Origin of the sequence: Microvirga aerilata (genome assembly GCF_016743775.1) — a bacterium.
GTDB classification, from domain to species: domain Bacteria; phylum Pseudomonadota; class Alphaproteobacteria; order Rhizobiales; family Beijerinckiaceae; genus Microvirga; species Microvirga aerilata.
This window is the reverse complement of the sequence record NZ_JAEQMY010000004.1, coordinates 55386-113056: the sequence shown is the minus strand read 5'-3', so window position 1 is coordinate 113056 and position 57671 is coordinate 55386. Positions and strand designations below refer to the sequence as shown.

Sequence of the window (57671 nt, the reverse complement as noted above, 5' to 3'; positions counted from 1 at the left end):
GAGGTCTACTTCAACCGACGCCAGTGGATGGCGGGCGCTGCCGGGCTTGCCCTGACGGCGGCCCTGCCGAAGGGTCTCGGCGCGGCGCCTCTGCCCGCCGCGAAAAGCCCGTTCTCGACGGACGAGAAGCTGACGAGCCGCGAGGACGTCACGAGCTACAACAATTATTATGAGTTCGGCACAGGCAAGGAGGATCCGGCCGCTAATGCCAAGACTCTCAAGACCTCGCCCTGGACGGTCAAGGTCGACGGGATGGTGGGCAAGCCCGGCGAATTCGCCATCGAGGACCTGATCAAGGCGTCTGCCCTGGAGGAGCGCATCTACCGCATGCGCTGCGTGGAGGGCTGGTCCATGGTGATCCCATGGGTCGGGTTCCCGCTGGCGGACCTGATCAAGCGCGTGGAGCCCTTGGGCAGCGCCAAATACGTGGCCTTCGAGACCGCCTACCGCCCCGAGGAAATGCCCGGCATGCAGTCCATGTTTCCGGTGCTCGACTGGCCTTATGTGGAGGGCCTGCGCCTCGACGAGGCCATGAACCCGCTCACACTCCTGGCGGTCGGGCTTTATGGCGAGACCCTGCCGAACCAGAACGGAGCGCCGATCCGCCTCGTGGTCCCGTGGAAATACGGCTTCAAGGGCATCAAGTCGATCACCCGCATCAGCTTCGTCGAGAAGCAGCCGGAGACCGCCTGGAACAAGCAGGCGCCGGGCGAATACGGCTTCTATGCCAACGTGAACCCGAGCGTGGACCACCCGCGCTGGAGCCAGGCGACCGAGCGGCGCATCGGCGAAGGCGGATTGTTCGTGAAGCGCCGCCCGACCCTGATGTTCAACGGCTATGCCGAGCAGGTGGCGAGCCTCTACACGGGCATGGACCTGCGGAAGCTCTACTGATGGCCGGCAGAGCCTCCGCATCCGGCGCAGGCAAGGGCTTTGCTCTTCCCCAGGTGCCGAAGATTGCCGTCTATATCGCTGGCTTCATCCCGGCCGTGTGGCTGTTCTATGCGGGCATCACGGATCAGCTCGGGGCCGATCCCATGCGCTACCTGGAGCAGGCGCTGGGGCTCTGGGCCCTGCGCTTCCTCATCGGATCCCTGGCGATCACGCCCCTGCGTCAGCTTCTCGGCATCAATCTCCTGCGCTACCGCCGGGCCATTGGGCTTCTGGCCTTCTACTATGCGGCCCTGCATCTCATCACCTATCTGGTGCTGGACCAGGGGCTCGATTTTGCGGCGATCTGGGCCGATATCGTCAAGCGTCCCTACATCACCATCGGCATGGCGACCTTCGTCGTCCTCGTCCCCCTGGCCTTGACCTCCAACAATGCCGCCATCCGGCGCATGGGCGGGCAGGCCTGGGCGCGGCTGCACCGCCTCGTCTATCTTGCGGCCATCGGCGCGGTTCTTCATTTCGTGCTCGTGGTGAAATCCTGGCCGCCCGAGCCTCTGGTCTACGCGGCCATCGTGGCCGCTCTTCTCGGCTACCGGATCGTGCGTTCCATGGTGAAGAAGCCATCCCCGAGACAGCGTCCCGCTTGAAGAGAAGGCGCACTCGGTTAGGATGCGCCCGATAGCGGCAGGGCTTCGCCATTGAGACACAAGACCATGCATCCGGCGCGGCTCCTTCCAGGTGCTTCCTTCAAGGCTCTCCTGTTCGGGCTGGTTTCCATCACCCTTGTCCTCGCTCATGGGAGCCAAGCCGAAGCAAGAGACGTCGTGGTCTTTGCCGCAGCCAGCCTGAAGAACGCTCTCGACGATGCCGGCGCCGCCTGGACGCAGGATTCGGGCAAGCAGGTTGCGATCTCGTATGCGGCCAGCAGCGCCCTGGCCAAGCAGATCGACGCGGGAGCACCTGCCGACCTGTTCTTTTCCGCCGATCCCGATTGGATGGACTATGCCGCCTCGAAAGGCCTGATCCGGCCTGAAAGCCGGGCCGATCTTCTAGGCAATTCCCTCGTCCTGATCGCCCCGAGGGACTCTGCAGTGCAGATCCCGCTGCAGCCCGGGCTCGATCTCGCTGCGCTGCTGGGGGGCAATCGCCTCGCCATGGGGCATGTGGGTGCGGTGCCGGCGGGAAAATACGGCAAGGCTGCTCTCGAAAAGCTGGGTGCCTGGACGGGGGTGAAGGACAAGCTCGCCCAGACCGACAATGTTCGGGCCGCGCTCCTCCTCGTCTCCCGGGGGGAGGCGGCCCTGGGGATCGTCTACCGGACCGATGCCGCGTCCGACCCGAATGTCAGGATCGTCGCGGTTTTTCCCGAAGGCACCCACCCGCCGATTGTCTATCCGGTTGCGCTCACGGCAGAATCGAAGCATCCCGATGCCGCTACGTTCCTCGCATTCCTGCGCTCCTCAAAAGCCAAGCCCTTTTTCGAGAAGCAGGGCTTCGTCGTCATGAGCAAGGCAGGCTCAGGCTCGTGATGGAAGGGCTTTCTCCCGAAGAATGGGCGGCGGTTCGCCTCAGCCTGAAAGTTGCCTTCGTGGCCATGGCGGCAAGCCTTTTGCCGGGTATCGCCATTGCCTTTCTGTTGGAGCGCAAGCGCTTTTGGGGGCGGCAGGCGCTCGATGTCCTTGTTCATCTGCCTCTGGTCCTGCCTCCTGTGGCAGTCGGCTGGTTCCTGCTCATCGGCTTCGGCCGCCGTGGAACCATCGGGGCCTTTCTGGCCGAGCAGTTCGGCATCGTTCTCTCCTTCCGCTGGACGGGGGCCGCGCTTGCCTGCGCCATCATGGGCTTTCCGCTGCTGGTGCGTGCCATTCGCCTCTCCATCGCATCCGTGGACCGCAGGCTCGAGGATGCGGCCGGCACCCTCGGCGCGCATCCTGCCTGGGTTTTCCTCGTCGTGACCCTGCCGCTGATCCTGCCCGGCATCATCGCCGGCATGGTGCTGTCCTTTGCCAAGGCGATGGGAGAATTCGGCGCGACCATCACCTTCGTGTCGAACATTCCCGGCGAGACCCAGACCATTCCGTCCGCCATCTATGCCCTCACGCAGGTTCCGGGCGGCGAGGGCGGTGCGATGCGCCTGACACTGGTCTCCATCGCCATTTCCGTTGCGGCGCTGTGGCTGTCCGAATGGCTGGCGCGGCGGGTCGGCAGGAGGGTTCTTGCCCCATGATCCTCGACGTCGACATCAGGCACCGGCAAGGCGCGTTCACCCTGCAGGCGCGCTTCCAGTCCGAAGGCAAGCTGACGGCCCTGTTCGGCCCGTCCGGCTCCGGCAAGACGACCCTGGTGAATGCCGTCAGTGGGCTGATCCGGCCCGATCATGGCAGGATCGTCGCGCAGGGGCGGGTGCTTCTGGACACCTCGCAGGGCGCCTTCGTGCCCAAGCACAGGCGACGGATCGGCTACGTGTTTCAGGAAGGACGCCTCTTCCCGCATCTGAACGTGCGGCAGAACCTGCTCTTCGGGCGCTGGTTCACGCCCAGGCGGGAGCGAAAGGCGGGCTTCGACAGGGTGGTGGCGCTTTTAGGGATCGGCCACCTCCTCGACCGGCGGCCGTCGACCCTGTCGGGCGGCGAGAAGCAGCGCGTCGCCATGGGACGCGCACTCCTCTCCGATCCGCATCTGCTGCTGATGGACGAGCCCCTGGCATCCTTGGACGAGGCCAGGAAAGCCGAGATCTACCCCTATATCGAACGGTTGCGCGACGAGGGCGGCGTTCCCATCGTGCTGGTCAGCCATTCCGTCGCGGAGATCGCGCGCTTGGCCACCTCGATCGTCGTCCTGTCGGACGGGCAGGTGGTTGCTTCCGGCCCGGCTTCCGAAATCCTGCGGCATACGGGCCTTTTTCGGCAGCCGGGTCCCGTGGAGGCCGGAGCCCTGATCGAAGGGCGTGTGGTGCAACACGAAGAAGCCTTCGAACTCACGGTGGTGCAGACCAGAGCCGGAACACTCACCGTGCCGAGGCTCGATTACCCCGTCGGCACCCCTTTGCGGGTTCGCCTTCGCGCCCGCGACATCATCCTGTCCGTCAAGCCGCCCGAGGGATTGAGCGCCCTGAACGTGCTCAGGGGACAGGTTTCCTGCACGGGCGAAGCCCATGGGCCGAGCATCGACGTGATCCTCGACTGCGAGGGCGAAGCTCTCGTTGCCCGCGTGACCCGCAAGTCGGTGGAGGAGCTTGACCTGGTGCCCGGCCGTACCGTGCATGCGATCATCAAGAGCATCGCTTTCGACCCGGAGGCTCTTGGCGGGTCTGGGTTCGTGAATATGCGAGACATGAACGATTGAGGTTGCACAGGTTTTCGAGCCGTGTAGCCTCTGCGTCTCATTTTATGCTGCGAGAGATGCCTCATGAACGAACAGTTCCGGAACCCGGCGGATGCCACGTCCCATGCCAAGCTTCTCGACCGCTTGGCCGAAGTCGCCGTGCGCGTCGGGCTGGGGCTGAAGCCCGGCCAGGAAGTGATCATGACCGCGCCGCTCGATGCCGTTCCCCTGGTGCGGCGCATCACGGAACATGCCTATCGGGCGGGCGCCTCCCTCGTGACCACGGTCTACTCCGACGAGGAGACCACGCTCATGCGCTTCCGCCACGGGCGCGACGAGAGCTTCGACACGGCCTCGGCCTGGCTCTACGAGGGCATGGCGGCCGCCTACAAGAACGGCGCGGCCAGGCTTGCCATCGTGGGCGAAGACCCGTCCCTGCTGGCCAGGCAGGATCCGGAGAAGGTCTCCCGCGCCAACCGGGCCCGGTCCAAGGCCTACATGCCGGCGCTCAACATGATCGCAGGCTTCGAGACCAACTGGACCATCGTGTCCGCCGCGACGCCGGCCTGGGCCAAGGCCGTGTTCCCGGACGATCCGGAAGAGGTGGCGGTGGCCAAGCTGTGGCAGGCAATCTTTGCCGCCTCCCGGGTCGATACGCCTGATCCCATCGCCGCGTGGGAAGCCCACAACGCGAACCTGCAGGCGCGCACGCGCCTGCTGAACGCGAAGAACTATGCGGCCCTCCATTTCCGCGGCCCGGGCACCGATCTGCGCGTCGGCCTTGCCGATGGGCATGAGTGGAACGGCGGTTCGACGGCGGCCAAGAATGGCCTCGTCTGCAACGCCAACATCCCCACCGAGGAGGTTTTCACCACGCCGCACAAGGACCGGGTGGACGGCGTCGTGAGCAGCACCAAGCCGCTCTCCTACAACGGGACGTTGATCCAGGACATTCGGGTGACGTTCGAAGGCGGGCGGATCGTGGAGAGCAGCGCCCGTACCGGCGAGTCCGTGCTGGACAAGGTTCTCGACACGGACGAGGGCGCGCGCCGCCTCGGCGAGGTGGCCCTGGTGCCGTATTCCTCTCCCATTTCGCAGAGCGGGCTTCTCTTCCTCAACACCCTGTTCGACGAGAACGCCTCCAGCCACATCGCGCTCGGCCAAGCCTACAGCAAGTGCATCCGGGATGGCGGCTCCATGAGCGAGGATGAACTGTCGTCCCGCGGCTCCAACCGCAGCCTGATCCATATCGACTGGATGATCGGATCCGATCAGGTGGACGTGGACGGCATCACGCAGGACGGCCAGGCCGAGCCGCTCATGCGCGGCGGAGAATGGGTTAATGGGTAACGATTTGGCGGCCTTGCCGCTCATGGCGGACCTTTGATCCTGCGGAATGCCTGTTTGCTGGCAAACAGGCCTTGACGCCGGGGTCAGCGAGGTGGATTGAGAACAGGTATTAAAGAGGTGCTGACCTAAACCTCGGGTCAGGTCGGCGCTCTCCTGCAGGCACGGATGGATGTCGGACAACACAGCCAATCTCAAGTCTCAAGATCACGCTCTCCTGTCCGTTCGCTCCCTGTCGGTGGAGTTCGGCACGAGCCAGGGAGCCTTCCAGGCCGTCAAGGACGTCAGCTTCGATGTGCAGCCCGGTAAAACCCTGGCGGTGGTCGGCGAGTCGGGGTCGGGCAAATCCGTCACCTCGCTGGCGATCATGCGCCTTACCGACTACACGGGCGGGCGCATTGCCGGCGGGCAGGTGCTGTTTCGGCCATCGGCCGGTGAAGCCCTCGATCTGGTGAAGGCTTCCGACAGCAAGCTCCGGGAGATCCGCGGCAACGATATCGCGATGATTTTCCAGGAGCCGATGACGTCGCTCAATCCGGTCTTCACCATCGGCAATCAGATTTCCGAGACGCTGATCCTGCACGAGGGATTGAACGGGCGGGATGCGCGCCTGCGGGCCAGGGATCTGCTGCAGAAGGTTCGCCTGCCGGATGCGGACAAGCTCCTCGACCGCTACCCCCATCAGCTCTCCGGCGGCATGCGTCAGCGCGTGATGATCGCCATGGCGCTTGCCTGCAATCCGAAGCTGCTCATTGCCGACGAGCCGACGACGGCGCTCGACGTGACCATCCAGGCGCAGATTCTCAACATCATCCAGGATCTGCAGCAGGAGATGGGCACCGCCGTCATCTTCATCACCCACGACATGGGCGTGGTGGCCGAGATGGCTGACGACGTGGTGGTGATGTGGAAGGGCGAGAAGGTGGAGCAGGCCCCGGTGCGCGACGTCTTCGCCTCGCCGCAGCATCCCTATACGCGGGCGCTTCTGTCCGCCGTGCCGCGCTTAGGCAGCCTCAAGGGGCAGCCGCTGCCGAAGCGCACGCCGGTCATGGTGATGGATGGCGGCGTGGCCAAGCCCGTCGGCGATACTCATGAGCAGAACACCGCCGATTATACGAAGCCGATCCTCCAGGTGGAGAAGCTCACCACGCGCTTCGATGTGGGCAAGACCTTCTTCGGCCGCGTCACCCATCGGGTGCATGCGGTGGAGGAGGTGAGCTTCGACATTTATCCAGGCGAGACCCTGGCGCTTGTCGGTGAATCCGGCAGCGGCAAGTCCACCATCGGGCGGACCCTGCAGCAGCTCGTCGAGCCGACGGGCGGCACGGTGCGCTTCGATGGACGTGACATGGGATCCATGAGCCCGGGCGACCGGCGGCGTCTGCGACAGGAAATCCAGTATATCTTCCAGGATCCCTTCGCGTCCCTCGATCCGCGCCATACGGTAGGCTACAGCATCGCCGAGCCCATCATCGTCCATGGCCTGATCAAGGATCGCAAGGCCATCGAGCGGCGCGTGCACGAACTCCTGGAACAGGTCGGTCTTCTGCCGCAGCATGCCAAGCGCTATCCGCACGAATTCTCCGGCGGCCAGCGCCAGCGCGTCTGCATTGCGCGTGCTCTCGCAAGCGACCCCAAGCTCGTCATTGCGGACGAATCCGTATCCGCCCTCGACGTGTCGATCCAGGCGCAGATCATCAACCTGCTCATGGAGCTCCAGGAGAGGCGGCGGCTGTCCTATCTCTTCATCACTCACGACATGGCGGTGGTGGAGAAGATCAGCCATCGGGTCGCGGTGATGTATCTCGGCCAGATCGTCGAGCTCGGCACGCGTCAGGCGATTTTTGAGAATCCGCAGCATTCCTACACCCGCAAGCTGCTCGCGGCGGTGCCGATCGCCGACCCGCAGCGTGAGCGTTCGAAGACGCGCGTCGAGGGCGAGATCCCGAGCCCGGTGCGTCCCGTGGGCCAGGAGCCTGCCATTCATCGCATGCGCGAGGTCGCGCCCGGACACTGGGTTGCAATCGAATCCGATCAGCTTCGCGGAGCTGCCTGAAAAACTTCCAGAGGGAGATAACAAGATGAAGTTCTCTACAACCCTGAAGGCTCTCGGCTTGACGGCGGCCGTCGCCCTGTCGCCGCTCATGGCGTCCGGGGCACAGGCCGCCGGAACCTTGACGGTGGCCGTCGCCATCGATCCCGGCAGCTGGGACCCGATCGACACCTTCCTGGTCGATTGGTCGTCCGCCGCCAACAACATCTACGACGGCCTGACGGCCCGCGGCGCGGACATGAAGCTGAAGCCCGCTCTTGCGACCTCGTGGGAGTTCCTCGACAACAACGCCCGCATCCGCTTCAAGCTGCGCCAGAACGTCAAGTTCCACAACGGCGAACCCTTCAATGCCGCGGCCGTGAAGTTCACCTTCGATCGCCTTCTGGGCGAGGAGGGCAGGAAGGGACCGCAGCAGTCGAACTATACCTCCATCGATCGGGTCGAGGTTGTCGACGACACCACGGTCGACTTCATCATGAAGCAGGCCGATCCGGTTCTGCTGACGAAGCTTGCCGGCTATGGCGCCATGATCGTGCCGCCGAAATACATTCAGGAAAAGGGCGACGCCCATTTCAACATGAACCCTGTCGGCACGGGCCCGTACAAGTTCGCGGAATACAGCCCGAAGGTCAGCCTGACGCTCGAAGCCTTTCCCGAGCATTGGGGCGGCGCGCCTAAGCTCGACAAGGTCGTGACGCGGTTCATCTCGGAGGCCAACACCCAGGTGGCCGAACTGCAGTCGGGCCGCATCGACGTCGCGACCCTCATTCCCTTCGGCCTTGCGCCGACCGTCGAGAAAAGCCCGAACCTGAGCCTCCTCAGCATTACGGGCCCAACCGTTGTCTCGCTGCGCCTCAACACCAAGGAGGGCATCACGAAGGACTTGGATGTTCGCAAGGCGCTGATCATGGGCATCGATCGCGATGCGATCATCAAGGCGGTCCTGCTCGGTCACGGCAAGCCTATCGCGAGCTTCCAGGCGGACCTGTCCTTCGGCCATGACCCGAACCTCAAGCCGCTGCCCTTCGATCTGGCCAAGGCGAAGCAGATGCTGCAGCAGGCGAAGGTTCCAGCCGGCGCTCCCGTGCGGATCGATTTCCGTGGCAACGACGCAACCTTCCGCGAGGTTGTGCAGGCGGCGGCAGGCTATCTCCAGGCTCTCGGCCTCAAGCCCGCGCTCCAGCCCCACGAGCCTCCGGTTCTGCTCAACGACATCATCCCGAACGGCAAGACCGGCGAAGCCTGGCACCAGTCGTGGGGCGGCTGGACCTTCGACTACGACAACAACGCCTACCTGATGTATCACTCGGGCGAGAAGTGGAATCCGTACTACAACGACGCCACTCTCAACGCCCTGCTCGAAAAGCAGCGGACGATCTACGATGTGAAGGAGCGTGAGAAGGTCCTTCAGGAAATCGCCCGTTACGTGGCCGATCAGGCCCTCGAGATCCCGCTCTACAACCAGAACACGATCTATGGCGTGAACAAGCGCGTCAAAAGCTTCGACGCGCCTGCCGACCGCCGCTTCCGCTTCACTGAAACGACGGTGGAATAAGCTGCTGTCTCGAGCGCTTCCGGCAAAGGCTGGCGCTCGAGACCGACTGATATAACCGAAGGCCCCGCGAGAGCGGGGCCGTTTTTCCTGGACTGCGAAGGATCACCCCATGGCCGGCTTCATTCTCAAGCGATTGTTGCAGGCCGTCTTCGTGGTCCTGGCCGTGACATTGATCGTTTCCTTCGCGATCAGGCTGTCGGGCGACCCCGCCATCATGGTGATGGGGGGCGGCAACGTGACCGAGCAGGATCTGCAGAACATCCGGCAGGCTCTCGGCCTGAACCGCCCGTTCTACGTCCAGTACCTGAGCTTCCTCCAGGGGCTTTTCGTCGGCGATTTCGGCAAGAGCTTCATGGGCGGCACGCCTGTTTCGCTGCTCATCTCCCAAGCCCTTCCGGCAACGCTTCTGCTGGCATTCGCCTCCCTTCTGACCTCCATCGCCCTGTCCGTTCCGCTCGGCGTCTATGCGGCCGTCAATCGCGGACGCTGGCCGGATCAGCTCATCCGCATCCTGTCCCTGGTGGGCCTGTCGTTTCCCAACTTCTGGCTTGCCATCATGCTGGTGCTCCTGTTCTCCATCGTGCTCGGCATCCTGCCGCCGAGCGGCATGGAAGGCCCCGAGAGCTTCATCATGCCGGCGCTGACGATGGCGATCATTCTCACCGCCACCAATATGCGTCTCGTGCGCACCTCGATGCTGGAGACGCTCTCGCAGCAATACATCATGGTGGCGCGTTCCAAGGGGCTGCGCGACCGCGTGGTCCTCTACAAGCATGCCCTTCGCAATTCGGCCATTCCGCTCGTGACCTATATCGGGCTGCAGTTCGGAAACCTGATCGGCGGCATCGTGATCGTGGAGCGGGTGTTCAACTGGCCCGGCATGGGTACGCTCGCCTTCGACGCCATCTCCAACCGGGACTATCCGGTGCTTCAGGCGACGATTACCGTGCTGGCGCTCTTCATCGTCTTCATCAACCTTATGGTCGACGTCGCCTACGGGCTGATCGATCCTCGCATCCGGACGGAGTGACCCCCATGGCTGCTGCTCAGGCCTCGTCCGCGCCACGCCGGTTCTTCAAGTCCTTCGAGCTCGTCGTCGGCCTTCTGCTCACGGGCTCCATGTGCCTGTCCGTGCTGTTCTCGGGCTTTCTGTTCCCGGATGGCGGCGAGAGCATGGACCTCATGGCGCGGCTCACCCCGCCGTTCACGGACACGGCCCATGTTCTCGGCACCGACCCGCTCGGCCGCGACGTGCTGGCCCGCGTCATCGTCGGCGGCAAGATATCGCTGACCGTCGGCGTTCTGTCGGTTCTGGGCGCCGTCGTGGTCGGCACGCTCGTGGGGCTGGTTGCCGGCTACTACAGGGGCATCGCCGAGATCCTGCTGATGCGCTTTGCCGACATCCAGCTGGCGCTGCCCTTCATCCTTATTGCGATCATGTTCCTCGCCATTCTGGGAACGGGCGTGAACAAGATCATCTTCTTCATGATCGTCGCGCAATGGGTGCAATATGCCCGTCTGGTGCGCGGCTCCGTGCTGGCGCTGCGCGACCGGGAGTTCATTCTCTCCGCCCGCGCCATCGGCGTCGGCAACGGGCGCATCATCTTCACCCATATCCTTCCCAACGTGCTCGGCCCCATCGTCATCCTGATGACGCTGAACGTAGCCAACAACATCCTTCTCGAAAGCAGCCTGACCTTCCTGGGCCTCGGCGTCGATCCGTTGATCCCGAGCTGGGGCGGCATGCTGGCCGATGGGCGGACCTATCTGCAAACGGCCTGGTGGGTCAGCGTCTTCCCGGGCCTTGCCATCATGTTCACGGTGCTCGGCCTGAACCTTCTGGGCGATTGGCTGCGCGACTTCTTGGATCCTACAGGACAAACCTCGAAATGACAGTATTGCTCGATGAGCGGGTCCCTCGCACCCTCGACACCCTCGTGCGCGCATGGACGGGAGACGATCATAAGGGCACGGTTCTCGAAGCCTGGCTGTTCGAGGACGTGGCGGCGCGTCGCGAGGCTGAACGCATTCTGGCCGATGCGGGCGTCCACGCCCGTCTGAGAAGCGCCTACAAGCCGCTCGTCCATGCCTTCCTGGAAGAGTTCGACATGGCGGGCGTCGCCCGGGCGACCGTGCGCTATCCCGTGCACGAGAAGGCCGACCGTTTGCGCTTCCTCTCCGAGGCGTATCCTCTGGCCGCGCTGCTCGAAGGCATCGAGACGCACTTCGAGCCCGGAGACACCGATCTTACCTATGAGATCACGCTGGAATACGCGGATGAAAGCATAGCGAAGCATGAGGTCTTCGCCCCCAACCGACTGCGCGCCAACCATCTCGATCAGGTTGACCTCACCCCGACCGGCTGGCTCAAGGTGACGGGGCGTGCCGATGGGGGGCCTGACCTGGACGAGCCGCTTGAAACCGAGATCGAGCAGGTGTTTCACACGGCGATGGCCGCAGTCATGGCCCACGAATGGCCTGCGGCGGAGCCTTATGCCGAGACGCTTGCCATCGATGTCGCGATCCCCGGCATCGAGCGGCCTCTCGACTACGGTGACGAGGTCATGAGCACCCGTGAGGCGCTCCATGAGGATTTCTATTTCTCCATCATAGAGTTCTTCAAGCATCGGTCAGGCCGCCCGCATCAGGATCGCAGCCTGCAGCCGGGCCAGATCGTGCCGGATATCCGCGCCGGCGAGGGCGACGCCCATGTGCGGGTCAGCCTGCGCACCTTCGGACCGCCGCAGGATCCGGTCAGGCCGGAGCAGGACATCGAGACCGCCGATGCGGCTCCGGGCCTTGCCCAGATCCACCGCGAGCTCGCGGCCCTGCCGGGCGAGGTCTTCGAGGGCATCTCCCGCGAGGGACGCCCCGTGCGAGGCCTCTACCGGCCGGGGTCCCGTCCGGCCGTGCTCGTCACGAGCGGGCAGCACGCCAACGAGACCTCCGCGCCGGTCGGCACGTTGCGGGCCGTGCGCCGGCTGCTGGCCAATCCGGAGGCGAACATCGCCTATATTCCGGTCGAGAACCCGGACGGGTATGCCCTGCACGGACGGCTTTGCGAGGGCAATCCGCGCCACATGCACCATGCGGCGCGCTATACTTCCCTGGGCAACGATCTGGAATACGGGCGGGACGAGCCCCTCTACGAGATCGGAGCCCGCAATCAGGCGCTGGCCCTATGCGGCGCGCAGCTGCATCTCAACTTTCACGGCTACCCTGCCCATGAATGGACGCGCCCCTTCACCGGCTACCTGCCGCGGGGCTTCGAGCTCTGGACGATCCCGAAGGGCTTCTTCCTGATCATGAGGCATCATCCCGCCTGGGGCGAGACCGCGCGGACGCTGATCGAAGCCGTCACGACGGGCCTGTCCGCCGTTCCGGGACTGGCGGAGTTCAACCGGCGTCAGATCGAGATCTGCTCGATTCATTCGGGGGGAACGCCCTACGAGATCATCAACGACATCCCCTGCCTGATCACGGCGGAGGAGCGCCATCCGACGCCTCTGACGCTCATCACCGAGTTTCCCGACGAGACGATCTATGGCGAGGCCTATCGTTTCGCCCATACGGTGCAGATGGCAACCGTGATTGCCGCCGAGGAGGCGTTCACGTCGATCATGGCCGGGGTGGCCTGAGGATCCCGGGAAGCCTCACGCCATTGGGAGGAAGGCGGCTCCTCGCCGGAAACGGCGGGGCTTGAGGCTGAGGGTAACCCATCTTCCCACCGGGCCGGTCCGGCTTCGCGACACCTGAGATTGCCAAGATGCCGAGCCCTGAAGAAAAACCGGGGCAGAAGCGATAAAGACTTTTTTCCTTATCTACTCTGGAATGAGCTGTTCCCTGATAAGGAATGCTTAACTTTGATGCCTCTGAGGCCCCTTGTGGAGCAGTTATTATAACGTTATATCACAAAGATAATCCGAGAAGCGCATAAGCGCGTCGATCCTATCCGTAGGGGCCAGTCTACAATGCCTAAGCTGTTCGACTTTCAGGCCGAGAGCATGCCGTCCTGGTGGGATGGCAACTACCAGATGCCGTGGAGCAAGGAAAATCTCGAGCTGATCGCCCAGGACGGCGCTTCGCAGGTCGTGATCGTTCCAACCGTCTACATGGACAGCCTGACATCGACCAAGGTCTACCGCGACAACAATGATCCTGGCGGCATTTCAGTCGGAACGGAGACCTATCCCGGAACCGACGACTTGATCAACTTCGAAGGCTCGCGAACCGAGAGCGACGCCTCGATCAGGGTAGCCATCGAACGGGCGAAGGCTCTCGGCCTGGAGATCATCTTCAAGCTGCACGTGAACATCCAGAACGAGGACTGGAACGCCCTGATCGGGCCGCCAAAGAAGAATGCGGACGGGACTCCTCTCACCGAGCCGCAGAAGAAGGCTTGGGCCGATGCATGGTTTGCTTCCTATAAGGAAGCCGTCGTGCATTACGCCAAGCTCGCGCAGGAGCACGGCGCCACGGCCTTCGCCATCGGCAACGAATGCGAGAGCATGACCGGCTCGCAGTACCGCGAATACTGGGTCGACATCATCGAGGCCGTGCGGGAGGTTTACGATGGGCAGCTCACCTATGCGGCCACCTGGACCGAAGCTCTCAACGTCAGCTTCTGGGACAAGCTCGATTACATGGGCGCCAACCCCTACATCAGCTTCACCCAGGACAACAAGAATCCGAGCCTGCAGCAGCTGATCGACGGATGGACCAAGCCGTCCGAGATCTGGGGCGTCAAAACGCCGATCGAGGATAGGTTCGGCGAGAACATGTCCGCCATCGACGCCCTGAAGCGCATTGCCGAGCAGTATGGCAAGAAGCTGATCTTCACGGAAGTCGGCTTTCGCAGCCTGGACGGCAGCAACGCCACCCCGTGGATGTGGGGCAATGGCGACATCGACGAGCTCGAGCAGCTCAACATGCACAAGGCCTTCTACAAGATCATCACCGATCGCGTGGACGAGGGCTGGCTCGGCGGCTACTGGCACTGGAACTACGATGCTGGCATGGACGTGTCCGATCCGGCCCCAGACGATGGGTTCAACACGCATGGCAAGCGCGCCGATGCCCTGATCGAGCAGTACTTCAAGGACCCGCGTTCAATCGTCGGCCGCTCTCTCTCGGGCACGGCAGCCGATGATACGATCACCGGCGGCTTCAACCATGACACGCTCGCAGGCGGGGCCGGGAACGATCTGCTGCGCGGCGGTGCAGGAGCGGACATATTCATCTATGCGGGCGGGGACGGCGCCGACATCATCTCCGATTTCAATTTCGGGCAGGGCGACAAAATCGCCCTGATGAACACCGGCACTCTGACCTTCGCCGATCTTCAGATTTCCACGACCACCGGAGGCTATGTCGTCAGCTTCGCGGCCGGCGGCTCTCTCACCATCCTGACATCGGAAACACTGTCGGCCGATTGGTTCGCGTTCAACGGCACCGGGCAGCCCGGACCCTCGACCCGGCCATCCTCTGGGGACGACCACGTTACCGGAACCACCAAGGGCAACACGATCGATGCCCTTGAGGGGAATGACGTGATCGACGGTCTTGCCGGCAACGACAAGCTGACCGGCAACGCCGGCGACGACACCATCGATGGCGGCCTCGGCAACGATGCGCTGTATGGCGGCGTCGGTGAGGATTTCATCGATGGCGGCACCGGTACCGACCGGATCTATGGCTCCGCAGGCTACGACATCCTCTATGGCGGTGCCGGAAACGATCAGATCCGCGGCGAAGACGACGATGACATGCTCTACGGCGACGTGGGCAATGATCTCATCCGCGGCGGCAACGGGGCCGACTTCATCGATGGCGGCGAAGGCACCGACAAGCTCTACGGCGACGCCGGTAACGACCGGATCGATGGCGGCAAAGGAAACGACCTGATCCAGGGCGGCAGCGGCGCGGACCGGATCGACGGCGACGACGGCGACGACAAGATCTACGGCGGCAACGGCAACGACGTGCTGGACGGCTGGTTCGGCAAGGATCAGATCTGGGGCGGGGCCGGCAACGACGTGCTCGGCGCGGGAGCCGGCAACGACAAGCTCTGGGGCGGCACGGGCTCCGACCGGTTCGTGTTCAACGAGGGCACGGGCAGCGACATCGTCTATGACTTCAAGGTCAAGCAGAACGAGATGCTGCTGATCCGGCACAACATCAATCAGACCGGCATCGTGGACTTCGACACGCTCAAGCCGCACATGAAGCAGGTGGGCAAGAACGTGGTGATGGAGCTCGGCAAGTACGAATGGGTGGAAGGACCCGACGTGCTGACGATCGTCAACGTTCAGCTGAAGGACCTGAAGGAAGAGCATTTCTATTTCTATTGGTAGGCTCGAATCCCGAAGCGGAAGCACGGCCGGAGATGGCTTCTCCGGCCGTTTCCATTTCTGCCGCAGGTGAGCGACGGGCGGGAACAAGCCCGCTTCCGCTGCCGTTCTTCGGCAGAGCCGGGTCCAACTATCCGGCATTGTGGGAGATGCAGCCATGGCCCGGTTGTCCTGGAAGCGGAATGAGAACGATGCCTCCATCAAGGAGGCCGTCGATCTCGTGCGCGAACATGGGGAGCCTCTGCCGCCGATTGCCGACGAGGAGGCCTTCGGGGCCATGTTCGACCGCTTCGCGGACGCCAAGGTCGTGCTCCTGGGCGAGGCCACCCACGGCACCTCGGAATTCTACCGCGCCCGGGCCGCGATCACCAGGCGCCTGATCGAGCATCACGGCTTTTCCATCGTGGCGGTCGAGGCCGACTGGCCGGACGCGGCGCGGATCGATTCTTACGTGCGCCATCGCGCCGTTCCGGATGGCGACGATGCGGCCTTCGAGCGCTTTCCCACCTGGATGTGGCGCAACGAGGAGGTGGCGGATTTCGTCAACTGGATGCGCGAGCACAACAGGCAGCGCGCGGACGACGACCGCGCCGAGTTCCGCGGGCTCGACGTCTACAGCCTGAACGCATCGATCAAGTCCGTTCTGGACTACCTGGACAAGGTCGATCCGGAGGCCGCCAAGGAGGCGAGGGGGCGCTATGGCTGCCTCAGCCCCTGGCAGTCGGACCCGGCCCGCTATGGCCGCGCGGTTCTCACCGGGCAGAAGAAGCCCTGCGACGAGGCCCTGCTGCGCCAGCTCCAAACCATCCTCGACCGGCGGATGGACTATCTCGAGGCCGATGGCGGCGAGGCCTTCTTCGACGCGGTGCAGAACGCCAGGATCGTTCATGCGGCGGAGCACTATTACCGGATCATGTACGAGGGTGCGACGGAGTCCTGGAACGTGCGCGACCGGCACATGTTCGACACGCTTCAAAGCATGCTCGCCCGGCGGGACAACGCCAAGGCGGTGGTCTGGGCCCATAACTCCCATATCGGCAATGCGGCTGCCACGGCTATGGGCTGGCAGGGCGAGTTCAACATCGGCGAGCTCTGCCGCAAGACCTATCGCGACGAGGCCGTGCTCATCGGGTTCGGTACGGATCGCGGCACCGTCGCCGCTGCCGACGACTGGGACGAGCCCATGCAGGTCAAGACGGTGCTGCCGGCCCGCCCCGACAGCCATGAGCGGATTTTCCGCGACGCCGGGCTTGGCTGCTTCCTCACCGACTGGCGGCAGAACGGCCAGGCCGACCTGACGGAGGTTCTCTCCCGGCCGCGCCTGGAGCGGGCCATCGGGGTGGTCTACCGGCCCGACACGGAGCTCTACAGCCACTATTTCGAGGCCGTGCTGGCCGAGCAGTTCGACGCCTTCGTCTGGTTCGAGGAAACCAGGGCGGTGACCCCGCTCGCCCACGCCCATGGGAAAGGCATGCCGGAGACCTATCCGTTCGGGCTTTGATGCGGATCTCCCTCTCCCGCAAAGGGGAGAGGGATAGCGGGATGAATGTTCCACCTTTGTTCTTGACTTCTGCGGCAACCTTAGCTATATCGTTGCACAGCCTGGTCCTGACGAGGGGCGCGCTCGCGAGGCGTCGCAGTGTGGGAGCAGGCACGGTCCTGTGCATGAGCTCAACGCAGGCTCATGGGGCAGGAGGCCCTGGTGAGGGGCCGGAAGCGGGTTGGGCCCAAGGCCTCCAGCATGGCCGCCTTGGGCCAGCGCCGCACCGGTCGCACCAGTCCGCCTGAAAAGAACCGTGCGCGAAGAGGCAGTTCGGCTCTTCCCTTTCATACCACAGCGAGCCGGGCTGCAGCTTGCGCCACCCTCGTGTGCTCTTCAGGCTCGCAGCCCAAGGCTGCGGGCCCGAAGGCGCTGGCTGTCGGGAACTCTGCTGGCGAAGGACCTGTGGCGTCACTCCTCCGCCTTGCCCCGGTCGTCCGCCCCTGCTAACTGACGGCCAACTCCATTCACATCTCGATCAAACAGGGCTTTTCCCGTGTCCCGTCAATTCATCTACCACATGCGTGGCCTCACCAAGACCTATTCGGGCGGCAAGAAGGTCTTGGACAATATTCATCTCTCCTTCTATCCCGACGCCAAGATCGGCGTGCTCGGCGTCAACGGCGCCGGTAAGTCGACGCTGCTGCGCATCATGGCCGGCACCGATACGGACTGGACCGGCGAGGGCTGGGTGGCCGAGGGCGCGCGCGTCGGCTACCTGCCCCAGGAGCCCCAGCTCGACCCGTCGAAGAACGTCCGCGAGAACGTGATGGAGGGCGTGGCCGCCAAGAAGGCGATCCTCGACCGCTACAACGAGATCGCCATGAACTACTCCGACGAGACGGCGGACGAGATGACCCGTCTCCAGGACGAGATCGAGGCCAAGGGCCTGTGGGATCTCGATTCCCAGGTCGATCAGGCCATGGATGCCCTGCGCTGCCCGCCGGACGACTGGGCCGTGGACAAGCTCTCGGGCGGCGAGCGCCGCCGCGTGGCCCTGTGCAAGCTGCTCCTGGAGCAGCCCGAGCTTCTGCTCCTCGACGAGCCCACCAACCATCTGGACGCCGAGACCACCGCCTGGCTCGAAGGCCATCTGCGCAGCTACCCCGGCGCGATTCTGATCGTCACCCACGACCGCTACTTCCTCGACAACGTGACGGGCTGGATCCTGGAGCTCGACCGCGGCCGCGGCATTCCCTATGAGGGCAACTACTCGTCCTGGCTCGAGCAGAAGCAGAAGCGCCTCGAGCAGGAAGGCCGCGAGGACGAGGCGCACAAGCGCACCATCGAGCGCGAGCGCGAATGGGTCTCGGCCTCGCCCAAGGCCCGCCAGGCCAAGTCGAAGGCTCGTATCCAGCGCTATGAGGAGCTCGTGGCCAAGGCCAACGAGAAGGGCCCTACCACGGCTCAGATCGTCATTCCGATTGCGGAGCGCCTCGGCAACAACGTCATCGAGTTCGACAACCTGAAGAAGGCCTTCGGCGACAAGCTCCTCATCGACGGCCTGTCCTTCAAGCTGCCGCCCGGCGGCATCGTGGGCGTCATCGGCCCGAACGGCGCCGGCAAGACCACGCTGTTCCGCATGATCACGGGCCAGGACCAGCCGGACGAGGGGTCCATCCAGATCGGTGAGAGCGTCAAGCTCGGCTATGTGGACCAGAGCCGCGACTCGCTGGATGCCAACAAGACCCTCTACGAGGAAATCTCCGGCGGCAACGAGGTGCTCTATCTCGGCAAGCGCGAGATCAATGCGCGGGCCTATTGCGGCGCCTTCAACTTCAAGGGTTCCGACCAGCAGAAGAAGGTGGGCGTGCTCTCCGGCGGCGAGCGCAACCGCGTGCATCTGGCCAAGATCCTGAAGTCGGGCTCCAACGTCCTGCTCCTCGACGAGCCCACCAACGACCTCGACGTGGATACCCTGCGGGCCCTCGAAGAGGCGCTGGAGGATTACGCGGGCTGCGCCGTCATCATCTCGCACGATCGCTGGTTCCTCGACCGCATCGCAACCCACATCCTCGCCTTCGAGGGCGAGAGCCATGTGGAGTGGTTCGAGGGCAACTTCGCCGACTACGAGGAGGACAAGAAGCGCCGCCTCGGCACGGATTCCACGATCCCGCATCGGATCAAGTACAAGAAGTTCTCGCGGTAATCCTTCTCCATGGGAACATATCTCATCACAGGCATCGGGCGCGGGATCGGGCAGGAGCTCGCCCGCGTTCTTTTGCTCCGTGGGGATCGCGTGATCGGCACGGTTCGGGATCCGGACGGAGCATCTGCCGAGTGGGATGGGTTTATCAAGAATGGGCAGCTCAAACTGCTATCGTTGGATGTCCGTGACGGAGGCTCGATCAAAGAGGCTGCGAAGCGATTGGACGAGCCTCTCCATGTGCTCATCAACAATGCCGGGATTATCGGGCCCGACCGGCAATCGACCCTCGACATGGATTTCGACGGTTTTCTCGACACCCTGAACGTTAACACTCTCGGCCCCCTGCGGACCGTTCAAGCCTTCCTGCCGCACCTGAGACGTGCGAGAGCCGCCAAGATCGTCACGATCAGCAGCCGTATGGGCTCCATATCCTATGCCAAGTCCGACCGGATCGCCTACCGAGCCTCCAAGTCTGCCGTGAACAAGGTGATGCAGGGACTCGCGACGGATCTTCGGGAGGACGGAATTATCGCCATTTCTGTTCACCCTGGCTGGGTACGCACGGACATGGGCGGCTCGGGCGCTGATGTATCAGTACAGGATAGTGCCGACGGTATCATAAAGCTTATCGATGGCATCACCCCTGGAAACAGCGGCGGCTTCTTCGATTGGCAAGGAAAGCCTGTTTCATTCTGAATGCGGTGATAAAGATCCTCCAAAAGACACCGGAAAACCTTCAGCTCAAGTTCATCTTGGCTGGGCTATCTTTCCTGCTATGAGAAGGAGCCAGGATAGCCACGAGACGTGATCTCCTGATCTTCGCTCCGCGTGGAGGTTCACATGGTCTGCATGAAGCAAGTTCTGACGGTCGGCGCCGCCGCTCTCGTCCTGAGCGGTTCTCTGGTGGCTGCCGCTCCTGCGACGGCCGGCGAACGCACGGGTCGTTGGCGCGATGGATCCTATGCCACTCCATACGGGATCGTTCGCCCGCACCGTGATTACGGATACCGGCCCTATCATCATCGTCGCCGCTCGAATGCCGGCGGCGCTGTGGCTGCCGGCGTGATCGGCGGCTTGGCGCTCGGGGCGCTTGCGGCGCGGCCCGCTTATTCATACCCTGCCTATCCCACCTACTATGGCTCTCCGGCCTATGCTGCCCCTTCCTGCTACACCGTGAGCCGTCGCTTCGTGGATGACTGGGGTCGCACCATCATCCGCCGCGAAGAGGTCTGCGAGTAAGGGCTGAGTTGAGGCGAAAGCAGGAATGCCGGACCCACCCGGCATTCCTTTCAGCCGCGTTTGAGCTGTCCATAAGGCAGTTGGGTTCTCCGGCGAAACAGTGTATGACCCTTGAGGCACGAGACATAAGAAGAGAGTCCACGTGCCCGTCGATCAAACGTTAGCCTTCCAATCCGTCGCGACACCCGAAGAGGCCGTCGAGCGGCTCATCGAGCTCCATGACAGCGCCATCGAGGCGCAGCGCCACGCGCTGGAGCACTTCTTCGCCACCGGCACGGCCCCGACCCCTCTCGAGCGATCCCGCTTCCGCTATCCGGAACTGCGCCTCGACTACCGGGCCGCCTCCGTGCCGCCGATCAAGCAGCGCGCCTATGCCAAGTTCCAGGGAGCGGGCATCTACGCGACGACGGTCACGCAGCCGGCTTTCTTCAAGAACTATCTCCTGGAGCAGCTGAACTTCCTCGTGCGCGATTATGGCGCGACCATCGAGGTTGGGGTCAGCGATCAGGAAATTCCCTATCCTTACGTTTTCGAGCGCGGCGACGAGCTGGGCCGGGGCGCGCATTCCGCCTCCGAACTCGCCCAGCACTTTCCGACGCCGCTGCTCGCCAAGGTCGGCGACGAGATTGCCGACGGCACCTGGATCTTCCACGAGAACGAGGCGCGGCCGCTCGCGCTCTTCGATGCGGCGCGGGTGGACTACTCGCTTCGCCGCCTCGTCCATTACACGGGCAGCGACTGGCGCTCGGTCCAGCCCTGGATCCTGCTCACCAACTACCACCGCTATGTGGACCAGTTCATCCGTTGGGCCGTGAAGGAGCTCACCGACGAGAAGGGGCCCTATACCAGGCTCGTCCTGCCCGGCGGCGTGACCATCGAGCGGGGCATGGGCGAGGCCGCCGTGGAGGAGCTGATCGCCTCCTCGCCCTGGCACCGGTTCCAGATGCCGGCCTATCACCTGATGCGGGGCGACGGGCAGGGCGTGACCCTGGTCAATATCGGCGTGGGCCCCTCGAACGCGAAGAACATCACGGACCATCTGGCGGTGCTGCGCCCCCATTGCTGGCTCATGGTCGGCCATTGCGGCGGCCTGCGTCAGTCCCAGTCCATCGGCGACTATGTGCTCGCCCACGGCTATCTCCGGCGGGACCATATTCTCGACGGCGCGGTGCCGCCGGAAATCCCGATTCCGGCTCTTGCGGAGATCCAGCTGGCCCTGCAGGCCGCAGCGGTGAACGTCACCGGCGAAGAGGGCGATGCCCTCAAGCGGCGCCTGCGGACCGGCACGGTCGTAACCTACGACGACCGGAACTGGGAGCTCCGCTGGAGCCAGGAGCGGCGCCAGATCAACTTGTCCCGCGCCATCGCGGTGGACATGGAAAGCGGCACCATCGCGGCCCAGGGCTATCGCCTGCGTGTGCCCTACGGCACTCTCCTGTGCGTCTCGGACAAGCCGCTCCATGGCGAGATCAAGCTGCCGGGCGCGGCCAACGCCTTCTACGAGCGTGCGGTGAGCGAGCATCTCATGATCGGCTTGGCGGCTTTGGACATCCTTCGGGGTCAGCGCACATCTCTTCATTCGAGGAAATTGCGCAGCTTCGACGAGCCGCCCTTCCGCTGAGCTGAAGCTTTACGCAGCGGAAGGCCTTGGGCCAATCCTCCGCTCCGTCGGCGCTCCGGATCAGCTGGCACTCATAGCTTTTCGGCTGGTGCCAGCGGACCTCAAGCGCGGGCGGCGCCTGGCGCTTGGCCCTAATCGTCCTTTGGCTCATCGCCTCTTCCGACCCTGCCGAGATCGGCCGAGAAAAGTCCTAAGACTTCGCTTGCTCTCATTTGGCAATACATATAAATATATCTTTATATGTAAGAGCGAGATTTGCCCGTGGCCGAGTCGCCGTCTCCATCGCTGGATCTGACCCTGGATGTCCTGCGGGCTGCCGCCGAGGAGACGCGCCTGCGGATCCTTGCCCTATTGACGGAAGGGGAGCTGTCGGTCTCCGACCTCACGGACATCCTGGGGCAGTCCCAGCCGCGCATCTCCCGTCACCTGAAGCTTCTGGTCGAAGCAGGCCTCGTGGAGCGGCACCGGGAGGGCGCGTGGGCGTTCTTCCGGCTGACTGACCGCGGCGTCGCCCTGCGCATCATCCGCCCGACCCTGGAGAGCCTCGACCGCTCCGATCCGCAACTGCTGGAGGACCGGACCCGTCTCGAAGCGGTCCGGGCCCAGCGCTCGCAGGCGGCCCAGGCCTTCTTCTCCCGTCTGGCGCCCGATTGGGACCGCATCCGCTCCCTTCATGCCCCCGAGGCGGTGGTCGAGGCCGCCGTTCTTGACGCATTGGGGCAGGGCGGCATCCGCAACCTCGTCGATCTCGGCACCGGCACCGGCCGCATGCTGCAGCTGCTGGCGCCTCGGGCCAAGCGGACCGTCGGGCTCGATGCCAGCCATGCCATGCTGTCCGTGGCGCGTTCCAATCTGGAAAAGGCAGGCCTGAGAGGCATCGAGCTGCGGCAGGGGGATATCTACGCGCCTCCGTTCCCCCGCAACACCTTCGATCTCGTCGTCATCCATCAGGTGCTGCACTACCTCGACGATCCGGCCCGGGCGATCCGCGAGGCGGCGCGCCTCGTGGCGCCGGGCGGGCGCATCCTCGTGGTCGATTTTGCCCCGCATAATCTGGAATTCCTGCGCGAGGCCCAAGCCCATCGCCGTCTCGGGTTCGCTCCGTCGCAGGTGGCGGGCTGGCTCGACGAGGCGGGCCTCGACTGCACGCTCAACCGGGAAATCGCTTCACCGAAGAAAGGTGACGAGCAATTGACCGTCTCCCTTTGGCTTGGCCAGGATCGCCGCGTGGTGACGGATTGGCCCTTGAGTGAACCCGACAGAGAGGTCGCCTGATGTCACCCATCGCCCTTCGCCCCAGCCGCCAGGCCTCCTGTCCCATCAAGGTCTCCTTCGAGTTCTTCCCGCCGAAGACGCCGGAGATGGAAACGACCCTGTGGGCGTCCATCCAGCGCCTCGCCCCGCTCAACCCGCAATTCGTCTCCGTGACCTATGGGGCGGGCGGCTCCACCCGTGAGCGCACCCATGCCACGGTCTCGCGCCTCGTCCAGGAAACGCAGCTCAAGCCTGCAGCCCACCTCACCTGTGTTGCGGCCACAAAAGGCGAGATCGACGACGTGATCCGCTCCTATTGGGATGCGGGCGTCCGTCACATCGTCGCCCTGCGGGGCGATCCGGTAGCCGGCATCGGCACGGCCTACGAGCCGCATCCCGGCGGCTATCGGCAGACCTGCGATCTTGTCGCCGGCATCAAGGCTATCGGCGACTTCGAGGTCTCCGTCTCGGCGTATCCGGAAAAGCACCCGGAGGCGGCGTCTCTCGATGCGGATATCGACGCGCTGAAGGCCAAGGTCGACTGCGGGGCTGACCGTGCCATCACGCAGTTCTTCTTCGATAACGATCATTATTTCCGCTATCTCGACCGCGTTCGCGCGCGCGGCATCGACATCCCCATCGTGCCGGGCATCGTGCCGGTGCAGAACTTCAAGCAGACGGCGAACTTTGCGTCCAAGACCGGCGCGAGCGTGCCAGAATGGCTCGCCGCGCGCTTCGAGGGGCTCGAGGGCGATGTGGAGACCCGCAAGCTCGTTGCGGCCGCGGTTGCGGCCGAGCAGGTGATCGATCTCGTCGACCGCGGCATCAACGAATTCCACTTCTACACCATGAACCGCGCCGATCTGGTCTTCGCGATTTGCCACTTGCTGGGCTTGCGCGATCAGAACGTGAAGGCGGCTGCCTGAGAATACACGATGCCTGGCATCGATCATGCCGGGCACTTGCATGTGTCGTGCTCAAAAAAGCATGAGCGGCCGGATGCGAAACGGCCGCAGTGAAAAGAGAACCATCGAATGACTGTGTTTACTCCCTCTCCCGCCAATGGCGCCGATGTTCTCAGGGCGCTTCGCGAGGCCGCCATGGGTCGGATTCTCGTGCTCGACGGGGCGATGGGAACGGAGCTGCAGCGCTCGCGCTTCTCGGAGGAGGATTTCCGCGGGGACCGCTTCAAGGATTGGAAGCAGGACGTCAAGGGCAACAACGACCTGCTCATCCTCACGCAGCCCGATGCGGTGCGCAATGTGCACCTGGACTACTTCCGCGCAGGCGCGGACATCGTCGAAACGAACACCTTCTCCGGCACCTCGATTGCGCAAGCCGATTACGGCATGGAGGAGATCGTCTACGACCTGAACTTCGACGGCGCGCGCTTGGCCCGCGAGGCCGCGCTGATCGCCCAGAAGGAAGACGGTCGCCGCCGCTTCGTCGCCGGTGCCATCGGGCCGACGAACCGCACGCTTTCCATCTCGCCGGACGTGAACAATCCTGGCTATCGCGCCGTGACCTTCGATCAGGTGCGCGATTCTTACGCGGAGCAGGTGAGGGGGCTGATCGACGGCGGCGCGGAGATCATCCTCATCGAAACGATCTTCGACACCTTGAACGCCAAGGCCGCGATCGTCGCGATCCATCAGGTTTTCGCCGAGAAGGGCGTGAAGCTGCCCGTGATGATTTCGGGCACGATCACGGACCTGTCCGGGCGCACGCTCTCAGGGCAGACGCCCACCGCCTTCTGGCATTCGGTGCGCCACGCGGAGCCGTTCTCCATCGGCCTCAACTGCGCCCTTGGCGCACGGGAAATGCGTGCGCACATCCAGGAGATCGGGAGGGCTGCCGATACCCTCGTCTGCGCCTATCCGAATGCCGGCCTGCCCAACGAGTTCGGCCTCTACGACGAGCGTCCCGAGGCCACGGCCACCATGCTGGCGGAGTTTGCGGATGCGGGGCTCGTCAACGTGGTCGGCGGCTGCTGCGGCACGACGCCGGAGCACATCCGCGCCATCGCGGAGGCCGTTGCCGGAAAGGCGCCGCGCCGGGTCTCTCAGTCCAAGCCTCTCATGCGCCTGTCGGGTCTCGAGCCCTTCACGCTCACCTCAGACATTCCCTTCGTGAATGTGGGCGAGCGCACGAACGTCACGGGCTCCGCCAAATTCCGCAAGCTCGTCACCAATGGCGACTACGCCGCAGCCCTCGACGTGGCGCGCGATCAGGTGGCGAACGGCGCCCAGATCATCGACATCAATATGGACGAGGGCCTGCTCGATTCCGAGAAGGCGATGGTGGAGTTCCTCAATCTCGTCGCGGGCGAGCCTGACATCGCCCGCGTTCCGGTGATGGTGGATTCCTCCAAGTTTCACGTGATCGAGGCCGGCCTCAAGTGCATCCAGGGCAAGGCCATCGTCAACTCGATCTCCATGAAGGAGGGCGAGGCGGCGTTCATCGAGCAGGCCAGGATCTGCCGCTCCTATGGTGCCGCCGTCGTGGTCATGGCCTTCGACGAGCAGGGCCAGGCGGACACCCTGGAGCGCAAGGTCGAGATCTGCACGCGCGCCTACAGGATCCTCACCGAGCAGGTGGGCTTTCCCCCCGAAGACATCATCTTCGATCCGAACGTGTTTGCGGTCGCAACCGGCATCGAGGAGCACAACGGCTACGGCGTCGATTTTATCGAGGCCACGCGCATCATCCGCGAAACCCTGCCGCACGCCCACATCTCGGGCGGCGTATCAAACCTTTCCTTCTCGTTCCGCGGCAACGAGCCCGTGCGCGAGGCCATGCATTCGGTGTTCCTGTTCCACACCATCAAGGTCGGCATGGACATGGGCATCGTGAATGCCGGTCAGCTCGCGGTGTACGAGCAGATCGACCCCGAGCTGCGCGAGCTCTGCGAGGACGTGGTTCTCAACCGTCGCTCCGATGCAACGGAGCGCCTGCTGGAGGCAGCGCCCCGCTTCAAGGGCGATGGCACGGGAGCCGTGAAGACGGCCGATCTCGAATGGCGCTCCTGGTCCGTGGGGAAGCGCATCGAGCACGCGCTCGTCAACGGCATCACCGAATTCATCGAGCAGGACACGGAAGAAGCGCGCCGGAACGTGGAGCGTCCGCTGCACGTGATCGAGGGCCCGCTCATGGCCGGCATGAACGTGGTCGGGGATCTCTTCGGCGCAGGAAAGATGTTCCTGCCGCAGGTGGTGAAATCCGCCCGCGTCATGAAGCAGGCCGTGGCCTATCTCATGCCCTACATGGAAGCCGAGAAGGCGGCTTCCGGCTCGACCGAGCGCTCCGCCGCCGGCAAGGTGCTGATGGCGACCGTGAAGGGCGACGTGCACGATATCGGCAAGAACATCGTGGGCGTGGTGCTCGCCTGCAACAACTACGAGGTTCTCGATCTCGGCGTCATGGTGCCGGCCCAGAAGATCCTGGAGACGGCGCGCAAGGAAAACGTCGACATAATCGGCCTCTCCGGCCTCATCACGCCGTCGCTGGACGAGATGGTGCATGTGGCAAGCGAAATGGAGCGCGAGGGCTTCGACATACCGCTCCTCATCGGCGGCGCGACCACGAGCCGCGTGCATACGGCGGTGAAGATCCATCCGAACTATCACAAGGGCCAGGCCGTCTATGTGACCGATGCGAGCCGCGCGGTCGGCGTCGTGTCGTCGCTGCTGTCCTCGGACATGAAGGACGGCTATGTGGAGACGCTCCGGGCCGAGTACCGGAAGGTGGCGGAGGCTCACGCCCGCTCCGAGTCCGACAAGCAGCGCCTGTCGCTTGAGAAGGCCCGCGCCAACAGGCCTGTGTTCGACTGGTCGTCCTACCAGCCGCCCAAGCCCACCTTTACCGGCGCACGGGTGTTCCGCAGCTACGACGTGGGCGAGCTGGTGCCCTATATCGACTGGACGCCCTTCTTCCAGACCTGGGAGCTGAAGGGCCGCTTCCCGGCCATTCTCGAAGACGAGAAGCAGGGAGAAGCCGCGCGTCAGCTTTGGGACGATGCCCAAGGAATGCTCAAGCAGCTCGTCGAGGAGCGGTGGTTCAATCCCAAGGCAGTCATTGGCTTCTGGCCCGCCAATGCGGTCGGCGACGACATCCGTCTCTATACCGGCGAGAGCCGCTCGGAGGACCTCGCCACCTTCCATGGACTGCGCCAGCAGCTCTCCAAGCGCGACGGCAAGCCCAACATGTGCCTTTCCGATTTCGTGGCCCCGGCAGAGAGCGGCAAGCCGGACTGGATCGGCGCCTTCGTGGTGACGTCCGGCATCGAGGAAGTGCGCATCGCGGAACGGTTCGAGCGCGCCAACGACGATTACCGCTCCATCATGGTGAAAGCTCTGGCCGACCGTCTCGCGGAAGCATTCGCGGAACGCATGCACGAGCGCGTGCGCAAGGAGTTCTGGGCCTATGCGCCGGATGAGAACCTCACGGGTGACGGCCTGATCGGCGAGGAATACCAGGGCATCCGTCCGGCGCCTGGGTATCCGGCCCAGCCCGATCATACGGAAAAGGCTACCCTGTTCAGCCTGCTCGAGGCGGAACGCCGGATCGGCGTGACGCTCACCGAGTCCTATGCCATGTGGCCGGGCTCCTCCGTGTCGGGCCTCTACCTGTCCCACCCCGAGGCGTATTACTTCGGGGTTGCCAAGGTGGAGCGCGACCAAGTGGAGGACTACGCGGCGCGCAAGGATATGAGCGTGGCGGAGGTCGAGCGCTGGCTTGCGCCGATCCTGAACTACGATCCGGCGCGCTATCGGGTGATGGCGGCGGAGTAGGGCCCGGCTACTTGTTGCTGCTCCGGGACTGCGGAGCAGCAATTTGCTCAGTAGACGAGAGTAGCACGACCGGACCTCCTCCCCTTGTGGGGAGGAGTTGGAGGTGGGGGTGTGAGCGATAGCCTATGAGGCTCTGGCGCCGACACCCCCACCCCGGTCGCTGCCGTGACCACCCCTCCCCACAAGGGGGAGGGAAGCCCGCGCTCTACCTGTCACTCGATCTCGGATCGGCTTATGCCGTCCTAAACGACACCTTTGACAGCTACTCCCGCCGCAGCGCCTCGATCGGGTCGAGCTTCGCCGCTCTTTGCGCCGGATAGAACCCGAAGAAGATGCCGACCAGCGCAGAGAAGCCGACGGCCATGAGGATGGCGTTGGTGGAGACCAGCGACGGCCAGCCGGCGAGCTGCGCCACGAGATAGGCGGCGCCTGCGCCGAGGCCGATCCCGAGCGCACCGCCGATGGTGGAGAGCGTTGTTGCCTCGATGAGAAACTGGCTGCGGATGTCGCGCGGGCGCGCGCCGACGGCGAGGCGCAGGCCGATCTCGCGGGTGCGCTCGGTGACCGAGACCAGCATGATGTTCATGATGCCGATGCCGCCCACCAGCAGCGATACGGCCGCGACGGCCGCAAGCAGCATGGACAGGGTATTGGCGGAGGCGGACGCCGTGTTGGCGATCTCCGTCAGGTTGCGGATGGAGAAATCGTCCTCCTGCTCGCCGGTGATCCGGTGGCGCTGGCGCAGGAGCTGCGTCATGCTCTCGATGCCGGGCTCGATGTCCTCCTCGTTGGCGAACTTCACGAAGATCGAGCCGACGGAGCCGTCCTTGGCATAGTTGCGGCCGATCACGCGGCGGCGCCCGGCATCGAGCGGCACGAAGATCACGTCGTCCTGGTCCTGCCCGAAGGCGGATTGGCCTTTGGGCGCCATCACGCCGATGACCCGGAACGGCACGTTGCGCACGCGCACCACTTGATCGAGAGGGTCGGCCTCGCCGAAGAGATTGCGGGCAACCGTTTGGCCTAGGATGATCACGATGTCGCCGCGGCGCACTTCCTCCGGATCGAAGGTGCGTCCGTCAGCGACATCCCATTCACGGGCGGAAAACCAGTCGAGATCGACGCCGTAGATGCGCGTGCCCCAGTTGCTGCCGCCGGCCACGACCTGGGCTCCGCCCTGCACGAAGGGCGCTGCCGCCACCACGCCGTCGACCTCGCGCCGGATGGCCTGCGCATCCTCGTCCGTGAGGGAGGAGGCGGCGCCTGCGCCGAGCCGAGCGCCGCCCTGCGTGACGTTGCCCGGCGTGACGATGGCAAGGTTCGCGCCCAGCGAGCGGATTTGGCTGTCGACGAGATTGCGCGCCCCTGAGCCGATGGCCACCATGGCGATCACGGCGGCCACCCCGATGACGATGCCCAGCATGGTGAGAAGGCTGCGCAGGGCATTGGCCATGATGGCGGAGAGCGCGGAGCGGATGGCCTCGACCAGTCTCATTCGGCGGCCTCCGGCGCGAGATCCCGCGCGTCGACCGGCGTCTGGCGCCGATCCTCGATCACGCGACCATCCCGAAACCGGACAAGCCGATGGGCATGGCGGCCCACCTCGGCGTCATGGGTCACGAGCACGATGGTGACGCCTTCCCGGTTGAGCTCCTGGAACAGGCTCAGGATCTCGTTTGCCGTGTGGCTGTCGAGCGCGCCGGTCGGCTCGTCGGCAAGGAGCAGGCTCGGGCTGTTGACCAGCGCCCGCGCAATCGCCACGCGCTGCTGCTGGCCGCCGGACAATTGCATCGGGCGGTGATGTGCCCGCTCGGCGAGGCCCACGCGGCTCAAGGAGCGCAAGGCCTGCTCGCGGCGCGTCTTGCGGTCGAAGCCCGCATAGACCATGGGCAGTTCCACGTTGCTCAGGGCATCGACCCGGGGGAGCAGGTTGAACTGCTGGAAGACGAAGCCGATCTCGCGGTTGCGCAGGCGCGCGAGCCCGTCCGCATCAAGGCTTTCGACCGCCGCGCCGGCGAGCCGATATTCGCCGCTGCTGGGCCTGTCGAGGCAGCCGATGAGATTCATGAAGGTGGACTTGCCCGAGCCGGAGGGTCCCATCACGGCGACGAAATCACCCTGGTCGATAGCGAGCGACACGCCGTCGAGCGCCACGACGCGGCCGGCGTCGAGATCGTAGACCCGCCTCAGATCGCGTGTTTCGATGAGGGCCACGGCGCGGCTCCCCCTAGAACATCCGCGGCGGGCGCGGGCGACGAGTGCCGGGCGCTCCTGCCGCGTCTTCCGTCGCGCCTGCACGCGAGGCGCCGACGATCACCGCAGCGCCCTCCTGAACCTGCCCGCGAACGATCTCCGTATAGGCTCCGTCCGTCACCCCTAGGCGGACCGGCACGGGCTGCGGACTGCCGTCGGGGCCAGGTCGATAAATGCGTGCACCGGTTCCTTCCTCGACGCTCGCCCGGTCCGCCTGGCTGCGCTGCCGCCGCCTGGAAGGCTCGCCCTCCGGTGCGGCGGTTCCGTCCCCGCCCCCGGCCACGGCAATCGCCGGCCGGAACCGCAGGGCTGCGTTGGGGATGCGCAGCACGTCCTCGCGCTCGTCGGTGACGATCTGGAGGTTGGCCGTCATGCCGGGCAGGAGCGATTGATCCCGGTTCCTGACCCCGATGACGGCCGTGTAGGTGACCACGTTCTGCACCGTCTGCGCGGAAAGGCGCACCATGCGCACGCTGCCCTCGAAGGTGCGGTTGGGATAGGCGTTGACGGTGAAGCTTACCTTTTGGCCTTCCTTCAGGCGGCCGACATCCGCCTCGTCGATATTGGCGTAGATGTCGATCTGGCTCAGGTCCTGGGCGATGGTGAAGAGAGTTGGGGCCGAAAGCGAAGCGGCAACGGTCTGGCCGAGTTCAACCTCACGCTTGATGACGACGCCGTCCACAGGAGACTTCACCTCGGTGCGGGCCAGGTCGATCTCGATGTCGCGCAGCTTGGCCTGGCGCTGCAGGATGATGGCCTCAGCGGATTTGACGCCGGCCTCCGCCAGGGCGAGGTCGGCCTTGAGGCCCTCCAGCTCCGCGCGGTTCGAGGCGATCTGCGCCTGCGCCGAGGCGAGGTTCGCGGTCTGGATCTGCACCTGCGTTCTGGCCTGCTCAAGGGCCGTCTGGGTTCCCACGGCGCGGGCGGTCAGCTCCGTCTGCCGCTCGAAATTGCGCTGCGCCTCGTCAAGCTGCGCCTGCGTCCGGTTGCGCTGCGCCACCAGATCGTCGGCCTGTGCCTCTGAGCGCTGCAGGGCCGAGCGCGCCTTGTCGATCTGGGCCCGCTTGGTGTCGAGGTCTGCCCTGGCCTGGGCAAGGTCCGCGAGCGCCGCGTCCCGGCGCGACTTGATCTGCTCGGAATAGATGCGGGCCACCACCTGGCCCTGCGTCACGGGCGTGTTGTAGTCCGCCAGGATCTCGACCACCTGGCCGGAGAGCTGTGAGCCCACCAGAACCGTGGTCACCGGATTGAGGGTTCCGGTCGCCCGTACGCTCGCCGTGATGGAGCCGCGATCCACCGTGCCGAGGCGATAGGCCTGATCCGACGCATTGCTGCCTGTAGGCTTCCACAGGACGTAGCCGGCGACCCCGGCCACGAGCAGGATACCGATCAACCACAACCAAGCGCGACGCAACGAACAGCCCTCTTCCAGACAAGCCTGTCTATGAGCGTCGATTGTGGCCTATTTGCCGGAGTGTTTCGAGTTAACTCTTTGTCATGCGGCGGTTGTTGGCCGTGCGGCGATCAGGTTGCGCAGAGTCATGATCGTGGAGGCATCCGCCACCCCGTCGACGCGCTCGGGCCTGAAATGGCGCTGGAACGCGGCGACCACCTTTTCCGTATCCTCGTCGAAGGTGCCGCTGATCTTCACGCCGTAGCCGTACATGGCGAGCATCGCCTGGAGCGCCTCGATGGGCATGCCCTGGTCGCCCCGGGAGAAGAAGCGCCCGTCGCTGGTGACCGCAGGCGAAACCCAGTGGCCGACGCCCGCCTGGTGCAGCTTGTGCCAGGGAAAGAGCTCGCCCGGATCGACCTTGCGGCCGGGCGCCACGTCCGAATGGCCGAGCACGCGGGTCGCCGGGATGCGCCAGCGGGCGACGATGTCCCTGGCCAGCGCCGCAACGCTCTCGATCTGTTCGTCCGGAAAGGGCGGCAGGCCTCCCGGATGGCCGGGATTGGCGATCTCAATGCCGATGGAGCAGGAGTTGATATCGGACTCCCCCTCCCAGAACGACATGCCCGCATGCCAGGCCCGCCGGGACTCCGGCACGAGCTGGAGAACGCGCCCGTCGCCGAACACGAAGTAGTGGGCCGACACCTGGGAGATCGGGTTGCAGAGCCACTGGAGCGCTTCGCCCTCGTTGGGCATGCCGGTGTAGTGAAGGACGAGCATGCTCGGGCGCTGGCCGTCCTTTCGCTCCCCATGATTGGGCGACGGAAACACCTTGGCGGCAACCGGGCTTTCAGGGGACAGGGCGCTCATGCGGCTACCTGATGCCCCTCTCGGTTGCGATCTGTTCCCACGCCGCATTGATGGCCGCGAGACGCTCGGTCGCGATCTTGACCGCCTCGGGCGGCAGGCCGCGGGCGATTTCCCGGTCGGGGTGGTTCTCGGCCACGAGCTTGCGGTAATGCCGTTTCAGCTCGTCGTCGCTCATCCCGCGCTCGGCCTTGATGATGAGATAGGGGTCGTCGGCGCGTTGCACATGGCGGGCGGCGATGCGCTCGAAATCCATGTCAGAGAAGGCGAAGATCGCCGCCACTTCCTTGAGGTAGGCATACTCGGCCTCATGGATCGCCGCGTCGGCCTTGGCGATGTGAAACAGGCCGTCGAGCACATCCTCCAGGAGCGCAGGCTCCTCCTTGAACTCCTCGGCGAGCTGCCCGGCGTAGGACTCGAAGCCGTCGGAGGTCTGCATGGCGAGCCTGAACAGGCGCTCGACCCGATCGTGCTCGGTGTCCGGAACCTCGACGATCCGTTCGAACGCCTCGATCTCGATATCGACGACGACGCCGTCGGCCTTCGCCATCTTGGCCGCCAGGGCCACGAGGCCCATCGTGAAAACGATGTCGCGCGGCGGCTTTCCGAAAAGAGAGCCCTCCCGATCGACGAGCATGTGGCCTGCGACGCCGCCCAGGAGAGCCCCAATCGGCCCCCCCAGCGCCAACCCTAAGCCGGCACCGCCCAGCTTTCCCCAAATCGACTGAATCATCTTGGATACAGTGGTAAGCCCAAGTGAGGGCAAAAGAAAAGATGAGGGCAAAAGAAAAGGGGCCGAGATCGCCTCGGCCCCCGATATTCGATCCTGGATGCGTGATTAGCGGCAGTACACGTTGCCGTACACGTCCTGGTACGTGCCATAGGGGCATGCCGGGCCGCGCGGAGTCGTGCTGGCTCCGACGATCGCGCCGCCAGCACCACCGATTGCCGCGCCGGCAAGAGCGCCGCCTGCAGTGCCGGTGGCAGCGCCGCCGATTGCCGCACCAGCCAGACCGCCGATAGCAGCGCCGCCGACGGCACGCTCGCCAGGAGTGTTGCACGCTGCCATCGAGAGGGTGAGAGCACCGGCGGCAATTGCTGTCATGATCTTTTTCATGGAGGCTTCCCTGTTATCTAGCGGGCTGTAGGCTACCCAGCCCTACTTAGCTTGACCTTACGCTGTCGCCAACTCCCGGCAACAGAAAGAGTTCCTTGCAGCGCCCATAAGCTGCCGAAATTCTTGTGGTTTCCCACAGGCTAAAACGGGCCGGGCCAGCCCGTATTTGCCAGTTTCCATGGTCAAGCTTGAACATCTCCTGAACATAGTTTTGGCATGATGTGCCACATCTTCGCCTTATTTGCCCCTCACCGACCACACCCTCACGATCAATGCCGTCCGGAGTTTGGGTATGACTTGGCAACATTTCCTCAGAACCTTGGCCATTGCGACTCTCGGTGCGGCCGCGTTGGCCGTTGCATCGCAGGCCAGGGCCGAGGGAGGAAATGGAGGCGCCGTCATCTCGCCGGACCAGGCTGAGGAATTCCTGAAGGCAGCGGCCGAGGCCGAGAGGGCTTTCGCCGAGGAGGAGACGGTCGAGGCTCCCGAGCCCAAGGCCTCCGCGAAGACAGCCAAGGGAGCGGACAAGAAAAAGGCGAAGGAGGCTGTCGCCGAAGCCGGCAAGCCCCGGGAGACCGAGGAGAGCAGGGTGCGGGAAGCCGCGGCCGAGCCGGAAGACGAAACAACCGAAGACCAGAGTGCCGCTCTGTCCCTGCCTCAGGTCGAGACCAAGACAAAGGCCCGGTTGTCCGATGCGGTGCGCGCCAGCGCCCTCAAGCCGCTGATCGTGCGCTATGCCTCCGAGAACGATCTGCCCTATGAACTCGCCGACGCGGTCGTTCGTCTCGAGAGCCGCTACAATGCCGGCGCTCGCAACGGTCCGAACATGGGCCTGACGCAAATCAACTTCCGCACGGCCCAGTCCCTGGGGTACCAGGGGGCGGCAGCCGGGCTTCTCGATGCGGAGACCAATCTCCGTTACGGGCTCAAATATCTGGCCAAGGCCTACCAGCTCGCCGGCGGCGACACCTGCGGCACCATCCTGCGCTATCAGTTCGGCCACCGCACCCAGACTATGACGGGCGCATCGCGGGCCTATTGCGCCAAGGTGAAGGTGATCACGGCGGCGGCCGAATAATCGGTCCTTGACGGACCGCCTCTTTTGGCACCACATCCCCTCCGTCAGCTGGCCGGGCGGCCGCTTCGAGCTCAGCTCGGGGAGGAAAGTCCGGGCTCCATGGAAGCACGGTGCCGGATAACGTCCGGCGGGGGCAACCCTAGGGAAAGTGCCACAGAAAGCAAACCGCCCCGCAAAGGTTCTCGGATCTTCGGGGTCAGGGTGAAAGGGTGCGGTAAGAGCGCACCGCGGACGCAGCAATGCGGACGGCATGGTAAACCCCACCAGGAGCAAAACCAAATAGGGACGACAGGCGTTCGCGCCAGGCCCGCTTCCAGGCTGGTCGTCCGGGTTGGTTGCTCGAGGCGGTCAGCAATGACCGTCCCAGAGGAATGGTCGCCACGTCCAAGGTCTTAGACTTTGGGCCCTACAGAACCCGGCTTACAGGCCGGCTGACCCCATCTTTCCACAGGCCCGAAATTTGCGAAAAGCGGAGCAAACCTTTGCTCCGCTTACGATTCATTAACCGTAAATGCGTCTCATGTGGAACGCATGCCAAGAGGCGTGCAGTCCATCCTCGTTCCGTTGACGCCCATATTATCCCATGTTATCCCAAATCATCCCGTCGACGGTGTCTTCCGAAGGGGGCGTCAAGCACTCAAGAAATGCTGGCGTTCGGCTTCAGAAAGTAGCGTCTCAACCGACAACGGGTGGCGGATCGTCAAGATCTGCCGGGGGGCTGACAATCGGGAGCTTGCGAGCTGCGGCCAATGAACCGCTTCGTGTCCAATTTCACCAACAAGTTGGATTCGAAGGGTCGCGTCTCGATCCCCGCATCCTTCCGGGCCGTGTTGGCCAGGGATGGATTCGAGGGTCTCTACGTACATCCGGCGCTCGACGCGCAGGCTCTGGACGCAGGCGGCAATGTGCTTCTGAACGAGATCGATGCGTTCTTGTCGACGCTGTCGCCCTATTCGGACGAACGGGATCAGCTGTCGACGGCGTTGTTCGGAACCAGCGAGATTCTCAAGGTCGATCCGGAGGGGCGTGTCATCCTGACGGATACAGTGAAAGTGCATGCCGGGATCGGCGATACGGTGACGTTCGTCGGGCTCGGTCACAAGTTCCAGATTTGGGAGCCCGAGCGCTTCCGTGCGCACTTGGAGGAGGCGCGCACGAAGGTCCGAGACCTGAAGAAAGCTTTGGGAACCCGAATGATGGAGCCACGTACAGTGCAGAACACCTCACCAGGAGTGCGGGAACGATGATGGGACGCGGCGACGGCCCAGGAGCCGGAGCCGCTGGCGGACCGACCCGTCACGTTCCTGTTCTCCTGGCGGAGGTCTGCACGGCGCTCGATGTCAAGCGCGGCGGAACGTTCATAGACGGTACGTTCGGCGCCGGCGGCTACACGCGCGCCATTCTCGACGGCCATCCGCAAAACAGGGTGATCGCCATCGACCGCGATCCCGATGCGATCGCGGGCGGGGCCTCTCTTGCGGCGAAGTTCAAGAAGCGCCTGATGCTCGTGCCCGGCCGCTTCGGCGATCTCGACGAACTCGCGCGCTCGCAGGGCTTCGAGAGCGTCGACGGCGTGGTGCTCGACATCGGCGTGTCGTCCATGCAGCTCGATCAGGCCGAGCGCGGCTTCTCGTTCCGCAACGACGGCCCCCTCGACATGCGCATGGAGCAGGACGGTCCGAGCGCTGCCGATCTCGTCAACGAATCCTCCGAGGCCGAACTCGCGGACATCTTCTACCATTATGGCGAGGAGCGCCGCGCCCGCGCGGTCGCCCGCGCCATCATCGAGATGCGCCGTCGTCAGCCCTTCGAGACCACGCGGCAGCTTGCCGATCTGGTGGCCTCGCTGATCCGCCAGGAGCCCGGCGGCATCCATCCGGCAACCCGCGTGTTTCAAGGCCTCCGCATCGCCGTCAACGACGAGCTGGGCGAACTGGTGCGCGCGCTGCATGCGGCCGAGCGCATTCTCAAGCCCGGCGGCCGCCTCGTGGTCGTGACGTTCCATTCGCTCGAAGATCGCATCGTGAAGCAGTTCTTCGCAGCCCGCACCGGGCGCGCGGCCACCGGCTCGCGCCATCTGCCGACGGCCGCCGCTCCGGAAACCACCTTCGACGCGATGACCAGGGGACCTGTCGGTCCGAGCGAGCAGGAAATGGCGCGCAACCCCCGGGCCCGCTCGGCGAAGCTGCGGGCCGGCGCCCGCACCGAGACGCCGCCGCAGGAGCCCTTGAGCGCCATCACCATGCTGGCCGAACTGCCGCAGACAGCTGAAAAACGGGGAGGGCGCCGGTGATCCGACTGCTCCACATCATCGCCATTTCGGTGCTCATCGCGTCGGCGGGCTATGCCTACTCGATCAAGTACGACACGCTCTTCTACGCCGAGCAGGTGGCAAAGCTCAAATCCCAGGTGCAGCGCGAGCGCGAGGCCATCGCGGTCTTGCAGGCGGAGTGGCAGTATCTCGACCGCCCTGACCGTCTTCAAGAAGCCGCCGACAAGCATCTCGATCTTCATGCCTTGAAGATCCAGCAGCTCGCCCGTTTGTCCGACCTGCCGAACCGTCCCTCCCGCGAGGACGAAATCGGCCGCAAGCTCGAAGCCCTCGGTCTCCTCGGGCCCACCGCGACTCCGAAGGATAAGACGTCCGACGTTCGCACCCCGACGACCCAAACCCCGAAACGGTGAGCCTCGTGTTGCAAGAGACCAGAACCGCATTGCAGGGCAAGAGCCTCCCTTCGAAACGCAGCATCCTCGGGCATGCCCGCGAGCTGTTTCGCCTGCGCGTCGACAAGAGCACGTCGCGGGTGGGCCTCGCCGCCGTCTGCTTCGTCGGCCTCTTCAGCGTGATCGGCGGGCGCCTCGTTCACCTGGCCCTCACCAGCGAGAACACGAGCGAGGTGCGCCGCGCGGCCTCGTCCGAAATCTCCGCCGCGCGTCCCGACATCATCGACCGCAACGGCGATGTGCTGGCCACCGACGTGAAGATGGTGTCGGTGTTCGCGGAGCCGCGCAACATCATCGACAAGGACGAGGCGGTCGAGCTCCTGACGGCGGTGCTGCCCGATCTCGACGCCACCGATCTGCGCAACAAGCTCGGCACCAAGAAGGGCTTCGTGTGGGTGAAGCGCGAGATCACGCCGCGCCAGCAGGCGGAGGTGCATCGCCTCGGCATTCCGGGCGTCGGCTTCCTGCCCGAGAACAAGCGCGTCTACCCCAATGCCGAGGCGGCCGCCCACGTGCTCGGCTTCGCCAACGTGGACAATGTGGGCATCGCTGGCATCGAGAAATACATCGACAGCATGGGCCTGCAGGACCTGAACGGCGCAGGCTTCAACATCCAGGCCGCCGATCTGAAGCCCATTCAGCTCTCCCTCGACCTGCGGGTGCAGCACGCGTTGCGTGACGAGCTCCAGAAAGGCATGGCGAAGTTCAAGGCCAAGGCGACGGCCGGCGCGATCCTGGACGTGAACACGGGCGAGATCATCGCGCTGGTGTCTCTGCCGGACTACGATCCCAACAACCCCGTCGATGCGCTGGACAAGGACCGGATCAACCGCATCAATGTGGGCGTGTTCGAGATGGGCTCCACCTTCAAGGCCCTCACGGTCGCGATGGCGCTCGACTCCGGCAAGTACAACATCAACTCGACCTTCGACGCGAGGGCCGGCCTGCGTTACGGCCGCTTCACCATCGGCGATTACCATCCGACGCGCCGCGTTCTCACCACGCCGGAAGTGTTCGTGCACTCGTCCAATATCGGCACGGCCCGCATGGCGCTCGGCATTGGCGTGGAAGGCCACAAGGCGTTCCTGCGCAAGATGGGTCAGCTGTCCCGCCTCGAGACGGAATTGCCCGAATCTGCCTTGCCCATCATTCCGCCGCGCTGGGGTGAGCTGAACACGATCACCATCGCGTTCGGCCACGGCCTCGCCGTTGCGCCGCTTCAGGCTCTTTCGGCGGTTGGCGCCCTGGTGAACGGCGGCGTCATGATCAAGCCGACCTTCCTGAAGCGCACCGAGGCCGAGGCTCGCCAGAATGCCCTGCAGGTGCTCAAGCCCGAGACGAGTGAGGCCATGCGCTATATCATGCGCCTCAACGCGTCCACGCCGGAGGGTTCTGCAGGCTCCGCCTCCATCGCCGGCTTCTTCGTCGGCGGCAAGACCGGTACCGCCGAGAAGGTGATCAACGGCCGCTACGCCAAGAGCAAGAACTTCACCACCTTTACGGCGATCGTGCCGTCCGACAAGCCGAAATACGTGTTCCTGACCATCATGGACGAGCCGCAGGCGGTGGAGGGCACCTATGGCTTCTCGACGGCCGGCTGGAACGCAGGCCCTGTGACCGGCAACGTCATCGAACGCGTGGCCCCGCTGCTCGGCGTGCCGCCGCGCTTCGAGCCGCCGGCTCAGCCCTTCCCGCTCATGTCGCGCCTCGGCGCCTGGGGCAGCAATCGATGAACGCACGAACCATGCATCTCGGCGATCTTCTCGATCTCGCGGCAGGCGACGCCAAGGCGTCCCTTGCGGTTGCCAAGATCGCTTCCGACAGCCGCAAGGTGGAGCCCGGCACCCTGTTCTTCGCCGTGCCCGGCACCAAGGTGGACGGCATGAGCTTCGTGCCGCAAGCGGTGTCCGCAGGCGCTTCGGCCATCGTCGGAGAGGCCGAGCGTCCGTCGGATCTCCCGAGCAGCATCGCCTATGTCCAGGTGAAGGATGTGCGCCGCACGCTGGCCCTCGCGGCGGCCCGCTTCTATCCAAATCAGCCTGAGAGAACCGTCGCCGTCACGGGCACGAGCGGCAAGAGCTCGGTGGCCGATTTCACGCGCCAGCTTTTCGCCCATCTGGGATACAAGTCCGCGAGCGTGGGCACGCTCGGCATCATCACGTCTGATGGCGCGGCCTATGGCTCGCTCACCACGCCCGATCCGATCACCCTGCACGAGGGGTTCGACCGACTGGCGACTGACGGCGTGACGCGGCTCGCCATGGAGGCGTCATCGCACGGCATCGACCAGCGTCGTCTCGACGGGGTGCGGCTGCAGGCGGCAGGCTTCACCAATCTCGGCCGGGACCATCTCGATTACCACGCCACGACCGAGGCCTATGCGGCCGCGAAGCTTCGCCTGTTCGACACCCTGCTGCCGCAGGATGCGCCTGCGATCATCAATGCGGACGGCCCCTATGCCGACGTCTTCCTGCACGGCGTCCGCAACCGTGGGCTCAAGATCATCACCACCGGCAGCATGGGCGAGACGCTCCGTCTCGTCGAAGCCCGTGCGGACGGCTTTGCCCAGGCCCTGACCATCGAGGCTTTCGGGAAAACCTTCCGGACCACCCTGCCGCTGCTCGGCGCCTTCCAGGTCGAGAACGCCCTCGTCGCCGCCGGCCTCGTGCTGGCCGTTGAGGGCGAGGGCAGGGCGGCCGAGGTGTTCGAGGGCTTCGAGACGCTCAAAGGGGTGCGTGGCCGCCTGGAGCAGGTGGGCGAGGTGGATGGAGCCATCTGCATCGTCGACTATGCTCACAAGCCCGATGCGCTCGCCCATGTGCTCGATGCGGTGCGGCCCTTCGTGCAGGGAAAGCTGGTCTGCGTCGTCGGCTGCGGCGGCGACCGGGATCGCGGCAAGCGCCCGCTCATGGGGCGCATCGCCAACGACAAGGCGGATGTTGTCATCGTCACGGACGATAATCCTCGCTCGGAGGATCCGGCCGCCATTCGCGCAGAAGTCATGAAAGCCGCGCCCCGCGCCCGCGAGATCGGCGACCGCGCCGAGGCCATCCGCACGGCCGTGGGCGAGCTTCGCACGGGCGATATTCTGGTCGTGGCCGGCAAAGGCCATGAAACGGGCCAAATCATCGGCGACCGGACCCTGCCGTTCTCGGACCACGACGAAGTCCGGGCGGCCATTGCAGCGAGGCAGGGATGAACGCGCCCCTCTGGACATCGGACGAGATCGCAGCCGCCACCGGCGCCCGCATTGGCGCGGGCTTTGCCCAGGCCACCGGCGCTTCCATCGACACGCGCACCCTCGAGCCGGGCGATCTCTACTTCGCCATCAAGGGCGACGTGCATGACGGCCACGATTTCGTGTCGGCCGCCCTGGAGAAAGGCGCATCCGCCGCCGTCGTCTCCGAGGACAAGGCTCCAGCCTTCGGGGCTTCCGACCGGCTGATCGTGGTGCCGGACGTGCTCGAGGCCATGCGCCAGCTCGGCCGTGCCGCCCGCAGGCGCACGAGCGCCAAGATCGTCGCCATCACCGGCTCCGTCGGCAAGACCGGCACGAAGGAGGCCATGCGCCTCGCGCTCTCGCGCCAGGGCACGACTCATGCGTCCGTCGCCTCCTACAACAATCACTGGGGCGTTCCGCTCACGCTCTCGCGCATGCCGCGAGACACCGAGTTCGGCGTGTTCGAGATCGGCATGAACCATGCCCACGAGATCCTGCCGCTCACCGGCATGGTCCGCCCTCATGTGGCGGTGATCACCACGGTCGAGCCGGTTCATATCGAGTTCTTCCCGTCGCTCTGGGGCATCGCGGACGCCAAGGGCGAGATCTTCTCAGGGCTGGAGCCCGGCGGCACGGCGGTGATCAACCGCGACAACCCTTACTTCGAGCGCATGCGCGCCCACGCCTTCGCGTCCGCGGCAGGCCGCGTGGTCACCTTCGGCGAGCATGAGGCCGCGGATATTCGCGCTCGCCGCATCATCGTGAAGCCCGATCACTCCATCGTCGACGCCACGGTCTTCGGCCAACCCCTGACCTACAGGATCGGCACGGCGGGCCGGCACAACGCGCTCAACTCCTTGAGCGTGCTTGCCGCCTCCCATGCGCTCGGCGCGGATCTGGCCCTGGTGGCGCTCTCCTTCGCCGACATGAAGCCCCCAGTCGGGCGCGGCGAGCGCACCATGCTGTCCATCGGCGAGGCCGAGGCCCTGCTGATCGACGAGAGCTACAACGCCAACCCGGCCTCCATGCGCGCGGCGCTTGCCAATCTCGGCGCGGTCGAGCTCGGTCGCGGGGCGCGGCGCATTGCCGTGCTGGGCGACATGAAGGAATTGGGCGAGAAGGGTCCCGGCCTCCATCGGGAGCTGGCGGAGGCGGTCGAGGCCAACAGGATCGATCTCGTCTTCGCGGCCGGACCCCTGATGCGAAACCTCGTGGACGCCCTGCCGAAAGCCAAGGTCGCGGACCATGCGGAGACCTCCGCCGAGCTGGTCGATGCGGTGCTGGCGGCCCTGCGTCCCGGCGACGCGGTGACCGTGAAGGGCTCGCTCAGCATGAAGATGGCTTTGGTTGTCAAAGCCTTGAAAGAACGTTACGGCGCGAGCCCCACGGCCCACGCGCTGAAAGGATAGTCGATGTTAACCTGGTTGGCTGAGTTCAGCCCCTATTTCAGCCCCCTCAACATCTTCCGCTACATCACGTTCCGCACCGGCGGCGCGACGGCGACGGGGCTTCTCTTCGTGTTCCTGTTCGGGCCGTCGATCATCTCGCTCCTGCGCGTGCGCCAGGGCAAGGGGCAGCCGATCCGCGAGGACGGGCCGCAATCGCACCTCCTGACGAAGCGCGGCACGCCCACCATGGGCGGGTTGATGATCATGGCGGGCGTTCTGGTCTCGACCCTGCTCTGGGCAAATCTCGAGAACCACTATGTCTGGATCGTGCTGTTCGTCACCGTGGGCTTCGGCGCCATCGGCTTCTACGACGATTACCTGAAGGTCACCAAGCAGTCGCACAAAGGCTTCTCCGGCCGCTCGCGCCTTGCCATCGAGGCCCTGATCGCGATCGTTGCATGCCTTGCCATCTCGTTCATGGCGACGCCGGGGCTTGCCAACAAGCTGGCGCTGCCCTTCTCGAAGGAGCTGATCTTCAATCTGGGCTGGTTCTACATCGTGTTCGCCGCCTTCGTGATCGTCGGCGCGGGCAACGCGGTGAACATCACGGACGGTCTCGACGGCTTGGCCATCGTGCCGGTGATGATCGCGGCCGGCACCTTCGGCTTCATCGCCTATCTGGCCGGCAACGCGGTGTTCTCCAACTACCTGCAGATCCATTTCGTGCCCGGCACCGGCGAGCTCGCGGTGATTTGCGGTGCGCTCATCGGGGCCGGCATCGGATTCCTCTGGTTCAATGCGCCTCCGGCCCAGATCTTCATGGGAGATACCGGGTCTCTGGCCCTTGGCGGTCTTCTCGGCACGATTGCGGTCGCGGCCAAGCACGAGATCGTTCTGGCCATCGTGGGCGGCCTGTTCGTGCTGGAGATCATGTCAGTGATCATCCAGGTGGCCTCGTTCAAGCTCACCGGCAAGCGCGTGTTCAAGATGGCGCCGATCCACCACCATTTCGAGCAGCTGGGCTGGACCGAGCCGCAGGTGGTGATCCGGTTCTGGATCATTGCCGTGGTGCTGGCGCTCGTCGGCCTGTCGACCCTCAAGCTGCGGTGAACCCATGACGCCCGTCACCACCTTCTCCGGCAAAACGGTCGCCCTCTTCGGCCTCGGCGGCTCGGGGCTCGCGACGGCGCTTGCCCTGAAAGCGGGCGGAGCGCGGGTGATCGCCTGCGACGACAATCCGGCGAAGATGGCGGAGGCCAATGCCAAGGGCATCGAGACCGCAGACCTGCGCGAGGCCGACTGGTCCGAGGTCACGTCCTTCATTCTCTCGCCCGGCGTGCCGCTCACCCACCCCGAGCCGCACTGGTCGGCGAAGCTGGCTAGGCAAGCCGGCGTCGAGATCATCGGCGATATCGAGCTGTTCTGCCGCGAGCGGGCCAGCATCGCGCCCAACGCGCCCTTCGTGGCCATCACCGGCACCAACGGCAAGTCCACCACCACGGCCCTCGTCGCGCATATCCTGCGCGAGGCGGGCCGGGACGTGCAGATGGGCGGCAATATCGGCACCGCGATCCTCTCCCTGGAGCCGCCGACCGAGAGCCGTATCCATGTGGTCGAGTGCTCCTCGTTCCAGATCGATCTCGCACCCTCCCTCGCGCCCACCATCGGCGTCCATCTCAACCTCTCGCCCGATCACATCGACCGGCATGGGACGATGGAGAATTATGCGGCGATCAAGGAGCGGCTGGTGGCCGGAGCGGGCCTTGCCGTCATCGGCATCGATGACCCGATGAGTCGTGCGATTGCCGAAGCCTGCGAAGCCAAGGGCGTGAATGTCGCCCGCATTTCCGTCGAGCCGATCGGCCGGAAGGGCGTTTTTGCGGACGGGGAAACGCTTGTCGGCATAACAGGGTCCGACGCCGCTCCCGTGGCGAACCTGTCGGGCATCGGCTCGCTGCGTGGCGCTCACAATGCGCAAAACGCCGCCGCCGCCGTTGCGATCGCCCTGGCGCTGAATGTTTCCCCTGACGAGATCCGCTCGGGACTGCATACCTTCCCGGGCCTGCCGCACCGGATGGAAGAGGTCGGCCGCATCGGCGAGACGCTCTTCATCAACGACTCTAAGGCCACCAACGCGGATTCCACCGAGAAGGCCCTGAAGTCCTTCGACGATATTTTCTGGATCCTCGGCGGCAAGGCCAAGGAGGGCGGCATCGAGCCGCTGAAGTCCTACTTCCCGAAGATCCGCAAAGCCTATCTCATCGGCGCGGCCTCGGACGATTTTGCAAAGACGCTGGGCAGCGACGTTCCCCATGTCCATTGCGGCACCCTCGACAGAGCCGTGGAGCAGGCGGCGTCCGATGCTGCTGCCATGAACGGCGCATCGGTCGTGCTGCTGTCGCCGGCCTGCGCGTCCTACGATCAATTTTCGAATTACGAAGTGCGCGGAAACCATTTCCGCGATCTGGTTCGGGGCTTACCCGGCCTTGAAGCCAAGGGGGCTTGAAGATGGTGTCGCGCGCGGAACGCTCGGCTTTCGGCGATTGGTGGTGGACGGTCGACCGCTTGCTCATCGCAGGCCTCGCCGTCCTCATGCTGTCGGGCCTCGTCTTTCTCATGGCAGGCGGCCCGCCCGTCGCGGAGCGCCTCGGCCTCTCCACGTTTCACTTCGTGAACCGGCAGGTGTTCTTCCTGGTGCCTGCCTTGTGCATCATGATCCCGGTCTCGTTCCTGTCGCTTCGCCATATCCGGCGGCTGGCGCTGCTGGTTTACGGCCTCGGCATGGCGCTGATCCTCCTGGCCTTCCAGTACGGCCCCGAGATCAAGGGCGCGCACCGCTGGATCGTGATCGGGCCGCTCGGCATTCAGCCGTCGGAGTTCGTCAAGCCCGCCTTCGTGGTGCTCTCGGCCTGGGCCTTCTCCGAAGGCGCAAGGCGCAAGGACGTGCCGGGCACGCTTCTGGCGTTCCTGCTTCTGCCCGCCACTATCATCCCGCTTATCCTGCAGCCGGATTTCGGCCAGACCATGCTGGTCACCATCGTGTGGTGCGGCATCTTCTTCGTCGCGGGCCTGCACTGGTTCTGGGTCATGGGCCTTGGTGGCGCCGGGCTTCTGGGCATTGGCGCGGCCTATCAGTTCCTGCCGCACGTGCGCGCCCGCATCGAACGGTTCCTGGATAAGGATTCGGGCGACAGCTTCCAGGTGGACACCGCCATGGAAGCCTTCTCCCGCGGCGGCTGGCTCGGGCGCGGCCCGGGCGAGGGCACGGTCAAGCGCATCCTGCCCGATGCGCATACGGACTTCATCTTCGCCGTTACGGCGGAAGAGTTCGGTATCGTGGTGTGCATCCTTCTCCTCATGATCTTCGCGTTCATCGTCGTGCGCGGCCTGACGCTTGCCCGCCGCAACGAGGATACGTTCTGCCGTCTGGCCGCCACCGGCCTCATCTTCATGTTCGGCCTGCAGGCCTGCATCAACATGATGGTGAACGTGCACCTCATGCCCGCCAAGGGCATGACGCTGCCGTTCATCTCCTATGGCGGCTCCTCTCTGTTGTCTCTGGCGCTCGGCATGGGCTTCCTCATCGCGCTCACGCGGCGTCGCCCGCGCGCGGAGATGATGGACAACTTCAATCAAGATTGGCCGCGCGGATGACCGCTCCTCTCATCCTCCTGACCGCCGGCGGAACCGGCGGTCATCTGTTTCCGGCCGAAGCTCTCGCGAATGCCCTGAAAGCCTCAGGTCTTCGGGTGGCGCTCGCCACCGACAAGCGCGCCAACGCCTTTGCGGGCTCATTCCCGGCGGACGAGATCGTCGAGGTTCCCTCCGCCACGCCCTCCGGCCGCTCCATCCCGCAGATGGCAAAGGCCGCGCTGATGCTGGGGCAGGGGACCCTGAGGGCCGCTTCCGTCATCCGCCGCCTGAAGCCCGGCGTTGTGGTCGGCTTCGGTGGCTATCCGACCGTGCCGCCGGTGATCGCCGCCTCGCTCCTCAAGGTGCCGACGGTGATCCACGAGGCGAACGGCGTGATGGGGCGCGCGAACCGCCTGCTCGCCCGCCGCGCTACCGTGATCGCCACGGGATTTGCCGGCATCAAGGGCATCCCGGCGAACATCCCGGGCAAGGTCGTCCACACGGGCAACCCGATCCGGCCAGCGGTGCTAGAGGCCGCCAAGCAGCCCTATGCCACCCTCGAGCCCGCCGGAAAGCTGCGTCTCCTCGTGGTCGGCGGCAGCCAGGGCGCGCGAGTCATGAGCGACGTGGTGCCGCCTGCCATCGAGCTCCTGCCGCCGGAGTTGCGCTCACGCATCGTCGTCACCCAGCAGGCCCGCGGCGAGGATCTGGAGCGCGTGCGCGACCATTACGGGCGCCTGGGCGTGGAATTCGAGGCCGAGCCCTTCTTCAAGGACCTGCCGCAGCGGCTGGCCCAGGCCCATCTGGTGGTCTCCCGATCCGGCGCCTCGACCGTGGCGGAACTCGCCGTGATCGGCCGTCCGTCGATTCTCGTGCCCCTGCCGGGTGCGCTCGATCAGGACCAGGCCGCCAACGCCAAAACCCTTGGAGATCTTGGCGCGGCCATCGTCTGCCCGCAATCCGATTTCACTCCTGAGCGCCTTGCAGGCGAGATTCGTTCATTTTTTCAAGAGCCTGACCGCTTGACCCAGGCCGCCGCCGCTGCACATAGCGCCAGCATCACGGATGCGGCGGAGCGCCTGGCGCAAGCCGTTCTTCCTTTAATCCCTTTGAGCAATAACGGAAAAAACCCATGAAACTGCCGCCGAAGCTTGGTCCCATTCACTTCATCGGCATCGGCGGCATCGGCATGTCGGGCATCGCCGAGGTCATGCACAATCTGGGCTATACGGTGCAGGGCTCGGATGCCTCCGACAACTACAACGTGAGGCGCTTGGCCGATAAGGGCATCAAGACCTTTATCGGACACAAGGCCGAGAACGTGGAAAATGCCGAGATCGTGGTGGTCTCCACCGCGATCAAGCGCGACAACCCGGAGCTGATCGTCGCCCGCGAGAAGCGCCTGCCGGTGGTGCGCCGTGCCGAGATGCTGGCGGAGCTCATGCGCTTCAAGTCCTGCGTCGCGGTGGCCGGCACCCACGGCAAGACCACCACGACCTCGCTCGTCGCCACGCTGCTGGACGCGGGCGGGCTCGATCCCACGGTCATCAACGGCGGCATCATCAACGCCTACGGCACCAACGCCCGCATGGGCGACGGCCAGTGGATGGTGGTGGAGGCGGACGAATCCGACGGCACCTTCCTGAAGCTCCCGGCGGACGTGGCCATCGTCACCAACATCGACGCCGAGCATCTCGATCACTTCGGCACCTACGACGCGATCAAGGACGCCTTCCATTCCTTCATCAACTCGATCCCGTTCTACGGCTTCGCGGTGATGTGCATCGACCATCCGACCGTGCAGGACCTCGTGGGCCGCATCGAGGATCGTCGCATCATCACCTACGGCGAGAACCCGCAGGCCGACGTGCGCATCATGGATGTCGATCCGCGCGGCGGGCAAACCAGGTTCCGGGTGATGATCCGCGACCGCCGCCCCGGCTTCCGCCTCGAGCTCGAAGACCTCGTGCTGCCGATGCCCGGCGCGCACAACGCCCTCAACGCCACGGCCGCCATCGCGGTCGCCCACGAACTCGGCGTGTCGCCGGACGCGATCCGCAAGGCGCTCGGCGGATTCGGCGGCGTGAAGCGCCGCTTCACCCGCACGGGAGACTGGAACGGCGTCACCGTGTTCGACGATTACGGCCACCATCCCATCGAGATCGCGGCGGTGCTGAAAGCAGCCCGCGCCTCCACGGACGGCCAGGTCATCGCCGTGGTGCAGCCGCACCGCTACTCGCGGCTGTCGTCCCTGTTCGACCAGTTCTGCACATGCTTCAACGATGCGGATGCGGTCATCGTCGCGCCGGTCTATGCGGCGGGCGAGCAGCCGATCCAGGGGGCCGACCGCGACGGTCTGGTGTCCGGCCTCAAGGCGCGCGGCCACCGCAACGTGATGGCGCTCGAACGCTCCGAGGATCTCGCGAGCCTCGTCAAGGGCGTCGCGAGGCCGGGCGACTACGTGATCTGCCTCGGCGCCGGCAACATCACCCAGTGGGCCTATGCCCTGCCGAGCGAGCTCGAAGCGCTGGGCGAGAAGGCGGCCTGATGTTTGCCGATGTCACCCCCAGCCTGAAAGCGGGCATGCCCGAACTGCGGGGCAAGCTGGAGGCGAACGCGCCGACGGCGCCCCTGTCCTGGTTTCGCACGGGCGGCCCGGCGCAGGTGCTGTTCACGCCGGCCGACGTGGATGATCTGGCCTACTTCCTGCAGCATCTCGACCGGCAGGTGCCGGTTCTGGTGGTCGGACTCGGGTCCAACCTGCTCATCCGCGACGGGGGGCTGGAAGGCGTCGTGATCCGGCTGGGCAAAGGCTTCGCCGACGTGTCGGTCGAGCCCGGCCTGCGCGTTCGCGCCGGCGCCGGCGCCCCCGACGTGAAAGTGGCGCGAGCGGCGGCGGAGGCCGGCATTGCGGGCCTCTCCTTCCTGCGCGGCATTCCCGGCGCCATCGGCGGCGCGCTTCGCATGAACGGCGGCGCCTACGGGGGCGAGACCAAGGACGTGCTGGTCGAGGCCAAGGGCGTCACCCGCACCGGCGAGGCCGTCGCCTTCACCAATGCCCAGATGGGCTTCACCTATCGCCATGCGAGCGTGCCGGAGGACGTGATCTTCACGGAGGCCCTGTTCGAGGGGCGGCCGGGTGATTCGGCCGAGATCCTGGCGGAGATGAACGCCATCACGGAGGCGCGCTCCTCGACCCAGCCGGTGAACACCCGCACGGGCGGCTCCACCTTCAAGAACCCGCCGGGCCGGAAGGCGTGGGAGTTGGTCGATGCGGCCGGGTGCCGGGGCCTGCGCGTGGGCGACGCCCAGGTGTCCGAGATGCACTGCAACTTCCTGATCAACCATGGCTCGGCCTCTGCGGCCGACATCGAGGGCCTCGGCGAGGAGGTCCGCCGCCGGGTCCGGGAGACCTCGGGCGTGGAGCTCGAATGGGAAATCAAGCGGGTCGGGCTGCCCAAGGCCTGATTCGAATCACTTTTGACCCGGTTTCGCCGGGGCGCATGACGGGAGAGACCCATGGCGAAGCACGTTGCCATCCTTTACGGCGGCTGGTCGGCGGAGCGCGAGGTGAGCCTGGCTTCGGGGCGGGCCTGCTGCAAGGCCCTGGAGGGCCAGAGCTACAAGGTCACTCCCATCGACGTGCAGGCCGACATCGCCACCGTTCTCCAGGCGGTTGCGCCGGACGTGGTGTTCAACGCTCTCCACGGGCCTGTGGGAGAGGACGGGACGATCCAGGGCCTGCTCGAGGTGTTAAGAATTCCCTACACCCATTCGGGCGTTCTCGCCTCGGCGGTCGCCATGCAGAAGGACAAGGCGAAAGTGTTAATGGCGGCGGCCGGGGTGCCGGTGCCCAAGGGCATGGTCGTTAACCGTCTGGAGGCGGCGAAAAGTCACGTTCTGCCCGTGCCCTACGTGCTCAAGCCGATCAGCGAAGGCTCCTCCCACGGGGTCATCATCGTCCGCGAGGACCGTTCCCATCCGCCGCAGGAACTGCTGCGGGAGGACTGGCCCTACGGCGAGGAAATCCTTGCAGAATCATATGTTGCGGGACGCGAGCTCACCTGCGCGGTCATGGGCGACAGGGCCCTTGGGGTCATCGACATCCAGCCCGCCACCGGGGTCTTCTACGACTACGATGCAAAATATGTGAAGGGAGGCTCCATTCACGTCCTCCCGGCAGAAATTAAACCGAATATTTACCAAAAGGTCCAAGAGTTGTCGTTAACGGCGCATCAAGCGCTCGGCTGTCGGGGAATCAGCCGTGCCGACTTGCGGTACGACGACACTCCTGGGGGAACCGGGGAACTCGTTGTTCTCGAGGTCAACACGCAACCCGGCATGACCGAGACGAGCTTGGTGCCAGAATTGGCAGCCCATGCGGGCTATACGTTTGGCGAGCTTGTGCAATGGATGGTGGAGGACGCTACCTGCAACCGATGACGGCCTACCCGGCCGGCGCCACGGTTGCGCGCGCTGCCTCCGGAGGCCGGAGGCCAGCGTCGTCTCGAATCAGCAAGATTTTCGGCTCCTCAGGCAGCGTTCGCCGACGCTCCTCCGCCGTTGCGATCGAGCAGCGCCTTCCGCGCTTCCTCGGATCCGGCCTGACCCTCGCGTTCTTCTCGGCCGTGGTGGGCTACGGTCTCTGGCAGGGCGGCCACATCGACGGGTTCATCCGCGCCCATGGCGAGCCGCATCATGCCCTGGCCCGCGCCGTGGGCCTGGGCCTCGATCAGGTGACGATCTCCGGCATCTCGCAGATCGGCGAGAACGAAGTTCTGGCCGCCGCCGGCCTCGACGTGAAGGTCTCCCTGGCCTTCCTCGACGTGAACGATCTGCGCGAGCGCCTGGAGCGCGTGCCGATGATCAAGTCGGCAACCGTGCGCAAGCTCTATCCCAATGAACTCGTGATCACGCTCACCGAGCGCGAGGCGCACGCCATCTGGCAGAACAACGGCGAACTCTTCGTCATCGCCTCGGACGGCACGGTGATCGACCTGATGCAGGACGAGCGCTACCTCGATTTGCCCTTCGTGGTGGGCGAGGGCGCCAATGCCCGCAGCAAGGATTATCTCGCGCTGATCGAGGCCGCAGGCCCGCTCAAACAGCGCATCCGCGCCGGCACCCTCGTGGCCGGCCGGCGCTGGACGCTCAAGATGGACAACGGCATGGACGTGCGCCTGCCGGAGACCGGGGCCGCCGATGCGCTGGCCCGTCTGGTGAAGCTCGAGCACGAACAAAAGATTCTGGAAAAGGACGTTCTGGCGATCGATCTGCGCATGGCCGATCGGGTCGTCGTTCGTCTGACGGAAGAAGCAGCCTTGGCCCGCGCCGAGGCGCTCAAAAAGAAACCAATGCGCGGCAAGGGGGTCGATACGTGAGTCTCTCGGGTCATGGTCTAACACCGCGCTTGAAGCCGCTGTCAGCGCGCAAGAGCGCCATTCTCTCGGTTCTCGATGTGGGAACGAGCAAGGTGGTCTGCGTCGTGGCGGAGCTGAAGCCGGCCGACGAAATCGAGTCGCTGCGCAGCCGCACCCATGTGGCGCGCATCCTCGGCATCGGCCACCAGCGCTCCGTCGGCCTGAAGGGCGGCGTCGTCGTCGATCTGGAAGCGGCGGAGAGCGCGATCCGGCAGGCCGTTCATGCGGCCGAGCGGATGGCGAAGGTCGAGATCCAGTCCGTGATCGTGAACCTCACGGGCGGCCGCCTCGCCTCCGAGCATTTCGAGGCGCATGTGCCCGTGCGCGGCGCCGTCAGCTCCGGCGACGTCCACCGGGTGCTCGACGCCGCATCCAACTACGACCTGCGCCGGGGCAGGGCGGTTCTTCACGCTCTGCCGACGGGCTTCTCCCTCGACCAGCAGAATCACATCGTCGAGCCTGCCGGCATGATCGGCGAGCGCCTCGGTGCCGACCTTCATGTGGTGACGTCGGAAGCCGCGGCCGCCCGCAACCTGATGCTCGCCGTCGAGCGCTGCCATCTCGGGGTCGAGGCCGTGATCGCGACGCCTTACGCGGCCGGCCTGTCCGTTCTCGTGGACGACGAGGCCGACATGGGCTGCGCGGTCGTGGACATGGGCGGCGGCACCACGAGCGTCGGCATCTTCTCCAACGGGCATCTGGTGCACAGCGACGCCATCGCGGTCGGCGGCCATCACGTGACCATGGACATCGCGCGCGGTCTCACGACCCGCGTGTCCGCCGCCGAGCGGCTCAAGACCTTCTACGGATCCGCCATCTCATCGAGCGCGGATGACCGGGACATGATCGCGGTGCCCCAGGTGGACGAGGACGAACGCGACGTTCCGAATCATCTGCCGAAGTCGCACCTCGTTCGCATCATCAAGCCGCGGGTTGAGGAAGTTCTCGAACTCGTGCGCGACCGGCTCAAAGGCGCGGGCTTTGCGGCCCAGGCCGGACGGCGGGTCGTGCTGACGGGCGGCGCAAGCCAGCTCGTCGGGCTGCCGGAAACGGCGCGCCGCATCTTGCAGGGCCAGGTTCGTGTCGGGCGTCCGCTCGGCATCAAGGGTCTGCCGGAGGCGGCGAAGGGCCCTGCCTTTTCGGCGGTGGTCGGCCTCCTGGTTTATCCCCAGGTGGCGCATATCGAGTATTTCGAGCCGCGCTCCAGCGGCTTGTTCCAGAGTACGGGAACCGACGGCTACTTCTCGCGGGTGGGCCGGTGGATTCGCGATAGTTTTTAAACCGAGTAACGCGTTGGCGCGGCGGGCCATCGTGAAGAGTTCAAAACAAGGGTCAGCGTCGGCCAAACGCTCATCGGTACAGGCCAGAAGAGGCACAGGTCATGGCTATCAATCTGCAATCTCCGGACATCCGGGAACTCAAGCCGCACATCACGGTTTTCGGCGTCGGCGGCGCCGGCGGCAATGCCGTGAACAACATGATTGAATCCGGTCTGGAGGGCGTCGAGTTCGTGGTGTCGAACACCGACGCGCAGGCGCTGGCCTCCTCCAAGGCCCAGCGGGTGATCCAGATGGGCATCCAGGTCACGGAAGGCCTGGGCGCCGGATCGCAGCCGGAAGTCGGCCGCGCGGCCGCCGAGGAGGTCATGGACGAAATCCGCGATCAGCTCGCCGGCTCCCACATGGTGTTCATCACCGCCGGCATGGGCGGCGGCACCGGCACGGGCGCTGCCCCGGTCGTGGCCCGCGCGGCCCGCGAGCTCGGTATACTGACGGTTGGCGTCGTCACGAAGCCGTTCCAGTTCGAAGGCGTGCGCCGCATGCGTCTGGCGGAGGCCGGCATCACCGAGCTCCAGCAGGCCGTCGACACGCTCATCGTCATCCCGAACCAGAACCTGTTCCGGGTCGCCACCGAGAAGACGACCTTCGCGGACGCCTTCGCCATGGCCGACCAGGTGCTCTACTCGGGCGTCGCCTGCATCACCGACCTGATGGTGAAGGAAGGCCTCATCAACCTCGACTTCGCCGACGTGCGCTCCGTCATGCGCGGCATGGGCAAGGCCATGATGGGCACGGGCGAAGCCTCCGGCGAGAAGCGCGCCATGCGGGCGGCCGAAGCCGCCATCGCGAACCCGCTCCTCGACGACGTGTCGATGAAGGGCGCGCGCGGCCTGCTCATCTCCATCACGGGCGGCAACGACCTCACCCTCTACGAACTCGACGAGGCGGCCACCCGCATCCGCGAGGAAGTGGATCAGGATGCCAACATCATCCTGGGCGCCACCTTCGACGAGAGCCTGGAAGGCATCATCCGCGTCTCCGTCGTGGCCACCGGCATCGACCATGCCCTGCTGGAGAACGGCGTCGACCTCACCGCCACCGAGCAGCGCATCTCGGAAGTGGCCGAGCGCCTGCGCGCCGAGGCCCGGGCCCGCGCCACGCACACCCAGGCCGTGCCGACCTTTCGCAACGCCGCCCAAGCCGAACCGGTGAAGGCGGCTCAGATCCTGACCGAAGGAACCCCGGTTCTGGCTCCGGCCCCCATGGCCGCCGCTCAGGCGGTCGAGGCCGCTCCCCAGCCGGTGATCCGCGACGACGTGGTGCTGACGCCCGCTCAACCCCGCCAAGCCGTGGCCTACGAGGCGCCGGCTGCCCAGCAGGCCGTCTATGACGAGCCGGTCGAGCAGGGCTCGTTCATCCCGCCGCAGGCGGAGCGGGCCATGCGCCCGGCCCGGATGCCGCGAATCGACGAGCTGCCGATGCCGGCCCAGAACCAGATCCGCGCCAGCCGCGGCGAGGAGCAGGCCCAGGAACACCGGCCGTCCCTGATCCAGCGTCTGGCGACGATCGGCTTCGGCCGCCGGGACGAGGCTCAGCACGCGCCCGCCGAGCCGCGCCAGGAAGCGCCGCGCCAGCCCATGTCCTCGGTGCATGCCGAGTACGCCAGGCGGCCGGCCGCGGCCCCTCAGGCCCAGCGTCCGCCGCAGGGCCAGATGGCTCCGGCTCCCCGGGTTGCATCGGAAGACGATCAGCTGGAGATTCCCGCCTTCCTGCGCCGCCAGGCCAACTGATCGAACCCTGACGCTCCTGTCACGGTTGTTACAAAGGGCTCCCAGCCGCGTGCCGGCTGGGAGCCCGTTTCGTTAAAAATCCATTAAGGTCAAGGGGTTGCAGGTTATCCAGGCTGTAACACACGGTAAGAAAGCGTGATTTGGCCTAGCCTGACAGGGGGACTATGGTGCCCCCAAGTCAAAAGGGGCACCGCTTAAAAGAAGCCTTCGGCAGGAAGCATAACGCAGCCAATGCGAATTCCGCCGGCAAACGGGCTCTAGAGGCGACAAGGGTAGTTGAGGTCCAGAGATAATGAAGCAAAGCCAGCAAACCACGCTTCGCGCCGCCGTTACTCTCGTTGGGACCGGAGTTCATTCCGGGGATGAAGTGAAGATGATTCTTCATCCGGCTGAAGTGAACCATGGCGTTGCTTTTCTTCGCACGGGCCTTCCGGGCGGCCTGGACCGCCTGATCGACGCCCGCCACCTGGCCGTGACCGCCACCGAGCTCTGCACCGTGATCGGTGACCGGGACACGGGCGCGGTGGCCACCATCGAACACCTCATGGCGGCCCTGTCCGGCCTCGGCATCGACAACGTGCTCGTCGAGGTCGACGGGCCGGAAGTTCCGATTCTCGACGGCAGCTCGGCTCTCTTCATCGACGCCATCGACCAGGTCGGCATCACCGTCCAGGGCGCCAGCCGCCGCTACCTGAAGGTTCTCAAGCCCGTCCGCGTCACGCAGGGCAGGTCCTTCGCCGAGCTTCTCCCCAACGACCGCGCCTTCCGCCTGGACGTGGAGATCGACTTCCCCACCCCGGTGATCGGCCGGCAGCGCAAGGCCATCGACCTGTCTCCGTCCGTGTTCCGCCGCGAGATCTCCCGCGCCCGCACCTTCGGCTTCATGCGCGACGTGGAGAAGCTGTGGAGCGCCGGCTTCGCCCTGGGCGCGTCCCTCGAGAACACCGTTGCCATCGGCGATGACGGGATCATGAACCCCGAGGGCTTGCGCTACGCCGACGAGTTCGTGCGCCACAAGCTGCTCGACGCGGTCGGCGACCTGTCGCTCGCCGGCCTGCCGCTGCTCGGCACCTACCGCTCCTATTGCGGCGGTCACCGGATGAACTTCTCGGTGCTGGAAGCCCTGTTCGCGAGCCGCTCCAACTACGCCATCGTCGACGCGGTTCCCCGCCGCGAGACAGGTTATGCCGAGATCAGCAGCGCGGGCGCGCCGGTTTATGCTTCCGAAGTGCATTAAGGCCGCTCCGGCGGCTTTTCCTGCTGCCAAAAGCACCGAGCGCCCATTGGCCGCATGATTTCGTGCAGGCTTTCTTAATTCCTGTTGGGTAAACACTCACGTGTGGGCTTGGCTCTACCCATATGCTCGGGCAAGCGCATCGTGCGGAAAAGTGGTTCCGGTTTTCGCTGACGCGGACCTCCGGTTCCGCGCCCTACGATGCGCCAGCCATAATCTGGAGCATCGGATGGAGCCCAAAAGTGCCTTCCACTTTTGGGTCCGATGCTCTAAAGAACCCCTGGTGCATCGTTAAAACGTCGGGCACGGTTTTTGGAGGACCGCGAAGCATGTCTTTCGCGAAGGCTTATTCGGGAATGAAAGGTGCGGCCGGCCGCGCCCTGATCCTTGGCGTCTGCGGCTTGGGGCTCGCCGGTTGCGATACCCTCTCGTCGATGAACCCGTTCAACAAGAACGACACGTACAAGCCGGAGATCGTGGCCAATGCTCCCGCCGAGGAGATCTACAACGATGGTCTCGGCCGGGTCCAGAAGGGCGACTTCGAAGGCGCCGCCAAGAAGTTCAGCAGCCTCGACAAGCAGTACCCCTATTCCGAGTGGGCGCGCAAAGGGCTGATCATGGAGGCCTACGCCACCTATGAGGGCGGCCTCTACGAGGAGTCCATCACGGCCTCCAGGCGCTATCTCCAGAGCTACCCCAACACGTCCGATGCGGCCTATGCCCAGTATCTGATGGCCTCGTCCTATTACGACCAGATCCCGGACATCACCCGCGACCAGGAAAAGTCCGAGCGCGCCATCCTGGCGCTGCAGGAGCTGATCCAGCGCTATCCGAACTCGGAATACGTGGCGGACGCCAAGAAGAAGATCCAGGTTGCCAGCGACCAGCTCGCCGGCAAGGAGCTGGAGGTCGGCCGCTTCTATCTGCAGAAGCGCAACTATGCGGGCGCCATCAACCGCTTCCGCACCGTGGTCGCGCGCTATCAGACGACCCGCCATGTGGAAGAGGCCCTCGAGCGCCTCACCGAAGCCTACATGGCCATGGGCATCGTCAGCGAGGCGCAGACCGCCGCCGCCGTTCTCGGCCACAACTTCCCTGACAGTCCTTGGTACAAGGACGCCTATGCCCTGCTGACCAAGGGCGGCGTGGAGCCGCGCGAGGATTCCCAGTCCTGGATCAGCAAGGCGTTCCGCGGCGTTCCCCAGGTCGGTCAGAAGACGGGTTAAACCTCACCTTCCATGCTGATCCAGCTGGCGATTCGCGATATCGTCCTCATCGACAGGCTTGAGCTTCACTTCCACGAGGGGCTGAGTGTCCTCACGGGTGAGACGGGTGCTGGCAAATCCATCCTGCTCGACGCCTTCGCCCTGGCCCTCGGCGGGCGGGGCGACGGAAGCCTCGTGCGCCATGGCGAGAACCAGGGCCAGGTCACGGCCGTCTTCGATTGCCCCATCGACCATCCGGCCCGCCGCATCGCCACGGATGCCGACATCGACATCGACGGCGACCTGATCCTGCGCCGCGTGCAGGTGGCCGACGGGCGCACCCGCGCCTTCGTGAACGATCAGCCCGTCAGCGTTCAGGTTCTCAAGGCCATCGGCGCGACCCTGGTCGAGATCCATGGCCAGCACGACGACCGTGCCCTCGTCGATCCCGTCACGCACCGGGCGATCCTCGACGCCTTCGGAGGCCTTAACGCCGAGGCCCAGGCGGTGGCGGACGCCGCGCGCCGGGTGCGCGAGGCGAGGGGGGCGCTGCAGGATCACCGCAAGCGCATCGACAAGGCCCGCAAGGAGGCCGACTTCCTGCGCCATGCGGTCGAGGAGCTGACCACCCTCAACCCGCAGGCCGGGGAGGAGCAAACCCTCGCCGAGCGCCGGATCGTCATGATGCAGTCCGAGAAGGTGGCCCAGGACCTGAACGAGGCCTATGAGGCCGTGGCCGGCAACGCGTCCCCGGTGCCGGAGCTGTCGGCCGCCGTGCGCAAGCTGGAGCGCCGGAGCGCGCAGGCGCCGGCCCTCGTGGAGCCGAGCGTGCGGGCGCTGGATGCGGCTCTCGTCGCCATCGACGAGGCGCGCGCGGCCCTGGATGAAGCGATCCGCGCCACGGAATACGATCCGCGCGAGCTGGAGCAGACCGAGGAGCGCCTCTTTGCCCTGCGCGC

The 57671-nt window shown here is 65.1% G+C and carries 46 protein-coding genes and 1 other RNA gene (2 of these 47 cut by a window edge); 41 read left to right on the top strand and 6 right to left on the bottom strand.

What is annotated here, in order from left to right; genetic code table 11:
• The 20 genes from msrP to metH all read left to right on the top strand — a co-directional run.
• Positions 1 to 894, top strand: the 3' portion of a protein-coding gene (gene msrP / locus JKG68_RS04400; protein WP_312890729.1) for a protein-methionine-sulfoxide reductase catalytic subunit MsrP. 51 nt of this gene lie to the left of the window's left edge; 894 of the gene's 945 nt are visible here — the last part of the coding sequence; its start codon lies off the left edge, out of view; the stop codon is at positions 892 to 894.
• The gene (msrQ, locus tag JKG68_RS04395) at positions 894 to 1538 is read left to right on the top strand and encodes a protein-methionine-sulfoxide reductase heme-binding subunit MsrQ (RefSeq protein WP_202056199.1); all 645 of its coding nucleotides are present in this window, start codon (positions 894 to 896) and stop codon (positions 1536 to 1538) included. The genes msrP and msrQ overlap by 1 nt, the downstream gene beginning before the upstream one ends.
• 66 nt (positions 1539 to 1604) lie before the next feature.
• The gene (gene modA, locus JKG68_RS04390) at positions 1605 to 2420 is read left to right on the top strand and encodes a molybdate ABC transporter substrate-binding protein (RefSeq protein ID WP_202056198.1); all 816 of its coding nucleotides are present in this window, start codon (positions 1605 to 1607) and stop codon (positions 2418 to 2420) included.
• Positions 2420 to 3115 (top strand): molybdate ABC transporter permease subunit, encoded by a 696-nt coding sequence (modB, locus tag JKG68_RS04385; RefSeq protein ID WP_202056350.1) that lies wholly within the window; start codon positions 2420 to 2422, stop codon positions 3113 to 3115. The genes modA and modB overlap by 1 nt, the downstream gene beginning before the upstream one ends.
• Entirely contained in the window at positions 3112 to 4233 is a 1122-nt protein-coding gene (modC, locus tag JKG68_RS04380) for a molybdenum ABC transporter ATP-binding protein (RefSeq protein ID WP_202056196.1), read from the top strand. The genes modB and modC overlap by 4 nt, the downstream gene beginning before the upstream one ends.
• 63 nt (positions 4234 to 4296) lie before the next feature.
• The gene (locus JKG68_RS04375) at positions 4297 to 5562 is read left to right on the top strand and encodes an aminopeptidase (RefSeq protein ID WP_202056194.1); all 1266 of its coding nucleotides are present in this window, start codon (positions 4297 to 4299) and stop codon (positions 5560 to 5562) included.
• Positions 5563 to 5731: 169 nt separating this feature from the next.
• Positions 5732 to 7615, top strand: a complete 1884-nt coding sequence (locus tag JKG68_RS04370) for an ABC transporter ATP-binding protein (RefSeq protein ID WP_202056192.1) — start codon at positions 5732 to 5734, stop codon at positions 7613 to 7615.
• 25 nt (positions 7616 to 7640) lie between these two features.
• The gene (locus tag JKG68_RS04365) at positions 7641 to 9167 is read left to right on the top strand and encodes an ABC transporter substrate-binding protein (protein WP_202056190.1); all 1527 of its coding nucleotides are present in this window, start codon (positions 7641 to 7643) and stop codon (positions 9165 to 9167) included.
• Between the two features lie 109 nt (positions 9168 to 9276).
• Entirely contained in the window at positions 9277 to 10197 is a 921-nt protein-coding gene (locus JKG68_RS04360) for an ABC transporter permease (protein ID WP_202056188.1), read from the top strand.
• A 5-nt stretch (positions 10198 to 10202) separates the two neighbouring features.
• On the top strand, positions 10203 to 11060 hold the full coding sequence (locus tag JKG68_RS04355; protein ID WP_202056182.1) for an ABC transporter permease: 858 nt from the start codon (positions 10203 to 10205) through the stop codon (positions 11058 to 11060).
• Entirely contained in the window at positions 11057 to 12805 is a 1749-nt protein-coding gene (locus JKG68_RS04350; RefSeq protein WP_202056181.1) for a M14 family zinc carboxypeptidase, read from the top strand. The genes JKG68_RS04355 and JKG68_RS04350 overlap by 4 nt, the downstream gene beginning before the upstream one ends.
• A 333-nt stretch (positions 12806 to 13138) precedes the next feature.
• Positions 13139 to 15520 carry a glycoside hydrolase family 113 gene (locus JKG68_RS04345; protein WP_202056180.1) on the top strand — a complete coding sequence of 794 codons (2382 nt, stop codon included), beginning with the start codon at positions 13139 to 13141 and terminating at the stop codon, positions 15518 to 15520.
• A gap of 154 nt (positions 15521 to 15674) precedes the next feature.
• On the top strand, positions 15675 to 17018 hold the full coding sequence (locus tag JKG68_RS04340; protein WP_202056179.1) for an erythromycin esterase family protein: 1344 nt from the start codon (positions 15675 to 15677) through the stop codon (positions 17016 to 17018).
• 535 nt (positions 17019 to 17553) lie between these two features.
• Positions 17554 to 19206, top strand: a complete 1653-nt coding sequence (gene ettA, locus JKG68_RS04335) for an energy-dependent translational throttle protein EttA (protein WP_202056178.1) — start codon at positions 17554 to 17556, stop codon at positions 19204 to 19206.
• 9 nt (positions 19207 to 19215) lie between these two features.
• Complete coding sequence (locus JKG68_RS04330) at positions 19216 to 19902, top strand: SDR family oxidoreductase (RefSeq protein WP_202056176.1); 687 nt, start codon at positions 19216 to 19218, stop codon at positions 19900 to 19902.
• A gap of 153 nt (positions 19903 to 20055) precedes the next feature.
• The gene (gene ymaG, locus JKG68_RS33255; RefSeq protein ID WP_246515076.1) at positions 20056 to 20445 is read left to right on the top strand and encodes an inner spore coat protein YmaG; all 390 of its coding nucleotides are present in this window, start codon (positions 20056 to 20058) and stop codon (positions 20443 to 20445) included.
• Between the two features lie 142 nt (positions 20446 to 20587).
• Positions 20588 to 22066 carry an AMP nucleosidase gene (locus JKG68_RS04320; protein WP_202056174.1) on the top strand — a complete coding sequence of 493 codons (1479 nt, stop codon included), beginning with the start codon at positions 20588 to 20590 and terminating at the stop codon, positions 22064 to 22066.
• A 261-nt stretch (positions 22067 to 22327) separates the two neighbouring features.
• Positions 22328 to 23341, top strand: a complete 1014-nt coding sequence (locus JKG68_RS04315) for an ArsR/SmtB family transcription factor (RefSeq protein WP_202056172.1) — start codon at positions 22328 to 22330, stop codon at positions 23339 to 23341.
• Positions 23341 to 24246 (top strand): methylenetetrahydrofolate reductase [NAD(P)H], encoded by a 906-nt coding sequence (metF, locus tag JKG68_RS04310; RefSeq protein WP_202056170.1) that lies wholly within the window; start codon positions 23341 to 23343, stop codon positions 24244 to 24246. The genes JKG68_RS04315 and metF overlap by 1 nt, the downstream gene beginning before the upstream one ends.
• A 108-nt stretch (positions 24247 to 24354) precedes the next feature.
• Complete coding sequence (metH, locus tag JKG68_RS04305) at positions 24355 to 28110, top strand: methionine synthase (protein ID WP_202056165.1); 3756 nt, start codon at positions 24355 to 24357, stop codon at positions 28108 to 28110.
• A 262-nt stretch (positions 28111 to 28372) separates the two neighbouring features.
• Here metH and JKG68_RS04300 read toward each other — a convergent pair whose 3' ends face one another.
• The 6 genes from JKG68_RS04300 to JKG68_RS04275 all read right to left on the bottom strand — a co-directional run bounded on the left by JKG68_RS04300 (position 28373) and on the right by JKG68_RS04275 (position 33740).
• Positions 28373 to 29605, bottom strand: coding sequence for an ABC transporter permease (locus JKG68_RS04300; protein WP_202056161.1), 1233 nt, complete (start codon positions 29603 to 29605; stop codon positions 28373 to 28375).
• Positions 29602 to 30324 (bottom strand): ABC transporter ATP-binding protein, encoded by a 723-nt coding sequence (locus JKG68_RS04295; RefSeq protein WP_202056159.1) that lies wholly within the window; start codon positions 30322 to 30324, stop codon positions 29602 to 29604. Before JKG68_RS04295 ends, JKG68_RS04300 begins: the two co-directional genes overlap by 4 nt.
• Before the next feature lie 13 nt (positions 30325 to 30337).
• Positions 30338 to 31777 carry an efflux RND transporter periplasmic adaptor subunit gene (locus JKG68_RS04290; RefSeq protein ID WP_202056157.1) on the bottom strand — a complete coding sequence of 480 codons (1440 nt, stop codon included), beginning with the start codon at positions 31775 to 31777 and terminating at the stop codon, positions 30338 to 30340.
• Between the two features lie 81 nt (positions 31778 to 31858).
• Complete coding sequence (locus JKG68_RS04285) at positions 31859 to 32626, bottom strand: N-acetylmuramoyl-L-alanine amidase (protein WP_202056155.1); 768 nt, start codon at positions 32624 to 32626, stop codon at positions 31859 to 31861.
• A gap of 4 nt (positions 32627 to 32630) precedes the next feature.
• Entirely contained in the window at positions 32631 to 33356 is a 726-nt protein-coding gene (locus tag JKG68_RS04280; RefSeq protein WP_202056154.1) for a TerB family tellurite resistance protein, read from the bottom strand.
• 105 nt (positions 33357 to 33461) lie between these two features.
• On the bottom strand, positions 33462 to 33740 hold the full coding sequence (locus JKG68_RS04275; protein ID WP_202056153.1) for a YMGG-like glycine zipper-containing protein: 279 nt from the start codon (positions 33738 to 33740) through the stop codon (positions 33462 to 33464).
• A gap of 292 nt (positions 33741 to 34032) precedes the next feature.
• On the opposite strand from JKG68_RS04275, the gene JKG68_RS04270 reads away from it, so the two are divergent.
• The 21 genes from JKG68_RS04270 to recN form a co-directional block, all read left to right on the top strand.
• Complete coding sequence (locus JKG68_RS04270) at positions 34033 to 34818, top strand: lytic transglycosylase domain-containing protein (RefSeq protein ID WP_202056152.1); 786 nt, start codon at positions 34033 to 34035, stop codon at positions 34816 to 34818.
• Between the two features lie 44 nt (positions 34819 to 34862).
• Positions 34863 to 35257, top strand: an RNA gene (gene rnpB / locus JKG68_RS04265) — RNase P RNA component class A.
• 310 nt (positions 35258 to 35567) lie between these two features.
• Entirely contained in the window at positions 35568 to 36065 is a 498-nt protein-coding gene (gene mraZ, locus JKG68_RS04260) for a division/cell wall cluster transcriptional repressor MraZ (protein WP_202056150.1), read from the top strand.
• The gene (gene rsmH, locus JKG68_RS04255; protein ID WP_202056148.1) at positions 36062 to 37111 is read left to right on the top strand and encodes a 16S rRNA (cytosine(1402)-N(4))-methyltransferase RsmH; all 1050 of its coding nucleotides are present in this window, start codon (positions 36062 to 36064) and stop codon (positions 37109 to 37111) included. Before mraZ ends, rsmH begins: the two co-directional genes overlap by 4 nt.
• Positions 37108 to 37503, top strand: coding sequence for a cell division protein FtsL (gene ftsL / locus JKG68_RS04250; RefSeq protein ID WP_202056145.1), 396 nt, complete (start codon positions 37108 to 37110; stop codon positions 37501 to 37503). Before rsmH ends, ftsL begins: the two co-directional genes overlap by 4 nt.
• Positions 37500 to 39275: a peptidoglycan D,D-transpeptidase FtsI family protein gene (locus JKG68_RS04245; protein WP_202056143.1), complete on the top strand. Its 1776-nt coding sequence runs from the start codon at positions 37500 to 37502 to the stop codon at positions 39273 to 39275. Before ftsL ends, JKG68_RS04245 begins: the two co-directional genes overlap by 4 nt.
• Positions 39272 to 40741: a UDP-N-acetylmuramoyl-L-alanyl-D-glutamate--2,6-diaminopimelate ligase gene (locus JKG68_RS04240; protein ID WP_202056138.1), complete on the top strand. Its 1470-nt coding sequence runs from the start codon at positions 39272 to 39274 to the stop codon at positions 40739 to 40741. Before JKG68_RS04245 ends, JKG68_RS04240 begins: the two co-directional genes overlap by 4 nt.
• Positions 40738 to 42171 carry a UDP-N-acetylmuramoylalanyl-D-glutamyl-2,6-diaminopimelate--D-alanyl-D-alanine ligase gene (locus JKG68_RS04235; protein ID WP_202056136.1) on the top strand — a complete coding sequence of 478 codons (1434 nt, stop codon included), beginning with the start codon at positions 40738 to 40740 and terminating at the stop codon, positions 42169 to 42171. Before JKG68_RS04240 ends, JKG68_RS04235 begins: the two co-directional genes overlap by 4 nt.
• Before the next feature lie 3 nt (positions 42172 to 42174).
• On the top strand, positions 42175 to 43260 hold the full coding sequence (gene mraY, locus JKG68_RS04230) for a phospho-N-acetylmuramoyl-pentapeptide-transferase (protein WP_202056134.1): 1086 nt from the start codon (positions 42175 to 42177) through the stop codon (positions 43258 to 43260).
• A gap of 4 nt (positions 43261 to 43264) precedes the next feature.
• Positions 43265 to 44656, top strand: coding sequence for a UDP-N-acetylmuramoyl-L-alanine--D-glutamate ligase (gene murD, locus JKG68_RS04225; protein ID WP_202056132.1), 1392 nt, complete (start codon positions 43265 to 43267; stop codon positions 44654 to 44656).
• A gap of 2 nt (positions 44657 to 44658) precedes the next feature.
• Positions 44659 to 45804 (top strand): FtsW/RodA/SpoVE family cell cycle protein, encoded by a 1146-nt coding sequence (locus JKG68_RS04220; protein WP_202056130.1) that lies wholly within the window; start codon positions 44659 to 44661, stop codon positions 45802 to 45804.
• Complete coding sequence (murG, locus tag JKG68_RS04215) at positions 45801 to 46919, top strand: undecaprenyldiphospho-muramoylpentapeptide beta-N-acetylglucosaminyltransferase (RefSeq protein ID WP_202056129.1); 1119 nt, start codon at positions 45801 to 45803, stop codon at positions 46917 to 46919. Before JKG68_RS04220 ends, murG begins: the two co-directional genes overlap by 4 nt.
• A complete protein-coding gene (murC, locus tag JKG68_RS04210) occupies positions 46916 to 48331 on the top strand; it encodes a UDP-N-acetylmuramate--L-alanine ligase (protein ID WP_202056127.1) in 1416 nt (471 codons plus the stop codon). Before murG ends, murC begins: the two co-directional genes overlap by 4 nt.
• Positions 48331 to 49251 (top strand): UDP-N-acetylmuramate dehydrogenase, encoded by a 921-nt coding sequence (gene murB / locus JKG68_RS04205; protein WP_376773109.1) that lies wholly within the window; start codon positions 48331 to 48333, stop codon positions 49249 to 49251. The genes murC and murB overlap by 1 nt, the downstream gene beginning before the upstream one ends.
• Positions 49252 to 49302: 51 nt before the next feature.
• Positions 49303 to 50226, top strand: a complete 924-nt coding sequence (locus JKG68_RS04200) for a D-alanine--D-alanine ligase (protein ID WP_202056124.1) — start codon at positions 49303 to 49305, stop codon at positions 50224 to 50226.
• Positions 50193 to 51164, top strand: coding sequence for a cell division protein FtsQ/DivIB (locus JKG68_RS04195; protein ID WP_202056123.1), 972 nt, complete (start codon positions 50193 to 50195; stop codon positions 51162 to 51164). The genes JKG68_RS04200 and JKG68_RS04195 overlap by 34 nt, the downstream gene beginning before the upstream one ends.
• The gene (gene ftsA, locus JKG68_RS04190; RefSeq protein WP_202056115.1) at positions 51161 to 52483 is read left to right on the top strand and encodes a cell division protein FtsA; all 1323 of its coding nucleotides are present in this window, start codon (positions 51161 to 51163) and stop codon (positions 52481 to 52483) included. The genes JKG68_RS04195 and ftsA overlap by 4 nt, the downstream gene beginning before the upstream one ends.
• Positions 52484 to 52584: 101 nt before the next feature.
• Positions 52585 to 54273: a cell division protein FtsZ gene (gene ftsZ / locus JKG68_RS04185; protein ID WP_202056113.1), complete on the top strand. Its 1689-nt coding sequence runs from the start codon at positions 52585 to 52587 to the stop codon at positions 54271 to 54273.
• Positions 54274 to 54565: 292 nt separating this feature from the next.
• Positions 54566 to 55510, top strand: a complete 945-nt coding sequence (gene lpxC / locus JKG68_RS04180; RefSeq protein ID WP_202056111.1) for a UDP-3-O-acyl-N-acetylglucosamine deacetylase — start codon at positions 54566 to 54568, stop codon at positions 55508 to 55510.
• 326 nt (positions 55511 to 55836) lie between these two features.
• Complete coding sequence (locus JKG68_RS04175; RefSeq protein ID WP_376773108.1) at positions 55837 to 56733, top strand: outer membrane protein assembly factor BamD; 897 nt, start codon at positions 55837 to 55839, stop codon at positions 56731 to 56733.
• 12 nt (positions 56734 to 56745) lie between these two features.
• Positions 56746 to 57671, top strand: partial view of a DNA repair protein RecN gene (recN, locus tag JKG68_RS04170; protein WP_202056109.1) — the 5' portion only. 751 nt of this gene lie beyond the right edge of the window; the window shows 926 of its 1677 coding nt (coding positions 1-926); its start codon is at positions 56746 to 56748; the stop codon falls past the right edge of the window.

What these genes read in the sequence shown, in the direction of transcription:
- msrQ (WP_202056199.1), top strand. Translation starts at nt 894, where the DNA reads ATGGCCGGCAGAGCCTCCGCATCCGGCGCAGGCAAGGGCTTTGCTCTT.
- modA (WP_202056198.1), top strand. Translation starts at nt 1,605, where the DNA reads ATGCATCCGGCGCGGCTCCTTCCAGGTGCTTCCTTCAAGGCTCTCCTG.
- modB (WP_202056350.1), top strand. Translation starts at nt 2,420, where the DNA reads ATGGAAGGGCTTTCTCCCGAAGAATGGGCGGCGGTTCGCCTCAGCCTG.
- modC (WP_202056196.1), top strand. Translation starts at nt 3,112, where the DNA reads ATGATCCTCGACGTCGACATCAGGCACCGGCAAGGCGCGTTCACCCTG.
- JKG68_RS04375 (WP_202056194.1), top strand. Translation starts at nt 4,297, where the DNA reads ATGAACGAACAGTTCCGGAACCCGGCGGATGCCACGTCCCATGCCAAG.
- JKG68_RS04370 (WP_202056192.1), top strand. Translation starts at nt 5,732, where the DNA reads ATGTCGGACAACACAGCCAATCTCAAGTCTCAAGATCACGCTCTCCTG.
- JKG68_RS04365 (WP_202056190.1), top strand. Translation starts at nt 7,641, where the DNA reads ATGAAGTTCTCTACAACCCTGAAGGCTCTCGGCTTGACGGCGGCCGTC.
- JKG68_RS04360 (WP_202056188.1), top strand. Translation starts at nt 9,277, where the DNA reads ATGGCCGGCTTCATTCTCAAGCGATTGTTGCAGGCCGTCTTCGTGGTC.
- JKG68_RS04355 (WP_202056182.1), top strand. Translation starts at nt 10,203, where the DNA reads ATGGCTGCTGCTCAGGCCTCGTCCGCGCCACGCCGGTTCTTCAAGTCC.
- JKG68_RS04350 (WP_202056181.1), top strand. Translation starts at nt 11,057, where the DNA reads ATGACAGTATTGCTCGATGAGCGGGTCCCTCGCACCCTCGACACCCTC.
- JKG68_RS04345 (WP_202056180.1), top strand. Translation starts at nt 13,139, where the DNA reads ATGCCTAAGCTGTTCGACTTTCAGGCCGAGAGCATGCCGTCCTGGTGG.
- JKG68_RS04340 (WP_202056179.1), top strand. Translation starts at nt 15,675, where the DNA reads ATGGCCCGGTTGTCCTGGAAGCGGAATGAGAACGATGCCTCCATCAAG.
- JKG68_RS04330 (WP_202056176.1), top strand. Translation starts at nt 19,216, where the DNA reads ATGGGAACATATCTCATCACAGGCATCGGGCGCGGGATCGGGCAGGAG.
- ymaG (WP_246515076.1), top strand. Translation starts at nt 20,056, where the DNA reads ATGAAGCAAGTTCTGACGGTCGGCGCCGCCGCTCTCGTCCTGAGCGGT.
- metF (WP_202056170.1), top strand. Translation starts at nt 23,341, where the DNA reads ATGTCACCCATCGCCCTTCGCCCCAGCCGCCAGGCCTCCTGTCCCATC.
- metH (WP_202056165.1), top strand. Translation starts at nt 24,355, where the DNA reads ATGACTGTGTTTACTCCCTCTCCCGCCAATGGCGCCGATGTTCTCAGG.
- JKG68_RS04300 (WP_202056161.1), bottom strand. Translation starts at nt 29,605, where the DNA reads ATGAGACTGGTCGAGGCCATCCGCTCCGCGCTCTCCGCCATCATGGCC.
- JKG68_RS04285 (WP_202056155.1), bottom strand. Translation starts at nt 32,626, where the DNA reads ATGAGCGCCCTGTCCCCTGAAAGCCCGGTTGCCGCCAAGGTGTTTCCG.
- JKG68_RS04280 (WP_202056154.1), bottom strand. Translation starts at nt 33,356, where the DNA reads ATGATTCAGTCGATTTGGGGAAAGCTGGGCGGTGCCGGCTTAGGGTTG.
- JKG68_RS04275 (WP_202056153.1), bottom strand. Translation starts at nt 33,740, where the DNA reads ATGAAAAAGATCATGACAGCAATTGCCGCCGGTGCTCTCACCCTCTCG.
- JKG68_RS04270 (WP_202056152.1), top strand. Translation starts at nt 34,033, where the DNA reads ATGACTTGGCAACATTTCCTCAGAACCTTGGCCATTGCGACTCTCGGT.
- mraZ (WP_202056150.1), top strand. Translation starts at nt 35,568, where the DNA reads ATGAACCGCTTCGTGTCCAATTTCACCAACAAGTTGGATTCGAAGGGT.
- rsmH (WP_202056148.1), top strand. Translation starts at nt 36,062, where the DNA reads ATGATGGGACGCGGCGACGGCCCAGGAGCCGGAGCCGCTGGCGGACCG.
- JKG68_RS04240 (WP_202056138.1), top strand. Translation starts at nt 39,272, where the DNA reads ATGAACGCACGAACCATGCATCTCGGCGATCTTCTCGATCTCGCGGCA.
- JKG68_RS04235 (WP_202056136.1), top strand. Translation starts at nt 40,738, where the DNA reads ATGAACGCGCCCCTCTGGACATCGGACGAGATCGCAGCCGCCACCGGC.
- mraY (WP_202056134.1), top strand. Translation starts at nt 42,175, where the DNA reads ATGTTAACCTGGTTGGCTGAGTTCAGCCCCTATTTCAGCCCCCTCAAC.
- murD (WP_202056132.1), top strand. Translation starts at nt 43,265, where the DNA reads ATGACGCCCGTCACCACCTTCTCCGGCAAAACGGTCGCCCTCTTCGGC.
- JKG68_RS04220 (WP_202056130.1), top strand. Translation starts at nt 44,659, where the DNA reads ATGGTGTCGCGCGCGGAACGCTCGGCTTTCGGCGATTGGTGGTGGACG.
- murG (WP_202056129.1), top strand. Translation starts at nt 45,801, where the DNA reads ATGACCGCTCCTCTCATCCTCCTGACCGCCGGCGGAACCGGCGGTCAT.
- murC (WP_202056127.1), top strand. Translation starts at nt 46,916, where the DNA reads ATGAAACTGCCGCCGAAGCTTGGTCCCATTCACTTCATCGGCATCGGC.
- murB (WP_376773109.1), top strand. Translation starts at nt 48,331, where the DNA reads ATGTTTGCCGATGTCACCCCCAGCCTGAAAGCGGGCATGCCCGAACTG.
- JKG68_RS04200 (WP_202056124.1), top strand. Translation starts at nt 49,303, where the DNA reads ATGGCGAAGCACGTTGCCATCCTTTACGGCGGCTGGTCGGCGGAGCGC.
- JKG68_RS04195 (WP_202056123.1), top strand. Translation starts at nt 50,193, where the DNA reads ATGGATGGTGGAGGACGCTACCTGCAACCGATGACGGCCTACCCGGCC.
- ftsZ (WP_202056113.1), top strand. Translation starts at nt 52,585, where the DNA reads ATGGCTATCAATCTGCAATCTCCGGACATCCGGGAACTCAAGCCGCAC.
- lpxC (WP_202056111.1), top strand. Translation starts at nt 54,566, where the DNA reads ATGAAGCAAAGCCAGCAAACCACGCTTCGCGCCGCCGTTACTCTCGTT.
- JKG68_RS04175 (WP_376773108.1), top strand. Translation starts at nt 55,837, where the DNA reads ATGTCTTTCGCGAAGGCTTATTCGGGAATGAAAGGTGCGGCCGGCCGC.